General features: G+C 41.7%; 71 protein-coding genes, 3 pseudogenes and 2 other annotated features (1 of these 76 running past the window's edge). Of the genes and pseudogenes, 10 read left to right on the top strand and 64 right to left on the bottom strand.

Annotation, left to right across the window (positions count from 1 at the left end):
* The coding region (locus tag CUU64_RS22320; RefSeq protein WP_219621857.1) for a hypothetical protein at nt 1-273 on the top strand (273 nt) is incomplete at its 5' end.
* A gap of 66 nt (nt 274-339) precedes the next feature.
* On the opposite strand, the gene CUU64_RS03495 is transcribed toward CUU64_RS22320, so the two are convergent.
* A complete protein-coding gene (locus CUU64_RS03495; protein ID WP_101631904.1) occupies nt 340-576 on the bottom strand; it encodes a hypothetical protein in 237 nt (78 codons plus the stop codon).
* Nucleotides 577-717: 141 nt separating this feature from the next.
* Here CUU64_RS03495 and pdaB point away from each other — a divergent pair, with 141 nt between their 5' ends.
* Entirely contained in the window at nt 718-1,470 is a 753-nt protein-coding gene (gene pdaB, locus CUU64_RS03500) for a polysaccharide deacetylase family sporulation protein PdaB (RefSeq protein WP_101631905.1), read from the top strand.
* Nucleotides 1,471-1,524: 54 nt separating this feature from the next.
* Here pdaB and CUU64_RS03505 read toward each other — a convergent pair whose 3' ends face one another.
* Entirely contained in the window at nt 1,525-2,190 is a 666-nt protein-coding gene (locus CUU64_RS03505; protein ID WP_101631906.1) for a KinB-signaling pathway activation protein, read from the bottom strand.
* A gap of 138 nt (nt 2,191-2,328) precedes the next feature.
* Here CUU64_RS03505 and gerD point away from each other — a divergent pair, with 138 nt between their 5' ends.
* The gene (gene gerD, locus CUU64_RS03510) at nt 2,329-2,898 is read left to right on the top strand and encodes a spore germination lipoprotein GerD (protein WP_101631907.1); all 570 of its coding nucleotides are present in this window, start codon (nt 2,329-2,331) and stop codon (nt 2,896-2,898) included.
* An 80-nt stretch (nt 2,899-2,978) separates the two neighbouring features.
* Here the strand turns inward: gerD and CUU64_RS03515 are convergent, their stop codons facing one another.
* The 3 genes from CUU64_RS03515 to CUU64_RS03525 form a co-directional block, all read right to left on the bottom strand.
* On the bottom strand, nt 2,979-4,034 hold the full coding sequence (locus CUU64_RS03515) for an Mrp/NBP35 family ATP-binding protein (protein ID WP_101631908.1): 1,056 nt from the start codon (nt 4,032-4,034) through the stop codon (nt 2,979-2,981).
* A gap of 143 nt (nt 4,035-4,177) precedes the next feature.
* Nucleotides 4,178-4,888: an N-acetylmuramoyl-L-alanine amidase CwlD gene (cwlD, locus tag CUU64_RS03520; protein WP_101631909.1), complete on the bottom strand. Its 711-nt coding sequence runs from the start codon at nt 4,886-4,888 to the stop codon at nt 4,178-4,180.
* A gap of 88 nt (nt 4,889-4,976) precedes the next feature.
* Nucleotides 4,977-5,420, bottom strand: coding sequence for a DUF2521 family protein (locus tag CUU64_RS03525; protein WP_101631910.1), 444 nt, complete (start codon nt 5,418-5,420; stop codon nt 4,977-4,979).
* Nucleotides 5,421-5,821: 401 nt separating this feature from the next.
* On the opposite strand from CUU64_RS03525, the gene CUU64_RS03535 reads away from it, so the two are divergent.
* Nucleotides 5,822-6,154: a hypothetical protein gene (locus CUU64_RS03535; RefSeq protein ID WP_180954454.1), complete on the top strand. Its 333-nt coding sequence runs from the start codon at nt 5,822-5,824 to the stop codon at nt 6,152-6,154.
* A gap of 912 nt (nt 6,155-7,066) precedes the next feature.
* Here CUU64_RS03535 and CUU64_RS03540 read toward each other — a convergent pair.
* Entirely contained in the window at nt 7,067-7,810 is a 744-nt protein-coding gene (locus CUU64_RS03540; protein ID WP_101631912.1) for a hypothetical protein, read from the bottom strand.
* A gap of 282 nt (nt 7,811-8,092) precedes the next feature.
* Here CUU64_RS03540 and CUU64_RS03545 point away from each other — a divergent pair, with 282 nt between their 5' ends.
* From CUU64_RS03545 to CUU64_RS03555, 3 genes are all read left to right on the top strand, one after another.
* Nucleotides 8,093-8,584, top strand: a complete 492-nt coding sequence (locus CUU64_RS03545) for a hypothetical protein (protein WP_101631913.1) — start codon at nt 8,093-8,095, stop codon at nt 8,582-8,584.
* Between the two features lie 64 nt (nt 8,585-8,648).
* Entirely contained in the window at nt 8,649-10,793 is a 2,145-nt protein-coding gene (locus CUU64_RS03550) for a hypothetical protein (RefSeq protein ID WP_101631914.1), read from the top strand.
* Nucleotides 10,794-10,907: 114 nt separating this feature from the next.
* On the top strand, nt 10,908-11,582 hold the full coding sequence (locus CUU64_RS03555; RefSeq protein ID WP_101631915.1) for a DUF2642 domain-containing protein: 675 nt from the start codon (nt 10,908-10,910) through the stop codon (nt 11,580-11,582).
* Between the two features lie 78 nt (nt 11,583-11,660).
* On the opposite strand, the gene CUU64_RS03560 is transcribed toward CUU64_RS03555, so the two are convergent.
* Nucleotides 11,661-12,995 (bottom strand): arsenic transporter, encoded by a 1,335-nt coding sequence (locus CUU64_RS03560; protein ID WP_257985414.1) that lies wholly within the window; start codon nt 12,993-12,995, stop codon nt 11,661-11,663.
* Between the two features lie 441 nt (nt 12,996-13,436).
* On the opposite strand from CUU64_RS03560, the pseudogene CUU64_RS03565 reads away from it, so the two are divergent.
* The 3 pseudogenes from CUU64_RS03565 to CUU64_RS03575 form a co-directional block, all read left to right on the top strand.
* A pseudogene (locus tag CUU64_RS03565) lies at nt 13,437-13,654 on the top strand (saccharopine dehydrogenase C-terminal domain-containing protein); the annotation flags it as partial.
* Nucleotides 13,655-13,661: 7 nt separating this feature from the next.
* A pseudogene (locus CUU64_RS03570) lies at nt 13,662-13,808 on the top strand (carboxynorspermidine decarboxylase); the annotation flags it as partial.
* A 162-nt stretch (nt 13,809-13,970) separates the two neighbouring features.
* Nucleotides 13,971-14,066: pseudogene (locus tag CUU64_RS03575) on the top strand (tyrosine-type recombinase/integrase); the annotation flags it as partial.
* Nucleotides 14,067-14,161: 95 nt separating this feature from the next.
* Here CUU64_RS03575 and rpsI read toward each other — a convergent pair.
* From rpsI to cysE, 57 genes are all read right to left on the bottom strand, one after another.
* Nucleotides 14,162-14,554, bottom strand: coding sequence for a 30S ribosomal protein S9 (rpsI, locus tag CUU64_RS03580; protein WP_101631916.1), 393 nt, complete (start codon nt 14,552-14,554; stop codon nt 14,162-14,164).
* 20 nt (nt 14,555-14,574) lie between these two features.
* Nucleotides 14,575-15,009 (bottom strand): 50S ribosomal protein L13, encoded by a 435-nt coding sequence (rplM, locus tag CUU64_RS03585; RefSeq protein WP_180954455.1) that lies wholly within the window; start codon nt 15,007-15,009, stop codon nt 14,575-14,577.
* Between the two features lie 162 nt (nt 15,010-15,171).
* A complete protein-coding gene (gene truA / locus CUU64_RS03590) occupies nt 15,172-15,918 on the bottom strand; it encodes a tRNA pseudouridine(38-40) synthase TruA (protein ID WP_101631917.1) in 747 nt (248 codons plus the stop codon).
* A 12-nt stretch (nt 15,919-15,930) separates the two neighbouring features.
* Complete coding sequence (locus CUU64_RS03595) at nt 15,931-16,728, bottom strand: energy-coupling factor transporter transmembrane component T family protein (RefSeq protein WP_101631918.1); 798 nt, start codon at nt 16,726-16,728, stop codon at nt 15,931-15,933.
* Nucleotides 16,728-17,594, bottom strand: a complete 867-nt coding sequence (locus CUU64_RS03600; RefSeq protein ID WP_101631919.1) for an energy-coupling factor ABC transporter ATP-binding protein — start codon at nt 17,592-17,594, stop codon at nt 16,728-16,730. The genes CUU64_RS03595 and CUU64_RS03600 overlap by 1 nt, the downstream gene beginning before the upstream one ends.
* A complete protein-coding gene (locus CUU64_RS03605; protein ID WP_101631920.1) occupies nt 17,570-18,409 on the bottom strand; it encodes an energy-coupling factor ABC transporter ATP-binding protein in 840 nt (279 codons plus the stop codon). Before CUU64_RS03605 ends, CUU64_RS03600 begins: the two co-directional genes overlap by 25 nt.
* A gap of 504 nt (nt 18,410-18,913) precedes the next feature.
* Nucleotides 18,914-19,276 carry a 50S ribosomal protein L17 gene (gene rplQ, locus CUU64_RS03610; protein ID WP_101631921.1) on the bottom strand — a complete coding sequence of 121 codons (363 nt, stop codon included), beginning with the start codon at nt 19,274-19,276 and terminating at the stop codon, nt 18,914-18,916.
* Nucleotides 19,277-19,361: 85 nt separating this feature from the next.
* Entirely contained in the window at nt 19,362-20,306 is a 945-nt protein-coding gene (locus CUU64_RS03615; RefSeq protein ID WP_101631922.1) for a DNA-directed RNA polymerase subunit alpha, read from the bottom strand.
* Nucleotides 20,307-20,492: 186 nt separating this feature from the next.
* Nucleotides 20,493-20,882 (bottom strand): 30S ribosomal protein S11, encoded by a 390-nt coding sequence (gene rpsK, locus CUU64_RS03620; RefSeq protein WP_101631923.1) that lies wholly within the window; start codon nt 20,880-20,882, stop codon nt 20,493-20,495.
* Nucleotides 20,883-20,904: 22 nt separating this feature from the next.
* Nucleotides 20,905-21,270, bottom strand: coding sequence for a 30S ribosomal protein S13 (gene rpsM / locus CUU64_RS03625; RefSeq protein WP_101631924.1), 366 nt, complete (start codon nt 21,268-21,270; stop codon nt 20,905-20,907).
* Nucleotides 21,271-21,294: 24 nt separating this feature from the next.
* Nucleotides 21,295-21,408 carry a 50S ribosomal protein L36 gene (rpmJ, locus tag CUU64_RS03630; RefSeq protein WP_000868344.1) on the bottom strand — a complete coding sequence of 38 codons (114 nt, stop codon included), beginning with the start codon at nt 21,406-21,408 and terminating at the stop codon, nt 21,295-21,297.
* A gap of 39 nt (nt 21,409-21,447) precedes the next feature.
* Nucleotides 21,448-21,666, bottom strand: a complete 219-nt coding sequence (infA, locus tag CUU64_RS03635) for a translation initiation factor IF-1 (protein ID WP_101631925.1) — start codon at nt 21,664-21,666, stop codon at nt 21,448-21,450.
* 90 nt (nt 21,667-21,756) lie between these two features.
* Complete coding sequence (map, locus tag CUU64_RS03640; RefSeq protein WP_101631926.1) at nt 21,757-22,503, bottom strand: type I methionyl aminopeptidase; 747 nt, start codon at nt 22,501-22,503, stop codon at nt 21,757-21,759.
* A complete protein-coding gene (locus CUU64_RS03645; protein ID WP_101631927.1) occupies nt 22,503-23,153 on the bottom strand; it encodes an adenylate kinase in 651 nt (216 codons plus the stop codon). The genes map and CUU64_RS03645 overlap by 1 nt, the downstream gene beginning before the upstream one ends.
* 62 nt (nt 23,154-23,215) lie before the next feature.
* Complete coding sequence (gene secY, locus CUU64_RS03650; RefSeq protein ID WP_101631928.1) at nt 23,216-24,508, bottom strand: preprotein translocase subunit SecY; 1,293 nt, start codon at nt 24,506-24,508, stop codon at nt 23,216-23,218.
* Nucleotides 24,508-24,948, bottom strand: coding sequence for a 50S ribosomal protein L15 (gene rplO, locus CUU64_RS03655; protein WP_101631929.1), 441 nt, complete (start codon nt 24,946-24,948; stop codon nt 24,508-24,510). The genes secY and rplO overlap by 1 nt, the downstream gene beginning before the upstream one ends.
* Nucleotides 24,949-24,979: 31 nt before the next feature.
* Nucleotides 24,980-25,162: a 50S ribosomal protein L30 gene (gene rpmD / locus CUU64_RS03660; protein WP_101631930.1), complete on the bottom strand. Its 183-nt coding sequence runs from the start codon at nt 25,160-25,162 to the stop codon at nt 24,980-24,982.
* Between the two features lie 13 nt (nt 25,163-25,175).
* Nucleotides 25,176-25,679 carry a 30S ribosomal protein S5 gene (gene rpsE / locus CUU64_RS03665; RefSeq protein ID WP_101631931.1) on the bottom strand — a complete coding sequence of 168 codons (504 nt, stop codon included), beginning with the start codon at nt 25,677-25,679 and terminating at the stop codon, nt 25,176-25,178.
* A 21-nt stretch (nt 25,680-25,700) separates the two neighbouring features.
* Nucleotides 25,701-26,063, bottom strand: a complete 363-nt coding sequence (gene rplR / locus CUU64_RS03670; protein ID WP_101631932.1) for a 50S ribosomal protein L18 — start codon at nt 26,061-26,063, stop codon at nt 25,701-25,703.
* A gap of 33 nt (nt 26,064-26,096) precedes the next feature.
* Nucleotides 26,097-26,633, bottom strand: a complete 537-nt coding sequence (gene rplF / locus CUU64_RS03675) for a 50S ribosomal protein L6 (RefSeq protein ID WP_101631933.1) — start codon at nt 26,631-26,633, stop codon at nt 26,097-26,099.
* A gap of 30 nt (nt 26,634-26,663) precedes the next feature.
* A complete protein-coding gene (gene rpsH, locus CUU64_RS03680; RefSeq protein ID WP_101631934.1) occupies nt 26,664-27,062 on the bottom strand; it encodes a 30S ribosomal protein S8 in 399 nt (132 codons plus the stop codon).
* A gap of 30 nt (nt 27,063-27,092) precedes the next feature.
* Nucleotides 27,093-27,278 carry a type Z 30S ribosomal protein S14 gene (locus CUU64_RS03685; protein ID WP_101631935.1) on the bottom strand — a complete coding sequence of 62 codons (186 nt, stop codon included), beginning with the start codon at nt 27,276-27,278 and terminating at the stop codon, nt 27,093-27,095.
* 25 nt (nt 27,279-27,303) lie between these two features.
* Complete coding sequence (rplE, locus tag CUU64_RS03690) at nt 27,304-27,843, bottom strand: 50S ribosomal protein L5 (protein WP_101631936.1); 540 nt, start codon at nt 27,841-27,843, stop codon at nt 27,304-27,306.
* A 26-nt stretch (nt 27,844-27,869) separates the two neighbouring features.
* Entirely contained in the window at nt 27,870-28,181 is a 312-nt protein-coding gene (gene rplX / locus CUU64_RS03695) for a 50S ribosomal protein L24 (protein WP_101631937.1), read from the bottom strand.
* 44 nt (nt 28,182-28,225) lie between these two features.
* Nucleotides 28,226-28,594, bottom strand: coding sequence for a 50S ribosomal protein L14 (gene rplN / locus CUU64_RS03700; RefSeq protein ID WP_101631938.1), 369 nt, complete (start codon nt 28,592-28,594; stop codon nt 28,226-28,228).
* A gap of 42 nt (nt 28,595-28,636) precedes the next feature.
* Nucleotides 28,637-28,900, bottom strand: coding sequence for a 30S ribosomal protein S17 (gene rpsQ, locus CUU64_RS03705; RefSeq protein WP_101631939.1), 264 nt, complete (start codon nt 28,898-28,900; stop codon nt 28,637-28,639).
* 20 nt (nt 28,901-28,920) lie between these two features.
* Entirely contained in the window at nt 28,921-29,124 is a 204-nt protein-coding gene (rpmC, locus tag CUU64_RS03710; RefSeq protein WP_071351386.1) for a 50S ribosomal protein L29, read from the bottom strand.
* Nucleotides 29,114-29,548, bottom strand: coding sequence for a 50S ribosomal protein L16 (gene rplP / locus CUU64_RS03715; RefSeq protein ID WP_101631940.1), 435 nt, complete (start codon nt 29,546-29,548; stop codon nt 29,114-29,116). Before rplP ends, rpmC begins: the two co-directional genes overlap by 11 nt.
* 1 nt (nt 29,549) lies before the next feature.
* Nucleotides 29,550-30,206 (bottom strand): 30S ribosomal protein S3, encoded by a 657-nt coding sequence (gene rpsC, locus CUU64_RS03720; protein WP_101631941.1) that lies wholly within the window; start codon nt 30,204-30,206, stop codon nt 29,550-29,552.
* Between the two features lie 3 nt (nt 30,207-30,209).
* Nucleotides 30,210-30,551 carry a 50S ribosomal protein L22 gene (gene rplV / locus CUU64_RS03725; protein ID WP_101631942.1) on the bottom strand — a complete coding sequence of 114 codons (342 nt, stop codon included), beginning with the start codon at nt 30,549-30,551 and terminating at the stop codon, nt 30,210-30,212.
* Between the two features lie 17 nt (nt 30,552-30,568).
* Nucleotides 30,569-30,847 (bottom strand): 30S ribosomal protein S19, encoded by a 279-nt coding sequence (gene rpsS / locus CUU64_RS03730; RefSeq protein ID WP_101631943.1) that lies wholly within the window; start codon nt 30,845-30,847, stop codon nt 30,569-30,571.
* Between the two features lie 60 nt (nt 30,848-30,907).
* Nucleotides 30,908-31,738: a 50S ribosomal protein L2 gene (gene rplB / locus CUU64_RS03735; protein ID WP_101631944.1), complete on the bottom strand. Its 831-nt coding sequence runs from the start codon at nt 31,736-31,738 to the stop codon at nt 30,908-30,910.
* A 26-nt stretch (nt 31,739-31,764) separates the two neighbouring features.
* Complete coding sequence (gene rplW / locus CUU64_RS03740; protein WP_180954273.1) at nt 31,765-32,052, bottom strand: 50S ribosomal protein L23; 288 nt, start codon at nt 32,050-32,052, stop codon at nt 31,765-31,767.
* Nucleotides 32,049-32,672, bottom strand: coding sequence for a 50S ribosomal protein L4 (gene rplD / locus CUU64_RS03745; RefSeq protein ID WP_101631945.1), 624 nt, complete (start codon nt 32,670-32,672; stop codon nt 32,049-32,051). Before rplD ends, rplW begins: the two co-directional genes overlap by 4 nt.
* A 26-nt stretch (nt 32,673-32,698) precedes the next feature.
* Nucleotides 32,699-33,328 (bottom strand): 50S ribosomal protein L3, encoded by a 630-nt coding sequence (gene rplC / locus CUU64_RS03750; protein ID WP_101631946.1) that lies wholly within the window; start codon nt 33,326-33,328, stop codon nt 32,699-32,701.
* Between the two features lie 39 nt (nt 33,329-33,367).
* The gene (gene rpsJ, locus CUU64_RS03755; protein WP_019244375.1) at nt 33,368-33,676 is read right to left on the bottom strand and encodes a 30S ribosomal protein S10; all 309 of its coding nucleotides are present in this window, start codon (nt 33,674-33,676) and stop codon (nt 33,368-33,370) included.
* Nucleotides 33,677-34,225: 549 nt separating this feature from the next.
* Nucleotides 34,226-35,413, bottom strand: coding sequence for an elongation factor Tu (gene tuf, locus CUU64_RS03760; protein WP_101631947.1), 1,188 nt, complete (start codon nt 35,411-35,413; stop codon nt 34,226-34,228).
* 118 nt (nt 35,414-35,531) lie between these two features.
* Nucleotides 35,532-37,610, bottom strand: coding sequence for an elongation factor G (gene fusA / locus CUU64_RS03765; protein ID WP_101631948.1), 2,079 nt, complete (start codon nt 37,608-37,610; stop codon nt 35,532-35,534).
* Nucleotides 37,611-37,661: 51 nt separating this feature from the next.
* Nucleotides 37,662-38,132 carry a 30S ribosomal protein S7 gene (rpsG, locus tag CUU64_RS03770; RefSeq protein ID WP_101631949.1) on the bottom strand — a complete coding sequence of 157 codons (471 nt, stop codon included), beginning with the start codon at nt 38,130-38,132 and terminating at the stop codon, nt 37,662-37,664.
* A 41-nt stretch (nt 38,133-38,173) separates the two neighbouring features.
* Nucleotides 38,174-38,596 (bottom strand): 30S ribosomal protein S12, encoded by a 423-nt coding sequence (rpsL, locus tag CUU64_RS03775; protein WP_061440379.1) that lies wholly within the window; start codon nt 38,594-38,596, stop codon nt 38,174-38,176.
* A gap of 103 nt (nt 38,597-38,699) precedes the next feature.
* Complete coding sequence (locus CUU64_RS03780) at nt 38,700-38,948, bottom strand: 50S ribosomal protein L7ae-like protein (RefSeq protein ID WP_101631950.1); 249 nt, start codon at nt 38,946-38,948, stop codon at nt 38,700-38,702.
* A 244-nt stretch (nt 38,949-39,192) separates the two neighbouring features.
* Nucleotides 39,193-42,792, bottom strand: a complete 3,600-nt coding sequence (rpoC, locus tag CUU64_RS03785) for a DNA-directed RNA polymerase subunit beta' (RefSeq protein ID WP_101631951.1) — start codon at nt 42,790-42,792, stop codon at nt 39,193-39,195.
* A 139-nt stretch (nt 42,793-42,931) separates the two neighbouring features.
* Complete coding sequence (gene rpoB / locus CUU64_RS03790; RefSeq protein WP_101631952.1) at nt 42,932-46,513, bottom strand: DNA-directed RNA polymerase subunit beta; 3,582 nt, start codon at nt 46,511-46,513, stop codon at nt 42,932-42,934.
* Nucleotides 46,514-46,754: 241 nt separating this feature from the next.
* Nucleotides 46,755-47,360, bottom strand: coding sequence for a class I SAM-dependent methyltransferase (locus tag CUU64_RS03795; protein WP_101631979.1), 606 nt, complete (start codon nt 47,358-47,360; stop codon nt 46,755-46,757).
* A 217-nt stretch (nt 47,361-47,577) separates the two neighbouring features.
* Entirely contained in the window at nt 47,578-47,943 is a 366-nt protein-coding gene (rplL, locus tag CUU64_RS03800; protein WP_101631953.1) for a 50S ribosomal protein L7/L12, read from the bottom strand.
* Nucleotides 47,944-48,004: 61 nt separating this feature from the next.
* Complete coding sequence (gene rplJ / locus CUU64_RS03805; RefSeq protein ID WP_101631954.1) at nt 48,005-48,505, bottom strand: 50S ribosomal protein L10; 501 nt, start codon at nt 48,503-48,505, stop codon at nt 48,005-48,007.
* Between the two features lie 38 nt (nt 48,506-48,543).
* Nucleotides 48,544-48,694, bottom strand: a sequence feature (ribosomal protein L10 leader region).
* Between the two features lie 53 nt (nt 48,695-48,747).
* On the bottom strand, nt 48,748-49,437 hold the full coding sequence (rplA, locus tag CUU64_RS03810) for a 50S ribosomal protein L1 (protein WP_101631955.1): 690 nt from the start codon (nt 49,435-49,437) through the stop codon (nt 48,748-48,750).
* A 106-nt stretch (nt 49,438-49,543) separates the two neighbouring features.
* The gene (gene rplK, locus CUU64_RS03815) at nt 49,544-49,969 is read right to left on the bottom strand and encodes a 50S ribosomal protein L11 (RefSeq protein ID WP_142383592.1); all 426 of its coding nucleotides are present in this window, start codon (nt 49,967-49,969) and stop codon (nt 49,544-49,546) included.
* Nucleotides 49,970-50,144: 175 nt separating this feature from the next.
* Entirely contained in the window at nt 50,145-50,678 is a 534-nt protein-coding gene (nusG, locus tag CUU64_RS03820; RefSeq protein ID WP_101631957.1) for a transcription termination/antitermination protein NusG, read from the bottom strand.
* A gap of 193 nt (nt 50,679-50,871) precedes the next feature.
* The gene (secE, locus tag CUU64_RS03825) at nt 50,872-51,045 is read right to left on the bottom strand and encodes a preprotein translocase subunit SecE (protein WP_101631958.1); all 174 of its coding nucleotides are present in this window, start codon (nt 51,043-51,045) and stop codon (nt 50,872-50,874) included.
* Between the two features lie 54 nt (nt 51,046-51,099).
* Nucleotides 51,100-51,249 carry a 50S ribosomal protein L33 gene (rpmG, locus tag CUU64_RS03830; protein ID WP_101631959.1) on the bottom strand — a complete coding sequence of 50 codons (150 nt, stop codon included), beginning with the start codon at nt 51,247-51,249 and terminating at the stop codon, nt 51,100-51,102.
* Between the two features lie 87 nt (nt 51,250-51,336).
* Entirely contained in the window at nt 51,337-51,942 is a 606-nt protein-coding gene (gene sigH / locus CUU64_RS03835; RefSeq protein ID WP_374702698.1) for an RNA polymerase sporulation sigma factor SigH, read from the bottom strand.
* Nucleotides 51,943-52,059: 117 nt separating this feature from the next.
* A complete protein-coding gene (locus CUU64_RS03840) occupies nt 52,060-52,572 on the bottom strand; it encodes an NYN domain-containing protein (protein ID WP_101631961.1) in 513 nt (170 codons plus the stop codon).
* Nucleotides 52,573-52,576: 4 nt separating this feature from the next.
* Nucleotides 52,577-53,320 carry a 23S rRNA (guanosine(2251)-2'-O)-methyltransferase RlmB gene (rlmB, locus tag CUU64_RS03845; RefSeq protein ID WP_101631962.1) on the bottom strand — a complete coding sequence of 248 codons (744 nt, stop codon included), beginning with the start codon at nt 53,318-53,320 and terminating at the stop codon, nt 52,577-52,579.
* 4 nt (nt 53,321-53,324) lie between these two features.
* Nucleotides 53,325-53,741: a Mini-ribonuclease 3 gene (locus CUU64_RS03850; protein WP_101631963.1), complete on the bottom strand. Its 417-nt coding sequence runs from the start codon at nt 53,739-53,741 to the stop codon at nt 53,325-53,327.
* Nucleotides 53,742-53,743: 2 nt separating this feature from the next.
* Nucleotides 53,744-55,141, bottom strand: a complete 1,398-nt coding sequence (gene cysS / locus CUU64_RS03855) for a cysteine--tRNA ligase (RefSeq protein WP_101631964.1) — start codon at nt 55,139-55,141, stop codon at nt 53,744-53,746.
* A gap of 1 nt (nt 55,142) precedes the next feature.
* Nucleotides 55,143-55,787 (bottom strand): serine O-acetyltransferase, encoded by a 645-nt coding sequence (gene cysE, locus CUU64_RS03860; protein ID WP_101631965.1) that lies wholly within the window; start codon nt 55,785-55,787, stop codon nt 55,143-55,145.
* Nucleotides 55,788-55,914: 127 nt separating this feature from the next.
* Nucleotides 55,915-56,129 (bottom strand) — a binding site (T-box leader); it runs 42 nt beyond the window's last position.

A 56,129-nucleotide genomic window follows, 5' to 3' on the forward strand; every position in this document is an offset into this window, starting at 1 on the left:
GGCACGCCGCCAGCGTTCGTCCTGAGCCAGGATCAAACTCTCCGAAGAAATGTTTGCATAGCTCATTTGCTTTTAAAGTGTTTGCTCACTATTAAAAAAACGTTGGCGCTTTGTTTTGTTCAGTTTTCAAAGAGCAATTTCGTTGTTTCTGCTTTTCTCAGAAGCGACTTCGTTATAATAACAAATATTCACCGCTCTGTCAAGAATAATATTGAAGAAGATTTTACTAGTTTTTCAAAATCTATCTTGTTCACAGCAACTTTATTAATATAACAGCGATTAGAATGATCGTCAATAGTTTTTCGACAGATTATTTACATTTTACATTGTTTATGGGTGTTATATCTGGTCACGTTTATTTAAGTGGCATTTCGGTCTCATATAGATCATGCAATCCTTCGCTGACGCTACTCTCTTAAACAAATTGAAAAGAATCTTATATCTTTCCTCCATTGCTCTTTTAACAATGTGATCTATGCGCTCATCATTCAGGTCGAATAGAATTTCATCCAGCTCCCTTTTTACGATGTATTCTATTTCTTGCTTTTCTTTATCAGTAATTACAAACCCGAGCATCTTTTTTCCACCTTTAATTATTTTTCATTTATGGTGTCCAATAAGAACCGTTTTAATTTATGACCTTATTAATTTTGCGCATAAAGGTTTCCGTTTCTCCATAGATATGGAGATAAGAGTTGTGGACGAGGTGATTAAGAAATGAATTTTTACATGATATTAAGTGCACGCAAAATCAAACAGTATGGTCTTATCATATTCACAGCATTATTCACCGCTTGGTTCCTTTTTGTTCAAAATATTTTGCATGCTCCCGTATTTTCAACACCGGACGGACCAAAGGCTGTGTATAAGGGGGAAAACCATATTGCTCTTACCTTTAATATTGGATGGGGTGATGAGCGCGCAAGGCCTATATTGGAAACCTTGAAGCAGGAAAAAGTTAAGTCAGCAACATTCTTTCTGTCGGGAGCATGGGCAGAAAGACACCCTGACATTGTATCCGACATTGTTAAGGAAGGCTATGAAATCGGATTACTTGGGTATGCTTATAAAGACTATACGAATATGAAAGACGATGAAATTTCAAAAGATATATCAAAGGCACGGACCGTGTTTAAAAAATTAAATGTCAAAAACATTGAGCTTTTACGTGCACCAACTGGACATTTTGACAAGAGGCTTCTTAAAATCAGTGAACGTTTCGGTTATACAGTGGTCCACTGGAGTGTAGATTCAAAAGATTGGACAAATCCAGGTATCGATAAAATTATCGAAAATGTGAACCAAGCCGACAAAGGGGATATTATTTTATTGCATGCCTCCGATTCGGCGAAACAGACACAAAAAGCCCTGCCACAGATGCTTTCAGAACTCCGCTCAAAAAATCTAGAGTTTATGTCCGTTTCAGAAATGATTTCAAATTCCAGGACTAAAAGCAAAGAAATTAAATAACTTCATCAAACAAAATGGGACCCCGCCATATCCAGTCAGGGTCCCATTTTTTATTTATGTCATTTGTTTATGTCTATTCAAACTGGTTTGTTTTTTCTTCGCCTTTTTGCTTTCCAACTCCTGTTGTGATTTTGAAATCAATTTATTAAGTATCAGCAGCTGGTATGCATTGCATGCGAGCAGAGGAAATAACATAAACAACATCCAGCTTTCATTATTAACGCGCAAGACAGGAACCCATTCCACCGTGGTCACCACTACCATAAAAAATAAAGCCGGAATAAAAGCCTGTTTATTTGTTTGTTTTGTCTTAAAAAAGGCCGTAATTAACCCTATTACCAATAAAAATATAGCAAGCGCAAGGTATGAGCCCAGTCCTTGACCAGTGCCGAATGATATAAAACGGAGATATACAAGGTCAAACAGTACAAAAACAATCACCACAAGCTGAACCGCATTCCATAAAGAAGGGCCATGAAAGATTCCAAGGCCAAAACGGTGAATCGTTAAATATGCGAAAAAACCAGCCTGGCTGATGACGCTAAAAATCAGCCCTACCCCAAACATCCATATAAAGGTGGACACAATTTCTCCAATATCAAAAGAGGTAAATAAATGAGCGAACTCATCCCAACGGGCGGCAAATCCGACAATACCCGCAGTAATCCCACCGACTGCCAACGTTGATAGAAATAATCGAACTATATTACGGCTATTCATGATTTTCCCCCATAGCGTTCTTTTTACACCTTTGATTGTACCAATGCACCCTTGAAAAATCTACATCTTCTGAAACCGAATAATAATAACACATATAGTCATATTAGAATTATGATATTCATGAAAGGGGCTCATATAATGAGATCCAGATCTATATTATTTGTGTTCTCTATTTTGTGTCTTTTAATAACAGGATGCGCCCAACAAGGACAGGCGCAAGAAAATGCAGACTATAATGCAACGAAAAGAATGGTTGTCGATATATTAAAGACAGATGATGGAAAGAAAGCCATCCAGGAGGTTATGTCTGAAGACGGCATAAAAAAACAATTTATCCTGGATCAACAAGTAGTATCTGATACTATTGAGGAAACAATGACATCCGAGAAAGGAAAACAGTTTTGGCAAGACGCGTTCAGTGACCCAAAATTCGCTGCAGCATATGCTAAAAGCATGAGAAATGAACACGAACAACTGATAAAGGATTTAACAAAGGATCCGGAATATCGAGGCATGATCATGGAGATTATGAGGGACCCAGCTGTTCAAAGAGAATTTGACGCTGTGTTCAAAAGCAAAGAAATGAGGCAGCTCTCCAAAACCACTCTCATTGAGACGATGGATAGCCCGGCTGTAAAAGAAAAAATTGCGGATATCCTGTTAAAAGCAGCTGCAGCCATGCCGGAAAAAGGAAGCCAGGGCAAATAGCAGGTGGTTCTTCACGAGATTTTTTAGACAAAATTCGCCCGAAAAAGGCTGAACCAATGCTGGTTCAGCCTGTATGGATTTTAATCCTGGAGGATATCGATTACCTTGTTTGCAATTCCCATGTAAATTTTCCCTAATTTGTGATCCTCAGCATAAATGGAAGGAGAGAAATCATCATCGTTCCAATCTGGCTGTTGCAAAGGAAGTTGCCCTAATACCTGGGTACGCAGCTCTTCGGCAAGTTTTTCACCGCCGCCATGGCCAAATACATACTCCTTTTCACCTGTCAATTCGCTTTCGAAATACGACATATTTTCAATAACACCAATTACTTCGTGCTCAGTTTTAATTGCCATCGCACCAGCCCGGGCTGCAACGAAAGCTGCTGTTGGATGCGGAGTCGTAACGATAATCTCCTTGCAAGACGGAAGCATTGTATGAACATCCAAAGCCACGTCACCAGTTCCCGGAGGAAGGTCGAGCAATAAATAGTCCAACTCTCCCCACTCAACCTCATTAAAGAAGCTGTTGAGCATTTTTCCAAGCATTGGCCCTCTCCAAATGATAGGGGCATTATCTTCTACAAAAAAGCCCATACTCATAACTTTTACGCCTAGCCGTTCAACAGGTATAATTCTGTCACCACGTACTGTCGGGCGCTTGGAAATTCCCATCATATCCGGGACACTGAAACCATAAATATCGGCATCCACTAGACCAACTTTTTTACCAAGACGTGCAAGAGCAGTGGCAAGGTTAACAGAAATAGTCGACTTTCCAACTCCGCCTTTCCCACTGGCAATCGCAATGAATTTTGTCTTACTTGTTGGTGATAACAACCCAGGGTTTTCCTCCTGCATACTCGCACGGAACTTAGCTAATTCCTCTTCAGGCAAATCTGAAAAACGGATTCCTACTGAATCTGCTCCCCCATTTTTCAAGATCTCGACTATTTTGGTTTGGAGCTGCAACTGTTCACCTGTCCCTGTTTTCGCAATCGCAATTTTAACGCTTACATGTTTCTTTTCAGGCTTTATCTTAACTTCTAGGATTCCATTTGTTTCCGCTAAACTTTTATGAAGAAAAGGGTCCTCAAGATCCTTTAGCAAGTTCAGTACTTTTTCTTCTGTTAACACACCGGGCACCTACCTTTTTTATTCTTGTTTTCCACCCATTAGTATAACACACAATAACATGATTGCTTAACAAGCCAGCTTGAAAACCCTTTATTTTATGTATGAAAGAAGCCGGACAATCGTCCGGCTTACGTTTCTTTTATTCAATCAGGTATCTTTTTCTCTGTAAGGTATCGTAATACCCCTTTGTAAACGGACGCCGCAATCTTTTCCTGATAGGATTCCTTAATCAAGTTCGATCTATCTTCAGAATTGGAAAGAAACCCAATTTCAACGAGGGCACCCGGCTTTTGAGCGTTTCTCATTAAATAAACGTTATCAATTTGCTTTGCCTCACGGTTTGTATTTTCCAGATTTCTTTTTATTTCAGCCTGAATGAATTTCGCGACTTGTTGATTTTCCTCATACCGCCTTGTATAAAAGGTCTGCGCACCCTTCCACCTGTTAGAAGGAATTGCATTTAGATGAATACTGAGGAATAAATCCGCTTCGGATTCGTTAATCATTTTGACCCGGTTCCGCAAATCTTCCCGTTTCCTGTTGCGGACACCTTTTGTACTCTCGTCAGCCAGGTCTCCATCATCTTCTCTCGTCATGATCACAAGAGCACCCTGTTCCTGTAGAAAATCCCTAATTTTCTTTGTAACTTTTAATGCTATCTCTTTTTCGAGCACCGACTCCACGTTTGCCCCCCCATCAGGACCGCCATGTCCAGCATCAAGAATAATAATTTTTCCTGATAGAGGCAGGTTCCATGGTTTCCACGAATCATCATCTACAAACTTTACTGTAACAATTAAAAATAACACAATAAACCCAATCGCAAAGCCTGTATATTTTAATTTCCGCCGCATATTTTGTCCCCTTTTCACCCGTCCTATATTAAAAAATATGGGACAAGGCATGAAAATAGAACACCCGGCGGTTTTGATATTGTTGCTATTAGTGAAGCCTCATTTTCCGGCGCCTGTCTCCTTTTTCAAAACCGTCTTTCCACCACGCGCCCACATAACCTTCACATCTGTAATAAAGGCTTTCATTATAAATATCATTATCGCCGGCTTTTCCCCAATAGAGGAGAAAATTAAACAGCGTATCAGTCAGATGTTTTTCTTCCTTGCTGGAACGGTCTCTTGCCATGTCCATGGATTCTCCATAGGAAGCGAACTTACTGTAATTGGCTCCAAGTAGAAAGGCCTCGATTGCAACATCGTAACACGCTTCCTCAAGCACCTGACTAAGGGACACCCCTATGATCCTGTCTGAACCGAAGCACTCCTTAACCCGGCCCTTTAATGTCTCGATGGAAAGTTCCCGTAAAATTTTTCGGTCATATTTGACTTGCTTTGCCTTCTGCTTCTCTCTCAGCGTTGTGATTACATTCATGTTATGCACCTCAAAAATCCAATAGTTCCTCCCCGCTATCCCGTTATTAGCTACGGGACTTATCATTAGTTTTTGCCCCGTAAAACGTGCAATGCTCCCTTTTTTAACTTTGAACATGGCAATTATTTATAAGGGAGTGGAAGCAAGATTTGGAGACATTAAAGTTAATGAGGCCAAGTCCCGCGTAAAGAACTGGTATAATGGACCAGCACAGCGTGACCACACTACTTTATCAAACGTCACTCGTCCGAAAAATTATAAGGCTGCCGCTTGTGGAGGAAATTTTAAGGAAGATTAGTGAATAGAAGATGAATAAAACTGAATATATAATGCCCACGCCATTCCCATTTCCTAAGCATATGAAATACCGAGGACATTAAAGAAAAAGGAGGAAGAGCACCATGTACCCTTATCGTGGCCCAGAGGCATATGACACTAGGTTTGCAGGTTTTGGTTGGCCTTTCGTGGGCGGTTTATTAGGCGGTTTATTAGGTGGCGCATTGGTTTCACGCCGATTCTTTGGGTATCCAGGCTTCGGTTACCCTGGATTTGGCTACCCTGGTATTGGTTACCCTGGTGCTGGTTATCCGGGTGTTGGTTTCCCCGGTGCTGGTTATCCCGGTATTGGTTTCCCGGGTGTTGGTTATCCGGGTGTCAGTTACTCGAGTGGTGGTTACTCAACTGTTGGTTACTCGAGTGGTGGTTACGCTGGAGTTAATTACCCATTCATTTAGCAAAAATTGAGTACGGGAACGGCAGGATCCTTCACTGGTTGAGGCTTAGAGTTGTAGTTTCCTTAGTAGGGATGGAACGGGACGCCGATTCGACAACGTTGTCGCATTCAACTCAGGGGGAAACTTTCTCATAACAGATTAAGTAAGATGTATTCGAGGTGCTCCAAATAGCTTTAACGCTACTCATGAAGATCAATTCTACTCAAACTAACGCAAATACCGTCCAATCAATAGCCCTTAGTAGCTCAGTTAGTTGTTGGGCTTACTTTTTTCTTACATTCTCTTTTCTTAGGACAGAACATCTTACCAGATTTCTTTCCGATAATCTCTATACCAATAGGGAAACAAACAAGACATCTGAGGCCATTTTGATAGAAAAGTGATAATGAACTTCTATATATAGGAGTAATACCAACTAAAAGGAAAACTAAAGAAGCCTGTTCTTGTTGGCTTCTTTAGTTATTATTTAAAAATGAAGAAAATGCATTCTCTTTGTTTCATGGTTAAAATGTGGTCAAACATTTACCACGCTTATAACTTATAGGATGAAGAAAAACGAGATTACTCAATACCTAGAAAAGCAGTAAGATTAAACTGCACCCCAAATTGTTAGACACAACTAACAATTGAGGCTGAGATACATCCTGATTCTATAAATTGCTGTAATTCAGTTGTTCCAACAATAAGTACACTCCCGTATTCCGTATCAACAGAAAACATTTCGCTCGCGAGACATAAAAGAAAATGCAATCCCCTTATACTCGATTCACACACTTTACCAGAAAACAAGCCTCGCTCTGGTGTTCCTTCAAGACTCTAACCCACATGAGATGGAAACGGACAGCATCCAAAATAGGATACCGCCGTTTTTTTTACGATTGAACATAATACTTAGAATTTCTAGGGGAATATCTATTTTTTCCCTGGCCCCTTTTTGCCACCTGATCCAGGTCCCTTCTTCCCACCCGGTCCAGGTCCCTTCTTCCCACCCGGTCCTTTTTTTTCGCCAGAAACATTGCCATCGGATTTTCCCTTGCCCTTGGAGGACTCTTTGCCTTCCGATTTTTCTTTGCCCTCGGAGGACTCTTTGCCTTCCGACTTTTCTTTGCCCTCGGAGGACTCTTTGCCTTCCGATTTTTCTTTCCCCTCGGAGGACTCTTTGCTTTCCAATTTTTCTTTCCCCTCGGAGGCCTCTTTGCCTTCCAATTTTTCTTTCCCCTCGGAGGCCTCTTTGCCTTCCGCTTTTTCTTTGCCCTCGGAGGCCTCTTTGCCTTCCGATTTTTCTTTCCCCTCGGAGGACTCTTTGCCTTCCGATTTTTCTTTGCCCTCGGAGGCCTCTTTGCCTTCCAATTTTTCTTTCCCCTCGGAGGACTCTTTGCCTTCCGATTTTTCTTTGCCCTCGGAGGCCTCTTTGCCTTCCGATTTTTCTTTGCCCTCGGAGGACTCTTTGCCTTCCGATTTTTCTTTGCCCTTGGAGGACTCTTTGCCTTCCGATTTTTCCTTGCCCTTGGAAGACTCTTTACCTTCCGATTTTTCCTTGCCCTTGGAAGACTCTTTGCCTTCCGGTTTTTCCTTGCCCTTGGAAGACCCTTTGCCTTTCAATTTTTCTTTCTCCTTCGAGGCCTCTTTACCTTCGGCTTCGTGTTTTTCAGCCATAAACGGTCATCCTTTCTGAATATGTCCTTACAATTGCATGGTATGTTTATAGTCGTTCAGTTGATTGGACAAATATCATTTTCAGAAAAAATATACATAAGATCTGTCCAAATTTATAGTTCTACGGGAGAGTCCTAAAACAAAAGCTAAAAATTATGTTTATCTTCCCCCCAATCTTAGTCTATTTTTAACAATTCAGAAAACGGGCTGTCGCATCAGGTACTTTGTCACAACAAGACACATATAGATACAAGGAAAATATTCAAGGAGGTTAAAGTAACTATGAATATGGAAATGATGAAGTCTCTGCTTGGAAAAACCCTGAGAGTGGATAGGGGTGGACATGAATCAAGGGTTGGCAAACTTTTAGCCATAGGAGAAGACCACCTTACACTTCTTACCAAAGAAGATGGAATCATATATTACAAAGCACACCATATAAAGAGCGTAACAGAAAATTCCAAAAATCAAATGCCGCTTGATTTGGAGATTCCGGAAAATTTTGAACTGACACAAACTGCAAATTTTAAGGAAGCACTTAATTCGCTAAAATACCAGTGGGTAAAAATTAACCGTGGAGGAAAAGAGTCACTCGAAGGTGTGCTGGATGATATCAATGATGATTTTGTCACAGTCGTGAAAAATGAAGAGGTAATCAGGATAGCAACGTTCCATATCCGTAATATCAGCTATGGTGAAATGATTGGAAAGCCAACGAAGGAAGAAGCCAAATCGAAAGAGGAAGAGAAAGAGACACAGGAAGAGAAAGAATAGTTTATGTATTTGGTCGCTTCTGTCACCCAGAAGCGACATAAACTATTTACGGAGGGTACCCTGAATGAGAGATGAAAAGTTCCCAACTATCATAAGTCATTTTAAAGGACAAAAGATTGGCTTGTTTATAAATAATGGCCAGTTTGTGGAAGGTATTTTAGTTGATGCTAAAATTGACCATTTGGTCGTCAATCTTAATTCCGTTGTTCATTATTTCGCGCTTAATCAAATTCAGGCTTTATCAAAAAATGCAAGATACTTCAAACCGAAGGCAGAGGATATTCCACACCAAAACAAAACTCTATTTACAGACGTCTTAACCGGTCTCAGGTATCACTGGGTCACCATCAACAGCTTAGACAATCAGATGTTTACCGGCCTGTTGAGTAAAATAACAGGAGATCACGTTATGTTGATAAAGGATGGGGAACAGCTTTATATCCAAAGGTCTTTTATTTCCAATATTATTGATGGAATCTACGAGCCTAAGAAGGAGCAATCTCACTCAAAAACTACTGAACAGCCGCATGATTCTTTAGAAAAAAGTCATGATCTGCAGGAGCAACCAGACAGACTCGAGGACAACGAGGTCTCCCTACAAGAAACCAGGGACAATCACCGTATCGCAGAATTCGAAAAAAATGAAGCTTCCAGCAACTTCGAAACTACAGATTTTCCATTGCAAGACGAACAGCCGCATAATTCTTTAGAAGAAAGTCATGATGTGCAGGAGCAACCAGACAGACTCGAGGACAACGAGGTCTCCCTACAAGAAACCAGGGACAATCACCGTATTGCAGAATTCGAAAAAAATGAAGCTTCCAGCAACTTCGAAACTACAGATTTTCCATTGCAAGACGAACAGCCGCATAATTCTTTAGAAGAAAGTCATGATGTGCAGGAGCAACCAGGCAGACTCGAGGACAACGAGGTCTCCCTACAAGAAACCAGGGATAATCACCGTATTGCAAAATTCGAAAAAAATGACGCTGAAGCTTCCAACAAATTCGAAACTACAGATCTTCCGTTGCTAAACGAACAGCCGCATGATTCTTTAGAAGAAAGTCATGATCTGCAGGAGCAACCAGACAGACTCGAGGACAACGAGGTCTCCCTACAAGAAACCAGGGACAATCACCGTATCGCAGAATTCGAAAAAAATGAAGCTTCCAGCAACTTCGAAACTACAGATTTTCCATTGCAAGACGAACAGCCGCATAATTCTTTAGAAGAAAGTCATGATGTGCAGGAGCAACCAGACAGACTCGAGGACAACGAGGTCTCCCTACAAGAAACCAGGGATAATCATTATATTGTAAAAATCGAAAAAGAGAAAAAAAAGGATTTCCACAAGTCATGGACTTCAGACTTTACGTTTCAAGATGAACAGCAGCAAAATTCCTTGGAGGAAAACATAAACCTAGAGGAGTATTCATTCCTTTCAGAGGACAGCGGAGTTACCCAATCAACAACTAGTCAGGATTACCCTCTAGAAGATTTGGACTACGAAAAAACACATGCCCTGCAATCCGTGGATGCAAATCCCCCGCTTAAAACTGAAGGAATTAATGATTATCCAGATCAAAATTTAAACAGTCACGAGGAATCTAGTTTTAAAGGCTTAAAAAGTAATATCGAACAAAGCATTGGTTGGGTTACACTTGATAATGACTGCTTACACAGACATACAGGCGATTCTTCTCCTGTTGAAAAAAACTGCACTGATACCTTTACCAATCAGAATCCCCCCTTTAAAAATGAGTGTACCACGTCTAAGTCAGCAATGAATATACAGCAGGATTCCGAACATAAAGACAGTGAACCCTCTTGTATGCATATAGAAGAAACTAAACCCTCGAATGAACCATTCCAAGAAATAGATTCAGCAGAGAAACATTTCATTTCAGACAATAGGTACATTGAAACATTTGACCAACGTACTGGTTATTACCGAAGACAAAGGAAAACCAGTCAACCTAAAATGAAAAGTGAAGTGGAGCGGTTCTTTCGAGAAAAAGATTATCCTTCGTTAGTGACAAGTATAACCAATAGACAAGTTGAATGTGCGAGAAGTCAGGTTTATCATCATGAACAGAAAATAGATACAAAAGAACAAAAACTGTTGATGGAAAAGCAATTTTTTGCACTTATGAAGCATGCTGAAAAAATGTACCATCAATTGAAAAATGAACGACTGCAGGGTCTTTAGGCAGAATGCTTCTATAAAATGCACTCCTACGTGGATAGAATGTACCGGGTTGTTACGCTGTGATGATTTCTAGATGCATGAAACTTTTGCAATTCTAATGAAGGAGGGAATGTAGTGTATCAATTCAAAAACTTAGTTGGAGAAGAGGTAAAAGTCGAAATTTCAGGGCAAACCACCTTTTCGGGCTTACTTATCGACATAGGGCTGGATATTCTAGTCCTTTATAACGGCAAGAATTATCTTTTTATACCATTTATGCATATGCATAACCTTAAAAAGTGGAATAAGTCTGATGATCGAGCCCCAACGGAAAAACCGGATGAGTCCTGGTCTTATGAGGATGAAAAGGAATCGATATCTTATAGAAAGATTTTAAAAAATGCCAAAGGGCAGTTTATGGAGATTTTCGTTACCGGGAACAAGTCTATTCATGGTTATATCACAAACGTTTTAAACGATTATATCTGTTTTTATTCTCCTGTTTATAAAACAATATTCATATCTATGCAGCATGTAAAATGGCTGACCCCTTATAATTCTGATATCACTCCCTATACTTTAAGCAAAACATTGTTGCCTGTTATACCAGCAAGCGTCCCCCTTGCCCGGACTTTTGAAGAGCAAATAAAAAAATATGAAGGACAACTGCTGGTTTTCGATACGGGTGATCACCCGGACAAAGTTGGCTTGTTGTTAAATATCTCAAACAACGTGGTAGAACTTGTTAATGCTACCGGTCATCCAGTGTACTGGAAGCTGTCACACTTAAAATCTGTTCACCTTCCCTGATAATAAAATCCTTGCAAATGAAATACAATAGCGATCATTCTCCAAACCAACATTAAAGGGAGATGTACATCCGATAAATTAATAGAAGAATAAGTATATCCATAAATATAATATTGTCAGAGAAAATACAACAGTGGCTGGAATCGCCAATCCTGTTACCTTCAAGTATTCTCCCCAAGAAATTTTTATCTTGTTCTTTTTCAAAAGATGGAACCAAATCAATGTGGCCAGCGTCCCTGTTGGAAGCAAAAGAGACCCAATATCACTCCCGATGATACTGGCTAGATAAATCGTTTTTAAGATGATTGGATCTAGCCCCAATTGAGTAATGGTTAATGTACCTATCATTAAAGCGGGATGATTATTAAATATATTTGACATCAACGAAATAATAGTTCCCATAATCATGGTTGCATAAAACAAATTGTCCTGGATGATAGGTTCAGTTAATATTACAACTAGGTCTGTCATCCCTATATTGTGTAACCCATACACAATTATATACATGGTATAGGCAAATATAAAAATGTACCATGGGGTTTTCTTTAACATATCTAAGGGATTTAGTTTCAAATAAAACCAGCGCCAGCCTAATAATAAAAAGGCACTTAGCATAGCTACCAAATATTCAGGAATGTGGAAATATGAAGCAACAAAAATTAATATCCTGACAACAAAGACAAATGTCAAAACTATGACCATCAATTTCGATTGTCTTTTTGTTTCATTTTCGTTAAGTGCAGACTTCAGCGGTTGCATAATAGATAACTGAGCATGATCCCTGTTAGTTGATAAATAAGGTAGCTTCTTGGGGATTTTCTTATGAAAAATGATATATAGGATTGTTGCAAGAAAAATTACACTTATTGTTCCTGGGACAAACATCATAAGTGTATACAAGTAGAGGTCCATTCCAATAATCTTCAAAGATATTAAATTGACAATATTACTTAAACCGATTGGCGTACTGGAGGCTGTTGCAATTAATGCTCCACTAATTAAATACGGAAGCTTTTCCGTGTTTTTTAAGTTGACACTTTTAAGAATCAACAGCAACACAGGGGTTGTAATCAGAATACTTCCATCATTGTTCAAGAAAAGTGTAATCGAAAAGCAGAGCAGGTTAGTTAACCAAAAAAGCCTTATTCCGGATCCTTTTGACATTATTAATAATCTGGTGGCCACCCACCGAAAGAACCCAATACTTTCCAATGTTAGAGCCATTACCATTGTAGCAATAATTGTAATGGAGGCGCCTACCACTTTTGTATTTATGTCCAGAATATCTTCGGGAGACAAACTACCGCTCAAAAAAACCAAGATTGCCCCCAAGGTCGCAGGTATGGCTTCGTTTATTCCCCAAGGCCGCCAAAAGATAAGAATCATGGTAATGATGAAAGCTACTATTGTTATAATCGCTGTGAAACTTATCACGTAACAGAGACCTCCTTTTGAGACATCCAACTCACGCTATATTCCACCCTCTCGATATTCAATTTTATATACTTGTACAATATATTTATGAGGCAATGAGAAAAGTGAAATAAAACATTTACCTAAATCCTGAAAAATCAACTACTATCCCTACAGCATATTTGCCATGGTGAGATGGACGCCCATTTAAAAATGGCTCTATAATATTTATTGGGTCTTAACACACTTCGGTAGGCACGAAAAACATGTAAATGCCCAATTCTTTATACTTGGATTGTCGAGCAATAACTCAAATAGATTGGGGTTCCTTGTTTCATGACAAAGGTGGAAGAACCAGCTCTGTTTAATGAGGTCCGTTTTCGCCTGCGATACACCGGCCATAACGGTAAGCAATTAAGTGTGATGAGTTAAAAGCAAAACTCTCAAGCCATCTCCTATACAACAGGCGTTCCTGCCATGATTGGCGCCATGATGATTATTACAGGAAAATGGAACAAACCAGGCGTTTACAATATTGAAGAATTTGACCGCGGTACATTCATTGAAGAGTTAAACAAGTGGGGACTTACATGAGAGAAGACTATAACCCAGTGTTTGTTGATCCTGAGCCTGTGATATTATTAGATTCGAAGGAATGATGGTAATATGCAGTTTGAAGAATTACCAACACCGTGTTATGTAGTCGATGAAGATCTTTTGGAAAAAAATCCGAAAATCTTGAATGGAGTCATGAAACGTACAGGATGCAAGATTCATTTGGCACAAAAAGCAATTTCAAAGTATACGATGTATGTTATCTATCTGTAACGGTCCTGGTGGTTACTATTCCATTATCCAAATATAATCACTACAAGGAAAAGATTATAAAAGTGCTTCATTACCTGATTTGCCAATCAGGTTTTTTTATTTCTCTTGATATCTTGATTAAAAAACACAAGCTGCACCGAACCACCAATTCATGGAATCAGGCATATTCATGCATCTCTCCTGTTTGAAGCTGGTGCTTGTATCAAAGAGGTGCAAGAGCATTTAGGCCATTCGGATATAAGATGACAATGTATGTATAAAATCGTGGTCACAGAGCAAAATTCCGGTATAAAAAAACCCCCAACCAAAATGGTTGAGAGCCTTTGAAGCGCCAGAAATTAACGCTTTGAGAACTGAGGTGCACGACGAGCGCCTTTAAGACCGTATTTTTTACGTTCTTTCATACGAGCGTCACGAGTCAGTAAACCAGCAGATTTTAATGAACCGCGGTATTCTGGGTCAGCTTGTAGCAATGCACGTGCGATACCGTGGCGAATTGCACCCGCTTGACCAGTGTATCCACCGCCGCTTACATTTACAAGTACATCGTAGCTGCCAGTAGTTTCAGTTGCAACCAGTGGCTGCTTTACTACTTCACGCAGTGCTGCAAATGGGATATATTCTTCAACTTCACGTCCGTTAACAATAATGCGGCCTTCGCCTGGTACTAAACGTACACGAGCAACTGAGCTCTTACGGCGGCCAGTACCATAATATTGAACTTGTGCCAAGATAGTAACCTCCTTAATAATTATCCGCGTAATTCGTATACTTCAGGCTGTTGAGCTTGGTGTGGATGCTCGTTTCCTGCATATACGTGTAATTTTTTAAACATTTGACGGCCAAGAGAATTCTTTGGAAGCATACCTTTAATAGCAAGCTCAAGCATTCTCTCAGCGTAGTTTGTGCGCATTTCAAGAGCAGTTCTTGTTTTCAAACCGCCTGGGTGCATGCTGTGACGGTAGTAGATCTTGTCAGTTAGTTTTTTCCCAGTCAATTCGATTTTTGATGCGTTGATTAGAATTACATGGTCACCAGTGTCAACGTTAGGTGTATAAGTTGGTTTGTGTTTTCCGCGTAAGATGGATGCTACTTCGCTTGCAAGACGTCCCAAAGTTTTGCCTTCAGCATCGATAACGTACCACTTACGTTCAACTTCGTTAGCTTTCGCCATAAAAGTACGCATGATTATCCTCCTAAAAATCAATCTTCATATTTATTTTCAATCACAATAAGTCTTCCGGGGCTCATCGTGGGATTAAAATACATACCATATTATATTAAACGCTCCCTAGGCCATTGTCAAGGGGATGTACGCCAGGTTTAGTTGTCATGACAAAAAAATTTTTTATTTATTTTCGTAGAATACTTCCCACAGGTACAACCCTTGTCCCGGGACCGTTTTCCCGGCATAGCTGCGGTCCTTTTTCTTTAGTATTTGGCCCATATCGCTAGGCTTTTTTTTACCGGTCCCGACCTCCAGCAATGTCCCCACAAGAATACGGACCATATTGTATAAAAATCCATTTCCAACAAAGCGGAACGTCAGCATGTCTCCTTCCTTCAGTAGCTCTATTTGCCTAATGGTACGCACTTTATCCTCCACTTCCGTTTTAGCAGAACAAAAGCTTGTAAAATCATGGGTACCCAAGAGAAATGGAATCGCCTCTTCAATGTCAGTGCTATTCAATTCGAAAGGAAAATGGTAGACATAATTTCTACGGAAGGGATCCCGTTTTTTCGAAAGAGAAATGATATATCTATATTCTTTTCCTGATGCGTTGAAGCGGGAGTGAAATTCTTGGGATACTTTTTCCACACTTATCACTGCAATATCATTAGGCAGAAGTGCGTTCATCGCTTTTTCCCAATTAGCAGCCGGAAAAGCATAGGCTGAATCGAAGTGAATCACCTGTCCCTTGGCATGAACTCCAGCATCTGTCCTTCCAGAAGCACTGACCTTTATTTCCTCGCCCTTATGAATTTTACGAAGTGCCTTTTCCATTTCAAGTTGAATGGTACGCTTATCAGGCTGAATTTGGTAACCCGCAAACTGTGTGCCATCATAAGAAATAATACATTTATATCTAAACATGTTTTAACCTCGTTATGAACGGAATAAAAGCAGTAACACTGTTAACACAACCAGTGAACACATTAATAGTGTGTCTAGCGTTTGCCAGCTCAATTGGCGGTATTTCGTCCGACCTTCACTGCCCCTATATCCACGCGCCTCCATAGCAATAGCTAATTCTTCAGCTCTCTTAAATGAGCTTACAAACAAAGGAACCAACAGGGGAACGATTGATTTCACACGTTCCTTTATCGGACCCGATGAAAAATCAACACCCCTTGCTGTCTGAGCTTTCATGATTTTTTCAGTTTCCTCCATTAGGGTTGGAATGAAACGCAAAGAAATTGACATCATTAACGCAAGCTCATGTACTGGCATTTTCCACTTTTTTAGCGGTCCTAAAAGCTGTTCCATTCCATCAGTGATTGCGATAGGAGATGTGGTCAATGTAAGCAGGGAGGTAACCAGGATCAAAAAGGTAAAACGCATGGAAATATAGATTCCTTGCTGCAGTCCACCTTCATAAATTTTTACAAACCCAAGATCGAATAGAAGAGGGCCTTGCTTCGTAAAAAATATATGGAGCAGCAAAGTAAAAACAATCAGCAGAAAAATTGGTTTTAATCCGTTATATAAAAAGCGCACAGGAATTCTGGATATTGCTACCAATATAAAAGTGAAAATTCCTAAGATGGCGTACGTCACTAAATTGTTCGCGAGAAATACCACGCAAACAAAAAAGAAAACGAGCAATAATTTAGAGCGGGGATCCATGCGGTGGATCGGTGAGTCAAGCGGCACATACCGGCCAAAAATCATTTTATCCAGCATTAACGGCTCCCCCGTTCCATAACCCGCTTTATTTCCCCAGCTAAATCTTCAATGCTTAAACATGGATGGTCAAAGCGCATGCCTAATTCTTTTTGAAGCTTTAACTGAAAACGTACGGTTTCAGGTACATCCAGCCCCTTTTCAATCAGTTGTTCCGGCTGTGAAAATATTTCAAAAGGTGTACCTCTTTGATAGATGCTGCCCTCATGCATTATGACGATTTCATCAGCATACCTGGCTGCGTCTTCCATGCTGTGCGTTACTAATATGGTCGTAATCCCCTGATTCTTGTGGAGCAGATAAAACATATCCATAATTTCTTTACGGCCGCGTGGGTCAAGCCCGGCTGTAGGCTCATCAAGCACAATTACTTCTGGTTCCATAGCAAGTACACCGGCAATGGCAACCCTCCGCATTTGCCCGCCAGATAGATCAAAAGGCGATTTCTCCAAAATGTCTTCTGACAATCCCACTAATTTTAAAGCATCCCTTGCTTTCTTCTTTGCTTCTTCTTCCGGTACACCAAAATTCATTGGGCCAAAGCAGATATCCTTTTCCACTGTTTCTTCAAATAATTGATGTTCGGGAAATTGGAAGACTATGCCCACGTTCTTACGGATGGGCCGCAAGTGTTTTTCTTTTCGTCCTGCTTCAATCGTACGTTCGCCGATAATAACATGGCCCTTTGTAGGTTTCACAAGCGCGTTCAAATGCTGCAGCAGCGTTGATTTACCTGAACCAGTATGTCCAATTATGGCTACATACGTTCCCGGGTCGATCGTCAGGTTGATATCATGAAGGGCCAATCGTTCAAACGGTGTATTCACTTGATACCGAAATTCTACATCCTTAAGTTCAATGCGCATAAATCCTTCACCAACTCTTCTTCTGTTAAGTGGCTGCCAGCTAGATCTAGGCCTTCATCACGTAAAGCTTTGCTTAGTTTAACGGAAAAAGGAATATCTAGCCCTAATCCCACTAGTTCATCTTCCAAGTGGAATATGTCATCCGGGGTACCCTTCCGATACAAACGACCCTGATTAAGGACAATGATCCGATCAGCCTTTGCCGCCTCTTCCAGATCGTGCGTAATAGAAATCACCGTCAACACTTTTTCTTCCTTTAATTCACGGACAGTGTCCAATACTTCCTCCCGTCCTCTAGGATCGAGCATTGAGGTGGCTTCATCCAGTATAATGATATCAGGCTGGAGGGCAAGCACACCAGCTATTGCAACACGCTGCTTCTGCCCACCGGATAGATGGTGCGGCTCTTGATTAAGAAATTGATCCATCTTTACCTTGTTTAATGCATCCTGGACACGCTCTATCATCAAGTCTCGCTGAAACCCCAGGTTTTCTAAACCAAAAGCCACATCATCCTGGACTGTTGTTCCGACAAACTGGTTATCAGGATTTTGAAAAACCATACCTATCTTTTTTCGAAAATCCCAGACTGTTTCTTCTGTAAGCTGCATATCACCTATAGATATGGAACCGGAAACGGCAAATTGCAAACCATTTAATAGCTTAGCCAAGGTCGATTTCCCCGACCCATTATGGCCGACGATTGCTAGCCATTCACCTTTGTAAACGTCGAAGCTTATTCCATCTATCGCATTCCGGTCCTGTCCATCATATTTAAAAGTTACGTCTTTTAAAGAAACAAGCGTATCCCCCATGGCTGGCCTCCTCTGCACACGGCTATCTTCTAGCTTACTTTTCTTCTAAAAACCGGATTGAAACATAGGACACTTTTATTTTATATCTAGAAACTATTTTTAGATAAAAAAAAACGCTGCACCCCTTCCACCGAATAGATTCGGTAAATTAAGAGCAGCTAATGATACCTATGTCGTCAACAGGCATCTACTTTTTTCGCTAATCATAGCGGGAAGGGGTACTAGAGCTAGACGAGAAGACGGTGATGAAAACCGTCAGCCATCATTACACTCTGCTTCGCGTATTCTTGAAAGCAATTCTTGCTGTTTTAGTTAAAAGAAAAAGGGCAAAGAACAAGTTAGATGTTCAAACTGTCCTGCCCTCACTTGCGCACGGATGCGCTGGCATCGGCGTTGTCAGGCCTCACAGTAAGTGAGGTCTGTCAGCGTTGTCACAGGGTTTGACGGTCTTAGCTGACCGACAATATGTGACGAAATTAGCCGATGATCCTTAACTCTTTACTATTAAACTAACTCGATTACCACGACTGGTGCAGCGTCACCGCGGCGTGGACCCATTTTCATGATACGTGTGTATCCGCCTTGACGCTCTTCGTAGCGGGCAGCGATATCACTAAATAATTTTTGAACTGCATCTTGTCCTGTTTCAGCATTAGCAACCTCATTACGAATGAATGCAGCTGCTTGACGGCGTGCGTGCAAATCACCGCGTTTGCCAAGAGTGATCATTTTTTCTACAACAGAACGTAATTCCTTCGCACGAGCTTCTGTAGTTTCAATACGCTCATGGATGATTAGATCAGTAGCTAAATCACGAAGCAATGCTTTACGTTGTGCGCTAGTGCGTCCTAACTTTCTGTAACCCATTTAGAGATTCCCTCCTTTGTTGAAGTTATATATATTGTATTCAGGTTCACAACAAAATGGCTAGTTAACTACGGCTAACTAGTCATCAGTCGTCTTTGCGTAATCCTAAACCTAGTTCTTCAAGTTTCGCTTTCACTTCTTCAAGTGATTTACGTCCCAAGTTACGCACCTTCATCATATCTTCTTCTGTTTTATGAGCTAGCTCTTGAACAGTGTTGATACCGGCACGCTTAAGGCAGTTATAAGAACGAACAGAAAGGTCAAGTTCTTCAATGGTCATTTCAAGAACCTTTTCTTTTTGATCTTCTTCTTTTTCTACCATAATCTCTGCATTTTGAGCTTCGTCAGTCAACCCAACGAAAATATTCAAATGCTCTGTTAAAATCTTAGCTCCAAGCGCTACAGCTTCCTGCGGTCCATTGCTTCCATCAGTCCAAACATCAAGCGTAAGCTTATCATAATTGGTCATCTGGCCCACCCGAGTATTTTCTACCTGATAGGATACACGCGCAACAGGAGTGTAAATGGAGTCGATTGGAATCACGCCGATTGGCTGATCCTCTCTCTTATTTTGGTCAGCAGGCGTATAACCGCGGCCGCGCCGTGCCGTTAGCCTCATACGCAAATGACCGTTCTTGCCAAGAGTGGCGATTTGCAAATCCGGATTAAGAATTTCCACATCACTATCGTGTGTAATATCTGCTGCAGTTACTACACCTTCACTCTGAACATCAATTTCTAGCGTCTTTTCTTCATCGGAGTAAATCTTAAGTGCTAACTTTTTTACATTGAGAATGATAGAAGTCACATCTTCTACGACGCCTTCAATTGTTGAGAACTCGTGCAGTACGCCATCTATCTGAATAGATGTCACAGCGGCACCTGGGAGTGAGGATAATAGAATACGACGTAAGGAGTTACCCAAAGTTGTACCATACCCGCGCTCTAGTGGCTCGACGACGAACTTGCCGTATTTGGCGTCATCGTTGATTTCAACCGTTTCGATTTTTGGTTTTTCTATTTCGATCATTCAATAAACCCTCCTTCAAAACGTCGAAACCCCGGCTAATAGTGAACTATTACATTCAAACATAACCGAAATTCCCCATGTATACGTTCCCGATTGTGCGCAACAACTGAATAAATTATTCTGTATGAACGCAAGATATTATTATATCCCATTATAGCCCAGGGATACAATTTCTATACAGAAAAATTATACACGGCGACGTTTTGGCGGACGGCATCCGTTATGTGGAACTGGAGTTACATCTTTGATAGCTGTTACTTCCAGACCAGCTGCCTGAAGAGCACGAATAGCAGCTTCACGACCAGCACCAGGTCCTTTAACAGTAACCTCAAGTGTTTTCATACCATGTTCCATAGAAGTCTTAGCAGCTGTTTCAGCAGCCATTTGTGCAGCAAATGGTGTAGATTTACGAGATCCTCTGAAACCTAGCGCACCAGCACTTGACCAAGAAATAGCATTCCCGTGTGCATCAGTGATCGTAACAATAGTGTTATTGAAAGTTGAACGAATGTGTGCAATACCTGTTTCTATATTCTTTTTCACACGACGTTTACGAGTATTTGTTTTACGAGCCATGAATAGTAACCTCCTTTACTGATTATTTTTTCTTGTTAGCTACTGTACGACGAGGACCTTTACGCGTACGAGCATTATTTTTTGTATTTTGTCCACGAACAGGAAGACCACGACGGTGACGAAGACCGCGGAAGCTGCCAATTTCCATTAAACGTTTGATGTTAAGAGAAACTTCACGACGAAGATCTCCTTCTACTTTTAGCTTATCGACGATATCACGAATTTTGTTCAATTCGTCCTCAGTAAGATCACGAACACGAGTATCTTGAGAAACACCAGCCTCTTCAAGAACCTTGATAGCTGTTTGCTTACCAATACCAAAAATATATGTTAAAGAAATAACAATACGCTTATCACGTGGAATATCAACACCAGCAATACGTGCCATTGATAGAATGCACCTCCTTTTAAATTAACCTTGTTTTTGTTTATGTTTAGGGTTTTCGCAAATAACCATGACTTTACCTCTTCTGCGGATAACTTTACACTTTTCGCAGATGGGCTTAACTGATGGTCTGACTTTCATTGCTATCTAACCTCCTTATACAGATCGGAGCGTACCAGATTACTTGAATCGGTATGTGATTCTGCCGCGAGTTAGATCATACGGGGAAAGCTCAACCGTAACCTTATCCCCAGGCAAAATACGAATAAAGTGCATACGGATTTTACCGGAAACATGAGCTAAAACAGTATGACCATTTTCTAATTCTACCTTAAACATTGCATTTGGCAAAGTCTCTGTGACTTTCCCTTCAACTTCAATTACATCATCTTTAGCCATTAAACAATTCTCCCTTCTGTTCAGCAGCATCCCCATAAATGAGATATTGCCCTATGTGTGAACCCGTTTTCCCAATCTAACTAGTGCCACTTAAACCTTGGTCAGAATTTCGTATCCTGTTTCAGTGATTGCTATTGTATGTTCAAAGTGAGTACACTTTTTTCCGTCAACTGTTACCACAGTCCAGTCATCATCTAAAGTATTCACATATCTGCTTCCAGCATTCACCATTGGCTCAACAGCGAGCACCATACCAGTCTTTAAACGAGGGCCAGTATTGGGAGGACCATAATGAGGGATTTCAGGGTCCTCATGTAAGTCTTGACCGATTCCATGGCCGACATACTCTCTGACGATAGAGAATTGGTTAGCCTCGACATAGGATTGAATAGCATGGGAGATGTTTGAAAGGCGCACACCTGGCTTAGCTTCTTTCAAACCTCTATATAATGACTCTTCGGTTACTTCCAAGAGCCGCTGTGTATCTTCATCAATGCTGCCAACTGGATATGTCCAAGCGGAATCCCCATGATAGCCTTTATACTTAGCTCCGATATCAATACTGATGATATCCCCTTCATGCAGAACACGCTTCCCCGGAATACCGTGGACAAGCTCGTTGTTAACAGATGTGCAAATACTGCCGCGAAATCCATTATACCCTTTAAACGACGGGAATGCATCATGTTTGCATATAAACCCTTCGGCAATTGCATCCAGTTCCTGCGTCGTAATACCGGGAGCGATATGTTTCTTTAACTCCTGGTGAGTCAAAGCAACGATTAAACCGGCTTCTCGCATAATTTCAATTTCACGCGGAGTCTTACATATGATCATTAACGCAATCCTCCGAGCAATGCATTAACATCCTCAAATACCTTATTGATATCTTGTTGTCCATCAATATTGCGAAGATAGCCTTTATCTTGATAGAAATCAAGAAGTGGCTGTGTTTGCTTCAGGTTAACATCCAAACGGTTCTGAACCGTTTCTTCATTATCATCTGCACGTTGATATAGCTCTCCGCCACAGCGGACACATTTTCCTTCATTAGCAGGAGGATTGAAAACCAAGTGATAAGTCGCACCGCAGTTTTTGCAGATGCGTCTACCGGTCAAACGCTCCATCAGGATATCTTTATCAACTTGAATATTGATTACGTAATTAATTCTGCGATCAAGATCGGCAAGGATGTTTTCAAGTGCCTCAGCTTGGGCCACTGTACGTGGAAACCCATCAAGCAGGAACCCTTTCTTACAATCCTCTTTGCTTAATCTTTCACGGACAATGCCAATTGTCACCTCATCAGGAACAAGCTCGCCTTTATCCATGAATGATTTGGCCTGTAAACCAAGTTCCGTACCATCTTTGATAGCCGCGCGGAACATATCTCCTGTAGAGATATGAGGGATGTCATATTTTTCTACGATTCTTTCGGCTTGAGTACCTTTTCCGGCACCTGGTAGCCCCATTAATACAAGATTCAAAGTGTTTCCCCCTCAAACTCTATAATGGGTATTTGGGAACACAAACAGGTCCCCAAAACTCATTACTTTATAAAACCTTTATAATGGCGTTTTACTAATTGCGCTTCAAGCTGCTTCATTGTATCAAGAGCAACTCCGACGACTATGAGAAGGCTGGTGCCGCCGATTTGCGCAGATTGCGGTAAATTCGCGAGCTTTATAAAAAATACCGGCAATACAGCAATAACTGCCAGGAATATAGAGCCCACAAAAGTTAAACGGTATAAAACACGGGTTAAATATTCTTGAGTGTTCTTACCAGGGCGGATTCCAGGAACATAACCGCCTTGTTTCTTCAAGTTATCTGCCATTTGTTCAGGATTGACCTGAATGAAGGCATAGAAATAAGAAAATGCAATGATTAACGCAACATAGACTATCATTCCAATTGGATGAGTATAGTCAAATGTCTTATCAATCCAGCGTGTTACGTCATTAGGACCAAAGAATGAAGCAACCGTCCTTGGAGTAATGATGAACGCCATGGCAAAGATTACCGGGATAACACCTGCAGCATTTACTTTAAGAGGCAAATGAGTAGATTGTCCAGCAGGCTGGCGTCCTGCTGCAGCACGCTTGGCATATTGAATTGGAATTTTACGTAAAGCTTGTTGTATAAAAATGACTGCCACAACAATGGCGAGGATAGCAACAAGGATCAAGACAAGAGTCACAATTCTAAGGAAAAGCTGATCCCCTGCATTTTCAAACTGCTGAGCGTAGACCTGATTTGCAATAGACGGAATACCTGCTACGATCCCAGCGAAGATGATAATAGAAATGCCATTGCCTACTCCCTTAGAGGTAATAAGCTCCCCCAACCACAAAAGAAAAGCTGTTCCTGCTGTCAATACAGTAGCAATAAGCAAATATGTTCCAACCCCAGGGTTCTCGATAAGCATTCCTCCGGCCATATTATTAAAACCGTAAGACATACCAAAAGCCTGGATAAAACCAAGAACAATCGTCCCATAGCGGGTAAACTGAGCTAATTTACGACGGCCAACTTCCCCTTGCTTAGACCATTCAGTGAATTTAGGAACAACGTCCATTTGAAGCAGCTGAATGATAATTGAGGCTGTGATATACGGCATAATCCCCATAGCCAAGATTGAAAAGTTTTGTAGAGCACCGCCGCCAAAGGTATTTAAAATACCAAATACGCTTAACTGATCTTGATTTTTAAGCAAGTCGGCATTCACATTCGGTACAGGGATATATGTACCGATGCGATAGACGACTAACATTAACAGGGTAAAGATGATTTTATTTCTTATATCACCCACGCGCATAAAGTTGGAGATCGTACGAAACATTAAATCACCTCAGTTTTACCGCCAGCAGCTTCGATAGCTTCTACGGCAGTAGCTGAGAATTTATGAGCTTTAACAGTAAGCTTTTTCTCTACTTTGCCTTTAGCCAGAATCTTGACTCCAGCTTTTTCGTTCGATACGATACCTGTTTCGACCAATAATTCAGGTGTTACTTCTGTACCGTCTTCAAAGCGATTAAGGGTATCAAGGTTAACGATTGCGTATTCTTTACGGTTGATGTTCGAGAAACCGCGCTTAGGTAAACGTCTGAATAAAGGAGTTTGACCACCTTCAAAACCAGGACGTACTCCGCCGCCTGAACGGGCGTTTTGACCTTTATGACCTTTACCGGCAGTTTTTCCAGTTCCAGAACCAATACCGCGACCTAGGCGTTTACGTTCTTTGCGTGAACCTTCTGCAGCTTTTAATTCATGAAGTTTCATGTTGGCACCTCCTTGTTAGTGAATGGTTATCTTATTGCTCTTTTACAGTAACAAGATGAGAAACTTTGTTAATCATACCGCGGATAGCAGGGTTGTCATCATGGACAACTGTTTGGTGCATTTTGCGTAATCCCAGTGTATTTACGGTAACTCGTTGGTCTTCAGGACGACCAATCAAGCTGCGAGTGAGGGTAATTTCCAGTTTGTTTGCCATTTGATTTCCCCCCTTATCCTAACAGTTCTTCTACTGATTTACCACGTAACTTAGCTACGTCCTCAGCACGTTTTAATTGCTTTAATCCTTCGAGTGTAGCACGCACCATGTTAATTGGCGTGTTTGAACCTAAAGATTTTGAAAGAATATCACTCACTCCACCTAGTTCAAGTACAGCACGAACTGGACCGCCGGCGATTACTCCAGTACCTTCTGATGCAGGCTTTAAAAGAATATGGCCTGCGCCAAAACGTCCATTCACAAGGTGCGGAATTGTTGTACCAACCATAGGTACAGTGATCAGATTTTTCTTAGCATCTTCAATTGCTTTACGGATAGCATCTGGTACCTCTTGAGCTTTACCAGTTCCGAAACCAACGTGGCCGTTTTTATCGCCTACAACAACAAGTGCTGAGAAACGGAAACGACGTCCACCTTTAACAACCTTAGCTACGCGGTTAATCGTAACTACGCGTTCTTCAAGTTCTAATTTATTAGGATCGATACTACGACGCATCTGTTATGTCCCTCCTTTTGATTAAAATTCCAAACCGTTTTCACGAGCAGAGTCAGCCAATGCTTTAACACGGCCATGGTACAGATATCCTCCACGGTCAAATACCACAGACTTATAGCCTTTCTCTACTGCACGTTTAGCGATTAATTCGCCAACTTTTTTTGCTGCATCAGCATTGCCAGTACCTTCTGTGCCGATCTCTTTATCTAGAGTAGAAGCACTAGCAAGGGTTACGCCGTTTGCATCGTCAATCAATTGTGCGTAAATGTGCTTGCTTGAACGGAACACATTTAAACGAGGACGAGCTTCAGTTCCGGAAAGTTTTGCACGAACACGTGCATGTCTTTTCTTACGAACAGAATTCTTATCAGCCTTCGTAATCATTTACGTCACTCCTTTCATTTACCTGGTCGGCTATTACTTACCTGTTTTACCTTCTTTACGACGTACATATTCGCCTTCGTAACGAATACCTTTACCTTTATAAGGCTCTGGCGGACGGACATCGCGAATATTTGCCGCAAGAGCTCCAACACGTTCTTTGTTAGTACCTCTTACGATAATCTTTGTATTGGAAGGGACTTCAATTTCAAGGCCTGTTTCCGGTTCGATTTCAACAGGGTGAGAGTATCCTACGTTAAGGACTAACTTAGCACCTTGTTTTTGTGCACGGTAACCGACACCAATAAGTTCAAGGGACTTTTCGAATCCTTTGGATACGCCCTCTACCATGTTTGAAATAACTGCGCGAGTTGTTCCGTGCAATGCGCGGTGTTCTTTTGCATCAGAAGGACGAGCAACTGTAAGAACATTTTCCTCGACGCTGATTGTAATATCAGGATTAAAAGATCTAGTTAATTCACCCTTAGGGCCTTTAACAGTAACGTTGCTTTGATCAACAGTTACTGTTACGCCAGCAGGGATTTCAATAGGTTTTTTACCTATACGTGACATCTAGTGCACCTCCATTCTAGTAAAAATAGATTACCAAACGTATGCAAGTACTTCTCCACCGACTTGTTTAGCACGAGCTTCCTTGTCGGTTAAAACGCCTTGAGAAGTAGAAACAATCGCAATACCTAAACCGTTAAGAACGCGTGGAACTTCACCAGTCTTTGCATATACACGCAAACCAGGTTTGCTGATGCGCTTTAATCCAGTGATAACACGTTCATTGTTTGAACCGTACTTAAGGAAGATACGGATGATACCTTGTTTATTGTCTTCGATGAATTCCACATCACGGACGAAGCCTTCACGCTTTAAGATCTGAGCAATTTCATTCTTGATCTTAGAAGCAGGAACTTCCAATTTCTCGTGACGAACCATATTCGCATTACGGATGCGAGTAAGTAAATCTGCAATAGGATCTGTCATGACCATTATTATTTACCTCCTTCCCAAACTCGGGTTTTACCAGCTAGCTTTTTTAACGCCAGGGATTTGTCCTTTATATGCAAGTTCGCGGAAACAAATACGGCAAAGCTTAAATTTACGTAGTACTGAATGTGGACGACCGCAACGTTCGCAGCGTGTATATTCTTGTACCTTAAACTTTGATCCGCGCTTTTGCTTCAAGATCATTGATTTTTTAGCCACGTTTTCGCCTCCCTTTATTTAATGATTACTTTTGGAACGGCATTCCGAATTGAGTAAGCAGCTCGCGACCTTCTTCGTCAGTGTTGGCTGTCGTAACGATAACGATGTCCATACCGCGTACCTTGCTTACTTTATCGTAGTCAATCTCAGGGAAGATAAGTTGCTCTTTAACACCTAGTGTGTAGTTACCGCGACCATCAAAAGATTTCTTAGAAACCCCACGGAAGTCACGTACACGTGGTAAAGAAACAGAAATCAGTTTATCAAGGAATTCATACATACGCTCTCCGCGTAATGTAATTTTTGCACCGATAGGCATACCTTCACGCAGGCGGAAACCAGCGATAGATTTCTTTGCTCTAGTTACCACAGGTTTTTGACCAGTGATTAAAGTTAACTCTTCAACAGCATTATCCAATGCTTTTGAGTTTGCTACAGCGTCACCCACACCCATGTTCACTACGATTTTTTCAAGTTTTGGCACCTGCATTACAGACTCATAATTAAATTTGCTCATTAAAGCAGGAGTAATTTCATTTTGAAACTTTTCTTTTAGGCGGTTCATTAAGTGTACCTCCCTTCTTCATGTACTTATTTATCTAAAGATTCACCTGATTTTTTAGCTACGCGTACTTTTTTGCCGTCTTCCACCTTGTAACCAACACGAGTTGGTGTTCCGGACTTCGGATCAAGCGGCATAACATTAGAAACGTGAATTGCTGCTTCTCTGCTGATGATTCCACCTTGTGGATTCAGTTGAGATGGCTTTGAATGCTTTTTCACGATGTTGATTCCTTCAACAAGCACACGGTTGTTCTTTGGATATGCTTCAAGGATAACTCCTTGTTTGCCTTTGTCCTTACCAGAGATGACTACGACTTTGTCACCTTTTTTAACATGCATTAGCTTCGCACCTCCTTGAAAGGCTTTTACGGAATTTATAACAATTACAGTACTTCTGGAGCAAGGGACACAATCTTCATGAAATTGCTGTCACGCAGTTCGCGAGCAACAGGTCCGAAGATACGAGTTCCACGAGGGCTCTTATCATCGCGGATAATTACACACGCATTTTCGTCAAAGCGAATGTAAGTACCGTCATTACGGCGAACACCGCTTTTCGTACGGACGATTACAGCCTTAACAACATCACCTTTTTTAACAACGCCACCTGGTGTTGCTTGTTTAACTGTACACACGATAACATCACCGATGTTAGCTGTTTTGCGTCCTGAACCACCAAGTACTTTAATGGTAAGAACTTCACGTGCACCAGAATTGTCAGCGACTTTTAAACGAGATTCTTGTTGAATCATGTATGAAACCTCCCTTCGGAATTAACATAATCCGAACATTGATTAAATAATAACTGCTTTTTCTACTACTTCAACCAAACGGAAGCGTTTTGTAGCTGAAAGTGGACGAGTTTCCATGATTCTTACTGTATCGCCTACTTTTGCTTCATTTAGCTCATCGTGAGCCTTTAACTTCTTGGAGTATTTCACACGCTTTCCGTAAAGAGAATGCTTTTTATATGTTTCTACAAGGACTGTTACCGTTTTATCCATTTTGTCGGATACTACGCGTCCAGTGTAGACTTTACGTTGGTTGCGTTCGCTCATTAATGCAAACCTCCCCTCAATTATCGATTGTTGACCCCGATCTCTCTTTCACGAACAACAGTTTTCATTCGAGCGATCGATTTGCGTACTTCACGGATACGAGCTGTATTTTCAAGCTGGCCTGTTGCTAGCTGGAAACGAAGATTAAATAATTCTTCTTTGAGTGATTTTACTTTTTGTTCAATTTCGGCAGTGGTTAGATCTTTAATTTCATTAGCTTTCATTTGCTTCACCACCAATTTCTTCTCGTTTTACAAACTTACATTTAACTGGAAGTTTGTGTGCAGCAAGGCGCAACGCTTCACGTGCCACCTCTTCAGATACACCGGAGATTTCAAACATTACTTTACCTGGCTTTACAACAGCAACCCAGCCTTCAGGAGCACCTTTACCAGACCCCATCCGTACTTCTAATGGTTTTGCAGTGTATGGCTTACTTGGGAAAATTTTAATCCAAACTTTACCGCCACGTTTCATGTAACGAGTCATTGCAATACGAGCTGCCTCAATTTGACGGTTAGTGATCCAAGAAGCTTCAAGTGCTTGAAGACCAAATTCACCAAAGTGTACTTCAGTGCCGCCTTTTGCATTACCCCTCATCTTACCGCGATGTTCACGACGGTATTTAACGCGTTTAGGCAATAACATATTATTTTCCTCCTTCCTCAGACTTCTTCTTAGTAGGAAGAACTTCTCCACGATAAATCCATACTTTCACGCCAAGTTTACCGTAGGTAGTGTCCGCTTCAGCAGTAGCATAGTCAATGTCAGCGCGAAGTGTGTGAAGTGGAACTGTTCCTTCGCTATAGTGTTCAGCACGAGCGATATCAGCACCGCCAAGACGACCTGATACTTGTGTTCTGATACCTTGAGCACCAGCACGCATAGTACGTTGGATAGCCTGCTTTTGAGCACGGCGGAATGACACACGGTTCTCTAATTGACGAGCGATATTTTCTGCAACCAATTTTGCATCAAGATCCGCTCTTTTAATTTCGATAATGTTGATATGAACTCGTTTGCCTGTTAACTGGTTCAACGCTTTACGAAGTGCTTCTACTTCAGTACCGCCCTTACCGATAACCATACCTGGTTTTGCAGTGTGAACAGAAATGTTGATGCGGTTAGCGGCGCGTTCAATTTCAACTTTTGATACAGAAGCATCGCTTAAACGCTTCGTGATGTACTCACGAACTTTAAGGTCTTCGTGTAAAAGTTCTGCATAGTCTTTACCAGCGTACCATTTGGATTCCCAATCACGGATGATCCCGATACGCAAACCGACTGGATTTACCTTTTGACCCACAGATTACCCCTCCTTCTTTTCTGATACAACGATAGTTATATGACTAGTACGCTTGTTAATTGCACTCGCACGGCCCATTGCGCGAGGACGGAAACGTTTTAATGTTGGTCCTTCATTTGCGTATATTTCTGAAACAACCAGGTTATTAATATCCATTTCGTAGTTGTGCTCTGCGTTAGCAACGGCAGATTTCAAAACTTTTTCTACGATTGGAGAAGCAGCCTTTGGAGTTAAGCGAAGAATCGCTACCGCTTCACCTACTTGCTTTCCTCGAATTAAGTCAGCGACTAAACGAACTTTACGAGCAGAGATACGCACTGTTTTAGCAACAGCTTTTGCTTGCATGAGATGCCCTCCTCTCATTAACGTCTTGTTTTCTTGTCATCACTTGCGTGACCTTTGTAAGTACGAGTAGGCGCGAATTCGCCAAGCTTGTGACCTACCATGTCTTCAGTTACATAAACCGGTACGTGTTTGCGGCCATCATAGACTGCGATTGTGTGACCGATGAATTGTGGGAAGATTGTTGAACGGCGTGACCAAGTTTTTACTACTTGCTTCTTGTCAGCTTCATTTAACTTTTCTACCTTAACCATCAAATGCTCATCAACAAAAGGCCCTTTTTTCAGACTGCGACCCATGTAAGTACCTCCCTTCGTGATTGTTCTACGGTCCGTTTTATGAACCGTAGTTCAATCCCGTTATTTTTTACGGCTGCGTACGATAAATTTATCGGATTTATTTTTCTTCTTACGGGTTTTAGCACCAAGTGTTGGTTTGCCCCAAGGAGACATTGGAGATTTACGACCAATAGGAGCACGGCCTTCCCCACCACCATGTGGGTGATCGTTCGGGTTCATAACTGATCCACGAACAGTTGGGCGCTTGCCTAACCAGCGTGAACGTCCAGCTTTACCAATATTGATAAGTTCATGTTGTTCGTTACCAACTTGACCAACAGAAGCGCGGCAAGTAGCAAGGATCATACGTACTTCACCAGAGTTCAAACGAACAAGAACATAACGTCCTTCTTTACCTAGAACCTGAGCAGAAGTACCAGCAGAACGGACCAATTGTACACCTTTACCAGGTTTAAGCTCGATATTGTGAATCACAGTACCAACAGGAATGTTAGCTAATGGTAGTGCGTTACCTACTTTGATGTCAGATTCTGGACCTGACATGATCTCCATACCCACTTGTAGGTTTTTAGGAGCAAGAATATAACGCTTTTCTCCATCCACATAATTAATTAATGCAATGTTTGCAGAACGATTTGGATCGTATTCGATAGTGGCAACGCGTCCTGGTATACCATCTTTATTGCGCTTGAAGTCAATAATACGGTATTGACGCTTATGGCCGCCACCTTGATGACGAACTGTTAACTTACCTTGGTTGTTACGGCCGCCTTTTCTTGTTAAAGGAGCAAGTAAGGATTTCTCCGGTTTATCAGTAGTGATTTCAGCAAAATCAGATACTGACATATTGCGTCGACCGTTAGAGGTAGGTTTATACTTTTTAATCGCCATGTGTATTTCCCTCCTTCTCTAATGAATTAAGCTTCGAATAATTCGATTTCTTTGCTGTCAGCAGTTAATTTAACAATAGCTTTACGGCGCTTGTTCGTATAGCCTGCATGTTTGCCCATGCGCTTGAACTTGCCTTTATAATTCATGATGTTGACTTTATCAACTTCAACTCCGAAGATTTCTTGGACAGCGTCTTTGACTTGAGTTTTGTTAGCTCTTACGTCCACTTCGAAAGTATATTTCTTTTCAGCCATTAAGTCTGAAGAACGTTCGGTGATAACGGGGCGCTTAATGATATCGCGTGCATCCATTATGCAAGCACCTCCTCTACTTTTTCAACAGCTGACTTGGTCATGATCAGTTTGTTGTGTGATACAACATCAAGAACATTTAGGCCATCTGCTTCCACAACTGTAACACCAGGGATGTTACGTGCAGAAAGAGCTACTTTTTCATCTAAACCGTCAGTTACAATTAACGCTTTAGTATCTACAGAAAGTCCTTTAAGCACAGCTGCGAATTCTTTTGTTTTTGGGGTTTCAAATGATAATCCTTCTAGAACTAAAACATTATCTTCTAATACCTTCGTAGATAGTGCAGATTTGATAGCTAAACGGCGTACCTTTTTAGGTAGTTTGTAGCTATAAGATCTTGGAGTTGGACCGAATACGGTACCACCGCCACGCCATTGTGGAGAACGGATAGAACCTTGACGGGCACGTCCAGTACCTTTTTGTCGCCATGGCTTACGTCCGCCGCCTGCTACTTCAGAACGGTTTTTAACTTTATGAGTTCCTTGTCGTAAGGAAGCTCTTTGCATGATGATCGCTTCAAATAATACATGATTATTAGGTTCAATACCAAAGATTGAATCATTAAGCTCGATGTCTCCAACATTTGATCCAGCTTGGTTGAACAATGTAACTTTAGGCATTCTAATGCTCCTCCTTTCTCGCAAAATTACTTGGATTTAACCGCACTTTTCACTTTAATCAATGCTTTTCTAGCACCAGGAACGTTTCCTTTGATTAAAAGCAAGTTACGCTCTGTATCAACTTTAACAATAGTTAAGTTTTGAACAGTGATTTGTTCTCCACCCATGCGTCCAGGCAATAACTTACCTTTAAATACACGGTTTGGAGCTACAGGACCCATTGAACCTGGACGACGGTGGTAGCGGGAACCGTGAGCCATTGGGCCGCGTGATTGTCCATGGCGCTTAATTGAACCTTGGAAACCTTTACCTTTTGAGATTCCTGTTACATCTACTACATCGCCTTCAGCGAAAATATCAACTTTGACTTCCTGACCCACCTCATATTCACCGAGGTTTGCATCGCGGAATTCGCGAATGAAGCGCTTAGGAGCAGTATTAGCTTTTGCAGCGTGTCCCTTAGACGGCTTGTTTGCAAGCTTTTCACGCTTATCTTCAAAACCGATTTGAATAGCTTCATAACCGTCAGTTTCAACAGTTTTCTTTTGAAGCACAACGTTTTGAGCTGCCTCAACTACAGTTACAGGGATAAGTTCGCCGTTTTCAGCAAATACTTGCGTCATACCGATCTTTCTTCCTAAGATTCCTTTGGTCATAAGTCACACCTCCTAGATTATTATCTTTTTTTATATAGATTAAAGTTTGATTTCAATGTCAACGCCGGATGGCAGGTCTAATCTCATTAGAGAATCAACTGTTTGTGGAGTTGGATTCACGATGTCGATTAAACGCTTGTGTGTACGCATCTCGAATTGTTCACGAGAATCTTTGTATTTGTGTACTGCACGTAAGATCGTATAAACAGATCTTTCAGTTGGCAATGGAATCGGACCAGATACAGCCGCCCCAGAACGTTTTGCAGTTTCTACAATTTTCTCAGCAGATTGATCAAGAATTCTGTGATCATATGCTTTTAAACGGATACGAATTTTTTGTTTTGCCATTATTTTCCCTCCTTTTCGCCTATTTTAAAATAGACTTTCTCAACGGAAATTTCCCACTCACTCGCCATGGCAAAGCGGCCGGGTGTGTCAGCAACCTTCCGTATCATCGCAGTCAAAGACCAACATTGTCTATTATACATAAAACAGATATATAATGCAAGATAAACTTACATATTTCTGTGTGTTACACACTTTTACTATTATACATAGTCGCCTATACTTTTTCAAGATAATCTTTAAAAGAGTTTTTCGTGATTTCTTTAAAATGAAATTTGTTCGGAATTGAAATTAACAGTATTCTAAAAATCGAATAAATATCGAATGAAGTATGAGACATATTTGCAGGAGACTACAGACCCGTGAATGATATTTACAAATCAAGAGGTTAGATCGTTAGCGGAAAGTGAACACCGAATACAAAAGCAGGAAATTTATTTGTTATTTTCCGACTCTTACATTTTATAAGGATTGCAATCTTTTATAGATTAAAATAAAACAAGCAGACGGCGTCCCGTCTGCTTGCTAATAATGCTTTAATAGCAATATTTATTATTCAGTGATTGTAGCAACAACGCCAGCGCCTACAGTACGTCCACCTTCACGGATAGAGAACTTTGTACCTTCTTCGATAGCGATTGGGGCGATAAGCTCCACTGACATTTCGATGTTGTCGCCAGGCATAACCATTTCTACGCCTTCAGGAAGGTTACAAATACCAGTTACATCAGTTGTACGGAAGTAGAACTGTGGACGGTAGTTTGTAAAGAATGGAGTGTGACGGCCACCTTCTTCTTTTGAAAGAACGTAAACTTCAGCTCTAAACTTTGTGTGTGGTTTGATTGTACCTGGTTTAGCAAGTACTTGGCCGCGTTGGATATCTTCACGAGCAACACCACGAAGAAGGGCACCAATGTTGTCACCAGCTTCAGCATAATCAAGAAGCTTACGGAACATTTCTACACCTGTTACAGTTGTAGATTTTGGTTCTTCAGTGAAACCAGTGATTTCAACAACGTCACCAACTTTAACTTGTCCACGCTCTACACGTCCAGTAGCAACTGTTCCACGTCCAGTGATAGAGAACACGTCCTCTACAGGCATCATGAATGGCTTTTCAACGTCACGTGTTGGAGTTGGGATATATTCATCAACAGCGTTCATTAGTTCATGAATTTTTTCTTCCCAAGCTGCATCTCCTTCAAGTGCTTTAAGAGCAGAACCCTTGATAACTGGAATATCGTCACCAGGGAATTCATATTCAGAAAGAAGATCACGGATTTCCATTTCAACTAATTCAAGAAGCTCTTCGTCGTCAACCATGTCACATTTGTTCATGAAAACTACAAGGTAAGGTACACCTACTTGACGAGAAAGAAGGATGTGCTCACGAGTTTGTGGCATTGGGCCGTCAGCAGCAGATACAACAAGGATACCGCCGTCCATTTGTGCAGCGCCAGTGATCATGTTTTTAACATAGTCAGCGTGTCCTGGGCAGTCTACGTGTGCATAGTGGCGATTTGCAGTTTCATATTCAACGTGTGCAGTAGAGATTGTGATACCACGCTCTCTTTCTTCAGGAGCACCATCGATTTGATCATATGCACGAGCTTCAGCTCCACCAGTCTTAGCAAGTACAGTAGTAATAGCAGCTGTTAATGTAGTTTTACCGTGGTCAACGTGACCAATTGTTCCAACGTTAACGTGTGGCTTAGAGCGATCGAATTTAGCTTTTCCCATTAGGATATTCCTCCTTAAAATTATAAAAAGATTAAGTATATGGTGCTATGAAAGCAAGATCATAACTGCTCTCATAGCTTACATAAGTAGTTATACTTTAATAAAATGTGAAAATCAATTATTCACCTTTATTTTTTTTCACAATTTCCTCGGAGATACTCTTAGGTACTTCTTCGTAATGATCGAAGTGCATAGAGAATGTTCCGCGTCCTTGTGTATTAGAACGTAGAGATGTTGCATATCCGAACATTTCTGATAGTGGAACCATCGCATTAACAACTTGTGCGTTTCCTCGCGCTTCCATACCTTCTACACGACCGCGGCGGGATGTGATATCCCCCATGATATCGCCTAGATATTCTTCAGGAATAACAACTTCTACTTTCATGATAGGCTCTAAGATTACAGGCTGACATTTAGATGCTGCATTTTTTAGAGCCATTGATGCTGCGATTTTGAATGCCATTTCGTTGGAGTCAACATCATGGTATGAACCATCGAATAATCTCGCTTTAATGTCAACTAATGGGAAACCGGCAAGTACACCGTTGTCAAGAGAGTCTATTAGACCAGCTTGTACAGCAGGGATGTATTCACGCGGTACAACTCCACCAACGATAGCATTTTCAAATTCAAAGCCTTTTCCTTCTTCGTTTGGAGAGAATTCGATCCAAACATGTCCGAATTGTCCGCGTCCACCGGATTGACGTACGAACTTACCTTCAACTTGAGCAGATCCGCGGAAAGTTTCACGGTAAGCAACCTGTGGAGCACCAACGTTTGCTTCGACTTTGAATTCACGGCGCATACGGTCGACAAGAATGTCCAAGTGAAGTTCACCCATACCCGCAATAATAACTTGACCTGTTTCCTGGTCAGTATGTGCACGGAAGGTTGGATCTTCTTCTTGTAATTTTTGTAGAGCCGTAGTCATTTTATCTTGGTCTGCCTTAGACTTAGGTTCAATTGATAGCTGAATTACCGGTTCTGGGAACTCCATTGATTCTAAGATAACAGGATTCTTGTCATCACATAGAGTATCACCAGTAGTTGTATCTTTCAAACCTACTGCAGCCGCAATATCTCCAGCGTATACCTGTGAAATCTCTTCACGCGAGTTAGCATGCATTTGCAGGATACGTCCTACACGCTCACGCTTACCTTTAGTAGAGTTTTGTACATATGAACCAGAGCTCAAAGTACCAGAGTATACACGGAAGAATGTTAATTTACCAACATAAGGGTCAGTCATAACTTTGAATGCAAGAGCTGAGAATGGCTCTTCGTCACTTGATGGACGTGTTGTTTCTTCCTCTGAATCTGGAAGAGTACCTTTAATAGCTGGTACATCTAATGGAGATGGAAGATAGTCAATAACTGCATCCAGCATTAATTGAACACCTTTGTTTTTGAAAGCAGATCCGCAGATTACAGGATAGAATTCAACATTAACAGTACCTTTACGGATCGCAGCTTTAATTTCTTCATTTGTAAGCTCTTCTCCGCCAAGATATTTTTCCATTAACTCTTCATCCAGCTCAGCTACCGCTTCAATTAACTTTTCACGGTATTCTTCTGCTAATTCTTTATGTGATTCCGGAATTTCACGTACTTCAATGTCCGTACCTAAATCGTTTCCGTAGAACACAGCTTTCATTTCAACTAGGTCAATGATAGCTTCGAATTCATCTTCCGCACCAATTGGTAGTTGAATTGGATGAGCGTTCGCTTGAAGACGGTCATGAATTGTTTTTACTGAGTATAAGAAGTCAGCTCCAATTTTGTCCATCTTGTTTACGAATACTACACGTGGAACCCCATAAGTAGTAGCCTGGCGCCAAACTGTTTCAGTTTGAGGCTCAACACCTGACTGAGCGTCAAGTACGGCAACTGCACCATCAAGTACACGAAGGGAACGTTCAACTTCAACTGTAAAGTCTACGTGTCCTGGTGTATCGATGATGTTTACGCGGTGGCCTTCCCACTGTGCCGTTGTAGCAGCAGAGGTAATAGTGATACCGCGTTCTTGTTCTTGCTCCATCCAGTCCATCTGGGATGCACCTTCATGAGTTTCACCGATCTTGTGAATACGGCCAGTGTAATAAAGAACACGTTCTGTCGTAGTCGTTTTACCGGCATCGATGTGAGCCATGATGCCGATATTACGAGTTTTTTCTAAGGAGAACTCTCTTGCCATTTGGTCTTTCTCCTTCCATCTATCAGTATAATTTTATAGAAAGAATAAATTTTACCAGCGATAGTGAGCAAACGCTTTGTTTGCTTCAGCCATTTTATGAGTATCTTCGCGTTTCTTGACAGAGGAACCAGTATTGTTGGCTGCATCAAGAATTTCGTTAGCTAAACGCTCTTCCATCGTTTTTTCTCCACGAAGTCGAGAGTAGTTTACTAACCAGCGAAGGCCTAAAGTTGTACGGCGTTCCGGGCGCACCTCAACAGGTACTTGGTAGTTTGAACCACCTACACGGCGTGCTCTTACCTCTAATACAGGCATGATGTTTTTAAGGGCTTGATCGAATACTTCGATCGCCTCTTTCCCACTGCGTTCTGCAATGATATCAAATGCTGAATAAAGAATTTTTTGTGACTTACCTCTTTGTCCGTCAACCATCATTTTGTTGATTAAACGTGTCACAAGCTTTGAATTATAAATTGGATCTGGCAATACGTCTCTTTTTGAAACAGGTCCTTTACGAGGCATTCTTTTTCCTCCTTTCGGTGAAGTTATTATTTTGTATCAAACTATTTTTTTGCTGCTTTAGGACGCTTTGTACCGTACTTAGAACGGCCTTGCATACGGTTGTTTACACCAGCAGTATCAAGCGCACCACGAACAATGTGATAACGTACCCCTGGTAAGTCCTTTACACGACCACCGCGGATAAGTACCACGCTGTGTTCTTGCAGGTTGTGGCCGATACCCGGGATATAAGCTGTTACCTCGATACCGTTAGTCAAACGCACACGCGCATATTTACGCAATGCAGAGTTTGGCTTCTTCGGTGTCATTGTACCAACACGGGTGCAAACACCACGCTTTTGCGGAGATGATACGTTAGTTTGTGCTTTCTTAAAGCTGTTGTAGCCTTTGTTTAGTGCTGGAGATTTTGATTTAACCTCTTTTGACTCGCGTCCTTTACGCACTAATTGATTAATAGTAGGCATTTTATTTTTCCTCCCTTCACTTTTTCGTTCTAGTCCCACACATCCAGGTGGTTCATAAATGAGCAAAAACAAAGTTTTTGCAGATTGATCTACAAAAACAGTTTTACTTTTTAATGGCAACAGCTGCTGCTCCTACATCAATACCGCATGCCTTTCCCAGCATTCGCATTGAATCAACATACGTAACTGGTACGTTTAACTCTTCGGCTGTTTCTATCACGTGCGATACTAGATATCGATCTGCATCTTCCGCAATGACTACCTCATGAATTAAATCGTTTTTTAGAGCCCTGACTGTTTGTTTCGTTCCTATAATCACTGACTTTGCCTGTAGTACTTTTTCATAAGACATCATTCATATCCTCCAAAAGCTTTTACAGGTATCATAGGAGCACCTTTGCTATAATATCATCCCTTTATTCCAAATGTCAACTTCTTTCATAAAATATTTTATATACCTTGTATATTTTAGCTAGAAGCAGCAATAAAAGGCTTTTGCTATTTATCGTGCTGTTCTTAATAGCACTTTGGTTCCTATTTCAACAACTTTAATAAAGCAAAGGCTGCCCTTTAAAAGACAGCCTCGCTCTAATTTTTTAGTCTACTGTCACTGTGTCTTCATTAATATCTTCCACATGGACAGGATGGGCTTTTCTGTAACGAAGCATTCCCGTTCCAGCTGGTACAAGCTTACCAATGATGACATTTTCTTTAAGGCCGAGCAATTCATCGCGCTTGCCTTTGATTGCCGCATCTGTAAGAACTCTTGTAGTTTCCTGGAAGGAAGCAGCGGATAAGAAGGAATCCGTTTCAAGGGATGCTTTTGTAATACCGAGTAATATCGGACGGCCTGTTGCCGGTATTTTGCCTTCTATCAAAGCCGATGTATTTGCCAGGGTGAATTGGTGAATATCAAGCAATGTTCCTGGTAAAACATCTGTTTCTCCGGCATCAATAACTCGAACCTTGCGAAGCATTTGCCTTACCATAACCTCGATGTGCTTGTCGCCGATTTCAACACCCTGCATACGGTATACCTTTTGAACTTCACGCAGCAGATACTCTTGGACAGATAGGACATCCTTTACCTTTAGCAATTCTTTCGGGTCGATGGAACCCTCTGTCAGCTCTTGTCCACGCTGTACATAAGAATCTATTGTAACTTTTAAGCGGGCAGTGTACGGAGCCGTGTAGGTACGGGACTCCACTTCACCCTGAATTACAATTTCCTGTTGCTTATCGCGGATTTCATTAATGCCGACAACTGTTCCCTCAATTTCTGAAATAATTGCCTGCCCTTTAGGATTTCTTGCTTCAAAGATTTCCTGGATACGAGGAAGACCCTGTGTAATATCATCTCCTGCTACCCCACCTGTATGGAAGGTACGCATTGTCAACTGAGTACCAGGTTCCCCGATGGATTGTGCAGCGATGATACCGACAGCCTCACCGACTTCAACTTCCTGGCCGGTAGCAAGGTTGCGCCCATAACATTTTTTACACACACCATGGCTTGTGTTACATGTAAAGGCTGAACGGATCCACACCTTCTCTATTCCACTGGCTTCTATATAATTAGCAAGATCTTCAGTGATTAGTTCATTTTCCTGAACTATAACTTCATTTGTTTCCGGATGCCTGATCGCTTTTCTTGCATAACGTCCAATTAAACGTTCTTCCAAGTTCTCGATAACTTCAGTTCCTTCTTTTAGAGCACCAATAAGCAATCCACGGTCTGTACCACAATCATCATCACGAATAATTACATCCTGTGCAACATCTACAAGACGACGAGTCAGATAACCTGAATCGGCAGTCTTAAGAGCTGTATCCGCAAGTCCTTTACGTGCTCCGTGGGTAGAAATGAAGTATTCCAACACCGTTAGTCCCTCACGGAAACTTGAACGAATCGGAAGCTCAATGATACGTCCAGCCGGGTTGGCCATCAAACCACGCATACCAGCAAGCTGTGTAAAGTTGGACGCATTACCACGGGCTCCAGAATCACTCATCATGAAGATAGGGTTGCGCCGATCTAGGGATTTCATCAGCTTAGATTGAATGTTATCCTTCGCCGCACTCCAGATTGAGATAACACGGTCATAACGTTCATCTTCGGTGATTAATCCGCGTCTGAATTGCTTCATTACATTATCAACTTTTGTTTGAGCTTCTTCGATAATCTGCTGTTTTTCCCCTAAAACTACAATATCGGACACACCAACAGTAATACCGGCTTTAGTTGAATATTTAAAGCCCAGATCCTTCATACGGTCAAGCATTTTAGAGGTTTCAGTAATCTTAAATCGCTTAAACACTTCCGCAATAATGTTTCCAAGAATTTTCTTCTTGAAAGGATCAATGATCGGCTGAGCTTTGATAATTTCTGGTACGTTTGCACCCTTTTCTACAAAATACTTCTCAGGAGTCTTTTCCTCAAGGTTCGTTTTTGTAGGTTCATTGATGTATGGGAACGTTTTTGGAAGGATTTCATTAAAAATCAACTTCCCTACCGTTGTCAGTAACAACTGGCGGTTTTGTTCATCCGTAAATGTTTCGTTGTTCAAAGATGAAGCATGAACCGCTACACGGGTGTGTAAATGTACATATCCATTTTGATATGCAATCAACGCTTCATTGGTATCTTTAAAGACCATTCCTTCACCAATTGCATTTTCGCGTTCAAGAGTAAGGTAGTAGTTACCTAAAACCATATCCTGGGACGGTGTAACAACTGGTTTTCCATCTTTTGGATTAAGGATATTTTGAGCCGCTAACATAAGCAAGCGGGCTTCAGCCTGCGCTTCAGAAGATAACGGAACGTGAACAGCCATTTGGTCACCGTCGAAGTCTGCGTTATAAGCAGTACATACTAACGGGTGTAGACGGATTGCACGGCCTTCTACCAATGTCGGTTCGAAAGCCTGGATTCCGAGTCTGTGCAGAGTTGGGGCACGGTTAAGCAATACCGGGTGCTCCTTGATGACAGATTCAAGTACATCCCATACTTCAGGCTGTAATCGTTCAATTTTTCGTTTCGCAGATTTGATATTGTGTGCCAATCCTTTTTGCACCAATTCCTTCATCACGAAAGGCTTGAAGAGCTCGATTGCCATTTCCTTAGGTAATCCGCACTGGTACATCTTTAGGTTAGGCCCTACGACGATAACAGAACGACCGGAATAGTCGACACGCTTACCTAGCAGGTTTTGACGGAAACGTCCTTGCTTCCCTTTAAGCATATGGGACAAGGATTTCAACGGACGGTTTCCTGGTCCTGTTACAGGACGTCCGCGGCGTCCGTTGTCGATTAATGCATCAACCGCTTCTTGAAGCATCCGCTTTTCATTTTGAACAATAATGCTAGGTGCACCAAGGTCCAATAATCTTTTCAAACGATTGTTCCGGTTAATTACCCGGCGGTATAAATCGTTTAGGTCAGATGTGGCAAAACGGCCGCCGTCTAGTTGTACCATTGGGCGAAGCTCAGGCGGAATGACAGGAAGGACATCAAGGATCATCCAGGAAGGTTCATTTCCGGAATTACGGAAAGCTTCAAGAACCTCCAGGCGCTTAATCGCACGGGTTCTACGTTGCCCTTGTGCTGTTTTCAATTCTTCCTTCAATGCTTCTACTTCTTTTTCCGTATCAATGTCCTGAAGTAGTTTTTTAATTGCTTCAGCTCCCATTGATGCCTGGAATTTCTTACCGTACTTTTCACGGTAAGCACGGTATTCCTTCTCAGATAGAAGCTGTTTCTTTTCTAGTGAAGTATCACCGGTTTCTGTGACAACATAAGATGCAAAATAAATAACTTCTTCCAAGGCTCGTGGCGACATGTCCAAAACGAGACCCATACGGCTAGGAATACCTTTGAAATACCAGATATGTGAGACAGGGGCAGCCAATTCGATATGTCCCATGCGTTCACGACGAACTTTTGCACGGGTAACTTCAACGCCACACCGATCACAAACAACGCCTTTATAGCGGACGCGCTTGTATTTGCCACAATGGCATTCCCAGTCCTTTTGAGGTCCGAAAATTCTTTCACAGAACAAGCCGTCTTTTTCAGGTTTTAATGTACGATAGTTGATTGTTTCAGGTTTCTTTACTTCTCCGTGTGACCAAGAACGAATCTTGTCCGGCGAAGCGAGACCGATTTTCATATACTCAAAATTATTAACGTCTAGCAAGGGGCCTACCTCCCTTTTAATCTCCAGGTTTTACCCTTATTGCTTCCCATAGAGCTCATGTCTATTGAATGAACTCTAACCGCCAGCTCCTTCCCATGGAAATCACTGCCGGTTAGAGCTGAAAATTTAAAGAATACCCTTAATCAGTTGTAATGGCGTTTGTATTTGCTCCTGCGTCAGAGGTCACCATGTCCTTGCCTTGGGGATCTATGGATAATGAATCCGAATGATTCACATCATCTTCATCCTCCAGATCACGCATTTCAATTTCACGGTCGTCAGCGGACAGGATCTTGACGTCCATACCCAAACTTTGAAGTTCTTTGATTAATACCTTGAATGATTCAGGAACTCCTGGTTCAGGAACATTTTCGCCCTTTACAATTGCTTCATATGTCTTAACACGGCCAACAACGTCATCTGACTTAACAGTAAGGATTTCTTGTAGAGTATATGCAGCACCATATGCTTCAAGTGCCCAAACCTCCATCTCACCGAAACGCTGACCGCCAAACTGGGCTTTACCGCCAAGAGGCTGTTGTGTAACAAGTGAGTAAGGTCCAGTTGAACGAGCATGCAGCTTATCATCAACCATGTGGGCAAGCTTGATCATATACATGACACCAACAGATACACGGTTATCGAATGGCTCTCCTGTACGACCGTCATATAGGACCGTTTTAGCATCACGGGCCATCCCTGCTTCTTCAATTGTAGACCAAACATCTTCCTCACGGGCGCCGTCAAATACCGGTGAAGCAACATGAATGTTAAGTGCACGAGCAGCCATTCCAAGATGGAGCTCCAATACTTGACCGATATTCATACGTGAAGGAACCCCTAGAGGATTCAACATGATGTCTACAGGTGTTCCATCCGGCAAGTACGGCATATCCTCTTCAGGAAGAATACGAGAGATAACACCTTTGTTACCATGACGCCCGGCCATCTTATCCCCTTCATGGATCTTACGCTTTTGAACAATGTAAACACGGACAAGCTGATTGACTCCCGGTGGAAGCTCATCACCATCTTCACGGTTGAAAACTTTTACATCGTGAACAATACCGCCTCCGCCATGAGGAACGCGAAGTGACGTATCCCGCACTTCTCGTGCTTTCTCACCAAAGATTGCGTGTAGAAGTCGTTCTTCCGCAGTTAGTTCCGTCACCCCTTTAGGTGTAACTTTACCAACAAGAAGGTCTCCATCTTTCACTTCAGCACCGATTCTGATAATACCGCGTTCATCAAGGTTGCGGAGCGCATCTTCACCCACGTTCGGGATATCACGTGTAATTTCCTCTGGTCCGAGCTTCGTATCACGAGACTCTGATTCATATTCTTCAATATGAATAGAAGTATAAACATCGTCCTTTACAAGACGTTCGCTCATGATGATGGCATCTTCATAGTTATAACCATCCCATGTCATGAAAGCTACTAACACGTTGCGGCCAAGAGCTAATTCACCTTTTTCCATGGAAGGTCCATCAGCAAGAATTTCGCCTTTGACCACTCTGTCGCCAACTGAGACGATTGGGCGCTGGTTATAGCATGTTCCCTGGTTGGAACGGATAAATTTAAGCATACGGTACTTATCCAGGTTTCCAGTAACCTCGCGGCCATCAACTTCTGTAACACGGCGTACCCATACTTCACGTGATTCTACGTGTTCAACGATTCCCTCATGTTTACAAATAACAGCAGCGCCGGAGTCTTTAGCAGATACATATTCCATACCCGTTCCTACTCGCGGTGCTTCAGGCTGCATTAACGGTACAGCTTGGCGCTGCATGTTCGCACCCATAAGCGCACGGTTAGAGTCATCGTTTTCCAAGAATGGTATACAAGCTGTAGCAGCCGAAACCACCTGCTTAGGAGATACATCCATATAGTCGACGCGGTCTCTTGGAACAACGGTGTTTTCGCCTCGGAAACGGGCTACAATATCATTATCTAGGAATGATCCGTCATCTGAAAGCCGTACATTTGCCTGCGCAACTACATAATTATCTTCTTCATCAGCCGTTAAGTAATCGATTCGGTTCGTGATCTTCCCTGTATCAGGATCTACCCGGCGGTATGGAGTCTCAATAAATCCAAAACGGTTTACCTTCGCAAAGCTTGATAAGGAGTTAATCAAACCAATGTTTGGCCCCTCCGGTGTTTCAATTGGACACATACGGCCATAGTGGGAGTAGTGAACATCACGCACTTCAAATCCAGCACGTTCACGAGTCAAACCACCTGGCCCCAATGCAGAAAGGCGGCGTTTATGCGTTAATTCTGCCAGCGGGTTCGTTTGGTCCATGAACTGTGATAACTGGGAGCTTCCAAAGAACTCTTTAATTGACGCAATTACAGGGCGAATATTTATTAACTGCTGTGGTGTAATTGTATTTGTATCCTGGATCGACATTCTTTCACGAACAACACGTTCCATCCGGGATAGACCAATTCTGAACTGGTTTTGCAGCAATTCGCCAACTGAACGAAGACGGCGATTCCCTAAATGGTCGATATCATCGGTGTCACCGACAGTGTGCAACAAATTAAAGAAATAGCTAATGGACGAAATGATATCTGCTGGCGTAATATTCTTCACTTGCTCGGAAACATACGCATTTCCGATAACATTGATTACTTTTTCACCTTCAGCATCATTTGGAGCATAAATCTTTATCGGCTGTAAAAGAGTTTCTTCTTCAACTACGCCACCAACCGGATGAAACTTTTTAAATCCGGCACCGGCTTCCAGATAAGGAATAATCTTATCGAGTGTACGACGATCAAGCAACGTACCTTTTTCCACGATAATTTCTCCTGTCTCAGGATCAGCCAATGTTTCAGCAATACGCTGTCCGAACAAACGGTTTTTAATATGAAGCTTTTTATTTATCTTATAACGTCCAACGTTTGCTAAATCATAACGTTTCGGATCGAAAAAACGTGAAACTAAAAGGCTCTTAGCGTTCTCGACAGTAGGGGGCTCACCCGGACGAAGACGTTCATAGATTTCAAGCAACGCCTTTTCAACACTCTCGGTATTATCTTTTTCAAGCGTGTTGCGGATGTATTCATTATCGCCAATCAAGTCGATAATTTCCTGGTCAGAGCCAAATCCGAGCGCACGAAGCAATACCGTTACAGGAAGCTTTCTGGTACGGTCAATTCGCACATACACTACATCCTTGGCGTCAGTTTCGTATTCAAGCCATGCTCCGCGGTTTGGAATTACGGTCGCTGTAAATCCGCGCTTACCGTTTTTGTCCATCTTTCCGCTATAATAGACGCTTGGCGAGCGAACTAATTGAGATACGATAACACGTTCGGCACCATTGATGATAAATGTACCTGTTTCAGTCATTAGAGGGAAATCACCCATGAAAACATCCTGGTCTTTCACTTCCCCTGTTTCTTTGTTTACAAGACGTACCTTAACACGAAGCGGAGCAGAGTAAGTTACATCGCGCTCTTTTGATTCCTCAACAGGATATTTAGGATCCCCAAGGCTATAATCAATAAATTCAAGCGATAGATTCCCGGTGAAATCCTCAATTGGAGAAATATCCTGGAACATTTCCCTTAACCCTTCATCAAGAAACCATTGATACGAAGCGGTTTGGATTTCAATGAGGTTAGGAAGCTCTAAAACCTCACTGATCCGAGCATAACTTCTGCGTTGGCGGTGTCGTCCATACTGAACAAGTTGACCTGTCAACTGATTCACCCCTCAAATCAAGCGTTATAAAAGTGTATTGCCGATAGAAAACAACCTGGTTTCCTATAGACAAAAATAAAATGGTTTTTACTTTAAAAACCACTATTTCACAAAACTCGCACTATTATTTATATATTTTTTCCATCTTATCCAATCTTTATTCAAAAAATGGATAATAATTGTATAGTGATGGAAATTATATATATGCATTATATAATAATAACATAGTGAAAAATTAGAGTCAATCTTTTTTAGAAACCAAAACATAGTAGCCTTTTTTCTTCTGCACTACTTCTACATTCCCAAACAGCTCGTTTAATTTGTCCATAGCCGAAGGGGCGCCCTGTTTTTTTTGGATAACCACCCATAGCTGGCCACCAGAAGCCAAACGTTCATAACTGTTAACTAAGATTTTCTGAACCACTTTTTTTCCGGCCCGTATCGGAGGATTAGTGAGAATAGCTGCAAACCCACCTGCATCAACCCCATCAAATACGTCACTTTCATAGATAGAGACATTTGAAATAGCATTAGTATTGGCATTCTCTTTTGCAAGCTCTATAGCCCTCGAATTAATATCAATCATATGGACATTTCTCCCGGGGTAAGAAGCCGCTACCGAAAGGCCAATGGGTCCATAGCCGCAACCAACATCAAGTATGTCCCCTTTTATCTCTAAGTTCAACTGAAATGCTTCTATTAAAAGCCGGGATCCAAAATCAACCTCATTTTTGGAGAAAACTCCAGCATCGCTTTTAAAGCGAAATGTTTTTCCTCTCAAGGTAAAATCCCAAAACCTTGGGTTGCTTTCTACATCTGGTTTTTGTGAATAGTAATGGCCTGCCAGGGTCATCTCCTCCTATCAGAAAGGAATTATGAAGAAAAAAAGAGAGAAGAACTGCGAAGAAGTTAGGGTATGGTTTCAGTACAACTGTATTAGGTTGCCTTCAACACAATCTCCTTATACTTAGTTTGCAGTGAATCATGAGTAATCCGGAGCAAAAGCTAGCTAAGAGAAAAAAAGCCCGCCGGTTACAGCGAGCTTTCTTTATTAAGCGGCATTATTACTTAACTTCAACGCCAGCTCCAACTTCTTCAAGTTTAGCTTTGATTTCTTCAGCTTCTTCTTTAGAAACGCCTTCTTTAAGCGGCTTTGGAGCGTTGTCGACAACGTCTTTTGCTTCTTTAAGCCCAAGACCAGTGATTTCACGAACAACTTTGATAACCTTGATTTTTTGGTCACCTGCAGAAGCAAGAACAACGTCAAATTCAGTTTTCTCTTCAGCAGCACCACCAGCAGCAGCCCCACCAGCGATTGCTACAGGAGCAGCAGCAGTTACACCAAATTCTTCTTCGATTGCTTTTACAAGGTCATTCAATTCTAAAACAGTCATAGATTTAACTGCTTCAATGATTTGTTCTTTAGTCATTGTTTAGTTCCTCCTTAAGGTTTTAGGTTTATTATTTTAATAGCTGTAAATCAGTCTTAACTTACGCGCCTTGTTCTTCTTTTTGGTCTGCGACAGCTTTTGCAGCAAGAGCAAGATTGCGGATAGGTGCTTGTAGCACGGAAAGGAGCATAGAAAGCAATCCTTCGCGTGATGGAAGTTCTGCAAGAGCCTTGATTTGATCAGCTGATGCTACATTCCCTTCGATCACTCCGGCTTTAATTTCTAATGCTTCATGTTTCTTCGCGAAATCATTAAGGATTTTCGCTGGCGCAACAACATCTTCATTTGAGAACGCAATTGCGTTTGGACCAGTCAGAGAATCGTTTAAGCCAGTAAGCTCAGCTGTTTCTACTGCACGGCGTGTCATAGTGTTTTTATATACTTTGAAATCAATGCCCGCATCACGTAATTGTTTACGTAGTTCAGTTACTTCAGCAACTGTTAAACCGCGATAATCAACAACAACAGCTGTTTGTGCAGATTTAAACTTATCAGAGATCTCGTCGACGATTTGTTTCTTTTGTTCGATAACGCTGCTCATCCTTACACCTCCTATAGATTTTGCTGAAAACATTCATACCGTTAAAATAAAAGCCTCCATATCTATCGCAGACACGGAGGCAGTAATTTCAAAAATCATAGTCAGTGACTAGTATTATCGAATTACCTCGGCAGGACATTAAGCTTTATTATAAGCACCTGCTGTCTACGGTACAAATTGTATTCATTTATAACAACAAAAGTAATTATAACAATAATCCTTTTATATTGTCAACTTTTTTATTAGAAACTTGAAGGATCTACCTTCACACCAGGGCCCATAGTTGTAGATACAGCAACACTCTTCATGTAAGTACCTTTAGCAGCCGCAGGCTTTGCTTTCAATAAAGTTTCATAGATTGTATTCAAGTTCTCAGCTAGCTTGTTGTCTTCAAAAGAGACTTTACCGATTGGAACATGGATGATACCAGCTTTGTCAGCGCGGTATTCAACTTTACCAGCTTTGATTTCATTCACTGCTCTTGTAACATCAAATGTTACTGTGCCAGTTTTCGGGTTTGGCATTAAACCTTTCGGTCCTAATACACGTCCAAGTTTACCAACTTCACCCATCATGTCTGGAGTAGCAACGATTACATCAAAGTCAAACCAACCTTGCTGGATCTTGTTGATGTAATCAGAATCACCAACATAATCAGCGCCGGCAGCTTCTGCTTCTTTTGCTTTTTCACCTTTAGCGAATACTAACACACGCTGTGTTTTACCAGTTCCGTTTGGAAGCACAACTGCTCCACGGATTTGCTGGTCAGCTTTCTTAACATCGATTCCTAAACGGAATGCAGCTTCAACAGTCGCATCAAATTTAGCGAAATTTGTTTTTTTAGCAAGCTCGATAGCTTCAGTTGCAGAGTAAGCCTTTGTGCGGTCTACAAGCCCGGCAGCTTCGAGATACTTTTTACCTTTTTTAGCCATGTAAAAAATCCTCCTATTTTGTGGTTTTAACGGAATGACCTCCCACGAATAAAGGTTGCGAACTGAATCGCAACCCCCGTAAGAAACATGCAGAACACGTTAGCGATTAGTCTTCGATAACGATACCCATGCTGCGTGCTGTACCTTCAACCATGCGCATTGCAGACTCAACGTTTGCAGCGTTCAGGTCAGGCATTTTCGTTTCAGCAATCTCGCGTACTTTATCACGCTTGATTGTAGCAACTTTTTTACGGTTAGGTTCACCAGAACCAGACTCGAGTCCAGCTGCTTTCTTAAGCAATACTGCAGCAGGAGGAGTTTTAGTAATGAATGTAAATGAACGGTCTTCAAATACCGTGATCTCAACAGGAATGATAAGACCAGCTTGGTCTGCTGTACGAGCGTTGAACTCCTTACAGAATCCCATGATGTTTACACCAGCTTGACCCAAAGCAGGTCCAACAGGTGGTGCTGGATTGGCTTTACCAGCAGGAATTTGCAATTTAACCATTTTAATTACTTTTTTAGCCACGAGACACACCTCCTTATCGTCCGTGATGTGGTAATAGGGCTCGAGGTCCCTCCCACTCAACTGATTCTTTATATCACAAATAAAGAATTTGTATGTTTGTTCAGGTCTCTTTTACGAGACATACTGACCTATGAAATAGTATCATTTTTTGATTCTTATTTCAAGTTATTTTGAATTATAATTTTTCCACCTGACTAAAGTCAAGTTCAACCGGTGTATCCCGGCCAAACATATTGACAAGGACTTTTAATTTACCTTTATCTTTATCAAGCTCTTCTATGGACCCGCTAAAGTTTGCAAACGGACCTTCTTTGACACGAACTGTATCCCCGACGATCATGTCTAGTTCTATCTTCTTTTCTTCAATACCCATGCTCTTAAGCACCATCTCCACCTCATCAGGAAGAAGCGGGGTCGGCTTTGAGCCTGAACCTGCGGAACCCACGAATCCCGTTACACCCGGCGTATTGCGGACAACATACCATGAATCATCTGTCATGATAATCTCAACCAATACATAGCCCGGAAACACCTTTTTTTTCGTTACTTTTTTCTTTCCGTCTTTGATTTCTGTTTCTTCTTCCTCTGGGACCACAACGCGGAAAATCTTATCCTGCATTCCCATAGACTCCACACGTTTTTCCAGATTGGCTTTTACCTTATTTTCATATCCAGAATAAGTATGGACAACATACCAATTTTTTTCCATTTGATAGGACTTTTAAAGTCCTTCCCTCCCCGCACTTTTTTCTTTTGTGAGGCATCTCAAGTTTCGATTTCAATCTCATAAAAGATAAATATAGATTACATTGGCAAAAAAAGACAAATTAAAAAACCCGTTCCCGGGCCTTTTGTTGTGTTGCTTATTATTCTATCACTATTATACCTGATTTTTGAATCTCTTATTCAAGAACTAAGCGAATTAATTCAGAAATCCCCAGATCGATGACCGCAAAGAAAACAGACATGATCAAAACGGTGGTAATAACGATAATTGTATATTTTGTAAGTTCTTTTCTTTTTGGCCAGCTTACTTTTTTCATCTCGCGAATAACGCCGCTGAAAAACTCGCTCATGAATGTAACCTCCAACTACTGTATGGATACGCCTTTTTCAAATCTATTGAACAGTTACTTTGTTTCTTTATGCATGGTATGGGCATTGCATGTACTACAGAATTTCTTAATCTCAAGGCGTTCAGAACTTGTTGCCTTATTGCTTTCGGAAGTGTAGTTCCTCGAACCGCATTCCGTACAAGCTAAAATAACTTTCTTTCTCATATGATACGCCACCTATCTATACGTCCATAAAACTTTATCACGGCTTACTTTTAATGTCAATATGAACAGGGCATGTGTCACACGAGACTAAAGAGTAATTTCTCTAACTTCCAGATAGCGTTCCAGTTTTCTTTTGACACGTTGCAGAGCGTTATCGATGGATTTTACGTGGCGGTTCAATTCCTCGGAAATTTCTTGGTAGGACTGGCCGTCAAGGTAAAGGGCTAACACTTTCCTTTCCAGGTCGCTGAGCAGCTCGGTCATTTTTAATTCTATATCATCAAATTCTTCTCGATGGATGATCAGCTCTTCCGGGTCAAGAATCTTCGCGCCGGAAATGACATCCAACAAAGTCCTGTCTGATTCATCATCATAAATTGGCTTGTCCAGAGAAACATAAGAATTAAGCGGGATATGCTTTTGCCTGGTGGCTGTTTTGATAGCCGTTATAATTTGCCTGGTAATGCATAGCTCGGCAAAAGCCTTAAAGGAAGAAAGCTTGTCTCCCTTAAAATCACGGATTGCTTTATAAAGGCCGATCATGCCTTCCTGAAAGATATCTTCCTTATCCGCTCCGATCAGGAAATACGTACGGGCTTTCGCCCTGACGAAGTTTCGGTATTTTTGGATAATATAATCAAGGGCTTCACTGTCACCCTTGTGCACTAAGCCCACCAACGTCTCATCTTCCAACTCAAAATATCGGTCATTCCGTTTCGTTCCGAAGTTGGCACCCACACATTTATCCCCCCGACCGTACACAAATAGATAGAATAATTATACAGTAGGTAATTTTTGGACGTCAACAGCTCAAAGCTTGCCGCGGCGCCATTTTTCGAAAATTTCTGCAATTTCTTCACTCAATGCAATCTTGGATGAGGGTTTTTTCTTCGTTGTTTTTTTTACGCTCTTTTCTATTTCTCCACTTACATGATTCATTTCATTTAGTAGCTCCCGTGCAGATTTCCTTAGGGCTCCCTGGCCAAATATTACCCATTGTTCCGTAAAATCCGAGGTGGCTACATGAATTTGTGTCTTGATATTATTCAAATCACTTGCGAGCTTTTCGATCCGTTCATCTGCCGACTCGTTTTCCCTTGTAAATATAATTTCAACTTGAAAATTCTTATATTTACGCTCAATTCCCTGGACAAAATGTGCATCAAACACGATAATAACACGATAACCAGTGAAGGCCTGGTATTCTGCCATGATCTCAATTAAACGGTCCCTAGCTGAAGATAAATCCTTATCCTTTAATTCTCTTAGCTCCGGCCATGCCCCGATAATATTGTAACCGTCCACCAACAGAATGTTGTCCATCGGGCTACTCCCCTAATGGATGCCTTTTCCGGAAAACCTCGTACATCAGTAATCCCGCTGCTACAGACGCATTCAGTGAAGTGACATGTCCTGCCATAGGAAGACGAATCAGAAAATCACATTTGTCTTTAATGAGCCTGCCCATCCCTTTTCCTTCACTTCCAATGACTAGTCCGATCGGCATTGCTCCATCCATACTGCGGTAATCATCCTTACCTTTTGCATCCGTGCCAACAATCCAAACACCGCGTTCTTTGATCTCATCAATGACCCTGGCCATATTCGTCACACGCACTACCGGAATATATTCAATTGCACCGGTGGATAATTTAGCCACAGTCGCAGTTAAGCCAACCGATCTCCGCTTTGGAATAATAATGCCGTGAACACCTGCAGCATCCGCCGTCCTCATAATAGACCCCAGATTATGCGGATCCTCAATTTCATCTAATAAAAGGAAGAACGGAGCCTCGTTTCTTTCCTCGGCCCTGGCAAACAAATCGTCCAACTCAGCATATGAATAAGCTGCTACCTGCGCGATTACCCCTTGGTGGTTGCCATCAGACATTTGGTCCACCTTCTTCTTTGGGACAAACTGAACCATTACTTGTCTTTCTTTTGCGATACCGATGATCTGCTGCATTTGCCCTTTTTGTGATCCTTCGGCAATCCAGATCTTGTTTATATCCCGTTGAGAGCGTAAGGCCTCAAGTACGGGGTTTCTTCCAATGATGTATTCTTCGTTCATAGGCTCATCTCCCTTCTTCTCCTTCAATAAATTGGATCGCTTGAATGATCATTTCTTCAAGCCGCTCATTCCTTCCAGCTAAATAAAGATATCCAAGCAGCGCTTCAAACGCGGTTCCATACCGATAAGTCTGTACATCTGTATTTTTCGGGACGGTTCCCGATTTGGCATTCCTGCCCCGGCGTACGACTGCAAGCTCTTCTTCAGTCAGTATTCCTGCGTCAAGCAGAAAGTGTACAGCCTTACTCTGCGCTTTTGCGGAAACAAAGCGGGTCGCTTCCTTATGCAGAAGATGGGGCTTGACCGCCCCTTTCTGGATTAGGTGATGCCGGATATATGATTCATATACCGCATCACCCATGTATGCAAGCGCAAGGCTATTCAAAAGCTTTTCATCAACTTTGTTGTCATAGTGAAGCATGGTCAGCCTCTTTTCCATCTGGTTCCCTGCGGTGTATCCTCCAGGATGATATTCATATCTTTAAGGAGGTCCCGAATTTCATCAGAGCGCTTGAAATTCCTGTCTTTACGGGCTTGGTTCCGCTCCTGGATCAATGTTTCGATCTCTTTATCAAGAAGTGCTTCCTCCTCCAACGCCAGGCCGAGCACCCCGAACAAATCTTCGAACTGTTCCAAGAAAGCCTGGATCACCTCTTTATGAGTGTTCTTTTCCATTAGGTAGTAATTGGCCTGCCTGGAAAGCTCAAACAAAACGGAGATGGCATTCGCTGTATTAAAATCATCATCCATTTCTGTAATAAATTGATCGTGCAGGCTTGATATTTTTCCGAGCCACTGTTGGTTATTATTCGTCAGACAATCGCTCGAGCTAATCCGGTGTTTTAGATTTTGGTATGATGTCCGCAAGCGGTCGAGTGACACTTTCATATTGGACAGAAGCTCTTCACTATAGTTAATCGGGTGGCGATAATGGACAGATAGCATAAAAAAGCGCAGCACTTCAGGGTCATGTTGTTGGATAATATCATGTACAAGAACAAAGTTCCCCAGTGATTTCGACATCTTTTCATTATCGATATTAATATACCCATTATGCATCCAGTAGTTTGCAAAAGGTTTTCCTGTTAAAGCCTCTGATTGTGCGATTTCATTCTCGTGATGCGGGAAAGCAAGATCCTGTCCGCCTGCATGGATATCAATCGTATCCCCAAGGTATTTCTTCACCATGGCCGAGCATTCGATATGCCAGCCCGGACGCCCACTTCCCCATGGGCTATCCCATGAAATTTCTCCCTCTTTGGCAGCTTTCCATAAAGCAAAATCAAGGGCATCCTGCTTCTTTTCCCCCACCTCAATCCTGGCGCCGACCCTTAATTCATCAATGGATTGATGAGAGAGCTTACCATACTGGCCAAATTCACGAGTACGGTAGTAAACATCACCTTCAGATTCATAGGCATACCCTTTTTCGATGAGGGCGTCGATAAATTCAATGATGATATCCATGTTTTCCATCACTCGAGGATGAGCATCTGCTCTTTTGCAGCCAAGAGCTGTTACATCCTCAAAGTAAGCGTTGATAAAACGATTGGAAATAGCCGGCACGTCCTCACCAAGTTCTTTGGCAGCGCGGATAAGTTTATCATCCACATCTGTAAAGTTTGAGACATACTTTACATCATAATCCCGGTATTCAAAATATCTGCGTACGGTATCAAATACAATCGCCGGCCGTGCATTTCCAATGTGGATATAATTGTAAACCGTTGGGCCGCATACATACATTTTCACCTTGCCTTCTTCCAAAGGCTTGAATTCTTCTTTTTTTCTTGTCAATGTATTATAGATTTTAATCGACATGTTATTTGACCCTTTCTTTTTTTAAATCTTGCAATTGTAGTTTTAGACTGGCTATTTCCCTTTCCATCTCTTTAAAGCGGTCTGCTGTTGGATCGGGTAAATCAGTATGATTTAAGTCTTTTACCCTAACACCGTCCCTTATGACCACCTTACCTGGAATGCCTACAACTGTTGAATTTGGCGGTACTTCCTTAAGAACGACAGAACCTGCGCCAATCTTGGAATTTTCGCCAATTGTAATCGACCCGAGGACCTTTGCCCCTGTTGCAATCAACACATTATCTTTTATGGTAGGGTGCCGTTTTCCTTTTTCCTTACCCGTACCGCCAAGAGTAACGCCTTGGAAAACCGTAACGTTATCGCCAATCTCACAAGTTTCCCCTATCACAACCCCCATGCCGTGGTCGATGAAAAAGCGTTTTCCAATCTTGGCCCCTGGATGGATTTCAATGCCTGTAAAAAAACGGCTGATTTGTGAAACAACTCTTGCAAGAAAATAAAGCTTCCGTTTGAATAATCCATGGGCTAGCCGATGGCTCCAAATCGCATGGAGGCCGGAATAAGTAAGAATGACTTCGATATAACTGCGCGCAGCAGGATCTTGTTCAAAAATCACTTCGATATCTTCTTTTAAGACTTTAAACATGTGTGTTTTCCTCCCTCTCCCTTGTACCTTGTATATCTCTGTTGGTGCAGTTTTGGCCTCCGGATGCTAAAACTGTGTATTAAATGGCCCTGAATAAAACCCATTAAAAAAAGCGCCTCTGCATAAAGACAGAGACGCTTTCATGTGCGCGGTTCCACTCTGTTTGGAATGTGTCGTCTTCAAGGCCCATCAGCCAATTGAAATTCTACATTCCCAACTCTTTCCCTATAACGGGGGAATTCCGCCTTCGCCTACTGACTTATGAGGTTCAGCGGAGGGCTCAGGGGTGCATTTCAAGCAATGAGTGGCTTGAACCATTTTCACCAGGTCATGGTTCTCTCT

This window comes from Bacillus sp. V5-8f (genome assembly GCF_002863565.1).
Taxonomy (GTDB): Bacteria; Bacillota; Bacilli; order Bacillales; family DSM-1321; genus Peribacillus.

Bases quoted from the DNA above. Each gene is read 5' to 3' on its own strand.
- rpsE (WP_101631931.1), bottom strand. From the start codon at position 25,679: ATGCGTCGTAGTATCGATCCTAATAAATTAGAACTTGAAGAACGCGTA.
- map (WP_101631926.1), bottom strand. From the start codon at position 22,503: ATGATCATATGTAAGACTCCGCGTGAAATTGAAATTATGCGAGAAGCC.
- CUU64_RS03840 (WP_101631961.1), bottom strand. From the start codon at position 52,572: ATGGACAACATTCTGTTGGTGGACGGTTACAATATTATCGGGGCATGG.
- rpsQ (WP_101631939.1), bottom strand. From the start codon at position 28,900: ATGAGCGAACGCAACCAACGTAAAGTCTACACTGGACGCGTAGTATCC.
- CUU64_RS03540 (WP_101631912.1), bottom strand. From the start codon at position 7,810: ATGGCTGAAAAACACGAAGCCGAAGGTAAAGAGGCCTCGAAGGAGAAA.
- CUU64_RS03605 (WP_101631920.1), bottom strand. From the start codon at position 18,409: ATGGGGGATACGCTTGTTTCTTTAAAAGACGTAACTTTTAAATATGAT.
- rpsG (WP_101631949.1), bottom strand. From the start codon at position 38,132: ATGCCTCGTAAAGGACCTGTTTCAAAAAGAGACGTATTGCCAGATCCA.
- CUU64_RS03535 (WP_180954454.1), top strand. From the start codon at position 5,822: ATGTACCCTTATCGTGGCCCAGAGGCATATGACACTAGGTTTGCAGGT.
- CUU64_RS03545 (WP_101631913.1), top strand. From the start codon at position 8,093: ATGAATATGGAAATGATGAAGTCTCTGCTTGGAAAAACCCTGAGAGTG.
- rpsK (WP_101631923.1), bottom strand. From the start codon at position 20,882: ATGGCTCGTAAAACAAATACTCGTAAACGTCGTGTGAAAAAGAATATA.
- rpsJ (WP_019244375.1), bottom strand. From the start codon at position 33,676: ATGGCAAAACAAAAAATTCGTATCCGTTTAAAAGCATATGATCACAGA.
- infA (WP_101631925.1), bottom strand. From the start codon at position 21,666: ATGGCTAAAGATGATGTAATTGAAGTTGAAGGGAAAGTCACAGAGACT.
- truA (WP_101631917.1), bottom strand. From the start codon at position 15,918: ATGTTTAGATATAAATGTATTATTTCTTATGATGGCACACAGTTTGCG.
- CUU64_RS03780 (WP_101631950.1), bottom strand. From the start codon at position 38,948: ATGTCTTATGAAAAAGTACTACAGGCAAAGTCAGTGATTATAGGAACG.
- rplD (WP_101631945.1), bottom strand. From the start codon at position 32,672: ATGCCTAAAGTTACATTGTTCAACCAAGCTGGATCAAATGTTGGAGAC.
- rlmB (WP_101631962.1), bottom strand. From the start codon at position 53,320: ATGAACGAAGAATACATCATTGGAAGAAACCCCGTACTTGAGGCCTTA.
- rplN (WP_101631938.1), bottom strand. From the start codon at position 28,594: ATGATTCAACAAGAATCTCGTTTAAAAGTCGCTGACAATTCTGGTGCA.
- rplQ (WP_101631921.1), bottom strand. From the start codon at position 19,276: ATGGGTTACAGAAAGTTAGGACGCACTAGCGCACAACGTAAAGCATTG.
- rpmC (WP_071351386.1), bottom strand. From the start codon at position 29,124: ATGAAAGCTAATGAAATTAAAGATCTAACCACTGCCGAAATTGAACAA.
- rplC (WP_101631946.1), bottom strand. From the start codon at position 33,328: ATGACCAAAGGAATCTTAGGAAGAAAGATCGGTATGACGCAAGTATTT.
- rplA (WP_101631955.1), bottom strand. From the start codon at position 49,437: ATGGCTAAAAAAGGTAAAAAGTATCTCGAAGCTGCCGGGCTTGTAGAC.
- rpsL (WP_061440379.1), bottom strand. From the start codon at position 38,596: ATGCCTACTATTAATCAATTAGTGCGTAAAGGACGCGAGTCAAAAGAG.
- rplV (WP_101631942.1), bottom strand. From the start codon at position 30,551: ATGCAAGCAAAAGCTGTTGCTAAAACAGTGCGTATCTCTGCTCGTAAA.
- nusG (WP_101631957.1), bottom strand. From the start codon at position 50,678: ATGGAAAAAAATTGGTATGTTGTCCATACTTATTCTGGATATGAAAAT.
- cwlD (WP_101631909.1), bottom strand. From the start codon at position 4,888: ATGCGGCGGAAATTAAAATATACAGGCTTTGCGATTGGGTTTATTGTG.
- tuf (WP_101631947.1), bottom strand. From the start codon at position 35,413: ATGGGAAAAGCTAAATTCGATCGCTCTAAGCCACACGTTAACGTTGGA.
- CUU64_RS03615 (WP_101631922.1), bottom strand. From the start codon at position 20,306: ATGATCGAAATAGAAAAACCAAAAATCGAAACGGTTGAAATCAACGAT.
- rpsS (WP_101631943.1), bottom strand. From the start codon at position 30,847: ATGGGTCGCAGTCTGAAAAAAGGGCCTTTTGTTGATGAGCATTTGATG.
- CUU64_RS03595 (WP_101631918.1), bottom strand. From the start codon at position 16,728: ATGCTGGATAAAATGATTTTTGGCCGGTATGTGCCGCTTGACTCACCG.
- rplO (WP_101631929.1), bottom strand. From the start codon at position 24,948: ATGAAACTTCATGAATTAAAAGCTGCAGAAGGTTCACGCAAAGAACGT.
- CUU64_RS03505 (WP_101631906.1), bottom strand. From the start codon at position 2,190: ATGAATAGCCGTAATATAGTTCGATTATTTCTATCAACGTTGGCAGTC.
- secY (WP_101631928.1), bottom strand. From the start codon at position 24,508: ATGTTTCGTACGATCTCCAACTTTATGCGCGTGGGTGATATAAGAAAT.
- pdaB (WP_101631905.1), top strand. From the start codon at position 718: ATGAATTTTTACATGATATTAAGTGCACGCAAAATCAAACAGTATGGT.
- rpmJ (WP_000868344.1), bottom strand. From the start codon at position 21,408: ATGAAAGTCAGACCATCAGTTAAGCCCATCTGCGAAAAGTGTAAAGTT.
- CUU64_RS03525 (WP_101631910.1), bottom strand. From the start codon at position 5,420: ATGAATGTAATCACAACGCTGAGAGAGAAGCAGAAGGCAAAGCAAGTC.
- rplL (WP_101631953.1), bottom strand. From the start codon at position 47,943: ATGACTAAAGAACAAATCATTGAAGCAGTTAAATCTATGACTGTTTTA.
- gerD (WP_101631907.1), top strand. From the start codon at position 2,329: ATGAGATCCAGATCTATATTATTTGTGTTCTCTATTTTGTGTCTTTTA.
- CUU64_RS03850 (WP_101631963.1), bottom strand. From the start codon at position 53,741: ATGCTTCACTATGACAACAAAGTTGATGAAAAGCTTTTGAATAGCCTT.
- rplJ (WP_101631954.1), bottom strand. From the start codon at position 48,505: ATGAGCAGCGTTATCGAACAAAAGAAACAAATCGTCGACGAGATCTCT.
- rpsH (WP_101631934.1), bottom strand. From the start codon at position 27,062: ATGGTCATGACAGATCCTATTGCAGATTTACTTACTCGCATCCGTAAT.
- CUU64_RS03600 (WP_101631919.1), bottom strand. From the start codon at position 17,594: ATGCGCATTGAACTTAAGGATGTAGAATTTCGGTATCAAGTGAATACA.
- rplR (WP_101631932.1), bottom strand. From the start codon at position 26,063: ATGATTACGAAGGCTGATAAGAATTCTGTTCGTAAGAAAAGACATGCA.
- rplX (WP_101631937.1), bottom strand. From the start codon at position 28,181: ATGCATGTTAAAAAAGGTGACAAAGTCGTAGTCATCTCTGGTAAGGAC.
- rplM (WP_180954455.1), bottom strand. From the start codon at position 15,009: ATGCGTACTTTTATGGCGAAAGCTAACGAAGTTGAACGTAAGTGGTAC.
- secE (WP_101631958.1), bottom strand. From the start codon at position 51,045: ATGAGCGAGTTTTTCAGCGGCGTTATTCGCGAGATGAAAAAAGTAAGC.
- CUU64_RS03550 (WP_101631914.1), top strand. From the start codon at position 8,649: ATGAGAGATGAAAAGTTCCCAACTATCATAAGTCATTTTAAAGGACAA.
- rplE (WP_101631936.1), bottom strand. From the start codon at position 27,843: ATGAACCGCCTAAAAGAAAAGTTTCAAAATGAAATTACTCCTGCTTTA.
- rpmD (WP_101631930.1), bottom strand. From the start codon at position 25,162: ATGGCAAACAAACTGGAAATTACCCTCACTCGCAGCTTGATTGGTCGT.
- rpmG (WP_101631959.1), bottom strand. From the start codon at position 51,249: ATGAGAAAGAAAGTTATTTTAGCTTGTACGGAATGCGGTTCGAGGAAC.
- rpsM (WP_101631924.1), bottom strand. From the start codon at position 21,270: ATGGCACGTATTGCTGGTGTTGATATTCCACGTGATAAGCGTATTGTT.
- rplP (WP_101631940.1), bottom strand. From the start codon at position 29,548: ATGTTATTGCCTAAACGCGTTAAATACCGTCGTGAACATCGCGGTAAG.
- fusA (WP_101631948.1), bottom strand. From the start codon at position 37,610: ATGGCAAGAGAGTTCTCCTTAGAAAAAACTCGTAATATCGGCATCATG.
- CUU64_RS03495 (WP_101631904.1), bottom strand. From the start codon at position 576: ATGCTCGGGTTTGTAATTACTGATAAAGAAAAGCAAGAAATAGAATAC.
- rplB (WP_101631944.1), bottom strand. From the start codon at position 31,738: ATGGCGATTAAAAAGTATAAACCTACCTCTAACGGTCGACGCAATATG.
- rplF (WP_101631933.1), bottom strand. From the start codon at position 26,633: ATGTCACGTATAGGTAAAAAACCTATTGAAATCCCTGCTGGCGTAACA.
- cysE (WP_101631965.1), bottom strand. From the start codon at position 55,787: ATGTTTAAAGTCTTAAAAGAAGATATCGAAGTGATTTTTGAACAAGAT.
- cysS (WP_101631964.1), bottom strand. From the start codon at position 55,141: ATGTCGATTAAAATCTATAATACATTGACAAGAAAAAAAGAAGAATTC.